The sequence below is a fragment of the Pseudomonas quebecensis genome, assembly GCF_026410085.1.
Taxonomy (GTDB): domain Bacteria; phylum Pseudomonadota; class Gammaproteobacteria; order Pseudomonadales; family Pseudomonadaceae; genus Aquipseudomonas; species Aquipseudomonas quebecensis.
On record NZ_CP112866.1, the window covers coordinates 2390446 to 2444963 of the forward strand.

Annotated in this window: 63 protein-coding genes and 2 pseudogenes (1 of these 65 running past the window's edge); 42 read left to right on the forward strand and 23 right to left on the reverse strand. The window is 57.7% G+C overall.

Annotated elements, in window-relative coordinates; translation table 11 throughout:
* A protein-coding gene (locus tag OSC50_RS11070; protein WP_266249575.1) for a UvrD-helicase domain-containing protein crosses the window boundary here: on the forward strand, window positions 1-1224 show its 3' portion. Its footprint begins 1008 nt before the window's first position; only the last 1224 of its 2232 coding nucleotides appear in the window; the start codon falls outside the window, past its left edge; its stop codon occupies window positions 1222-1224.
* A 186-nt stretch (window positions 1225-1410) separates the two neighbouring features.
* On the opposite strand, the gene OSC50_RS11075 is transcribed toward OSC50_RS11070, so the two are convergent.
* The 10 genes and pseudogenes from OSC50_RS11075 to OSC50_RS11120 all read right to left on the reverse strand — a co-directional run bounded on the left by OSC50_RS11075 (window position 1411) and on the right by OSC50_RS11120 (window position 5961).
* Window positions 1411-2475 carry a tyrosine-type recombinase/integrase gene (locus OSC50_RS11075; protein ID WP_266249573.1) on the reverse strand — a complete coding sequence of 355 codons (1065 nt, stop codon included), beginning with the start codon at window positions 2473-2475 and terminating at the stop codon, window positions 1411-1413.
* Between the two features lie 3 nt (window positions 2476-2478).
* Window positions 2479-2715: a DUF4224 domain-containing protein gene (locus OSC50_RS11080; protein ID WP_259285185.1), complete on the reverse strand. Its 237-nt coding sequence runs from the start codon at window positions 2713-2715 to the stop codon at window positions 2479-2481.
* Window positions 2715-3035 (reverse strand): hypothetical protein, encoded by a 321-nt coding sequence (locus OSC50_RS11085; RefSeq protein WP_259284330.1) that lies wholly within the window; start codon window positions 3033-3035, stop codon window positions 2715-2717. Before OSC50_RS11085 ends, OSC50_RS11080 begins: the two co-directional genes overlap by 1 nt.
* A complete protein-coding gene (locus OSC50_RS11090; RefSeq protein WP_266249572.1) occupies window positions 3032-3574 on the reverse strand; it encodes a phosphohydrolase in 543 nt (180 codons plus the stop codon). Before OSC50_RS11090 ends, OSC50_RS11085 begins: the two co-directional genes overlap by 4 nt.
* A complete protein-coding gene (locus OSC50_RS11095; protein ID WP_259284328.1) occupies window positions 3571-3792 on the reverse strand; it encodes a hypothetical protein in 222 nt (73 codons plus the stop codon). Before OSC50_RS11095 ends, OSC50_RS11090 begins: the two co-directional genes overlap by 4 nt.
* Window positions 3793-3971: 179 nt before the next feature.
* A pseudogene (locus tag OSC50_RS11100) lies at window positions 3972-4370 on the reverse strand (hypothetical protein); the annotation flags it as partial.
* A 52-nt stretch (window positions 4371-4422) separates the two neighbouring features.
* The gene (locus OSC50_RS11105) at window positions 4423-4620 is read right to left on the reverse strand and encodes a hypothetical protein (RefSeq protein ID WP_157943510.1); all 198 of its coding nucleotides are present in this window, start codon (window positions 4618-4620) and stop codon (window positions 4423-4425) included.
* A 1-nt stretch (window position 4621) separates the two neighbouring features.
* Window positions 4622-4945 (reverse strand): pyocin activator PrtN family protein, encoded by a 324-nt coding sequence (locus OSC50_RS11110; protein ID WP_200657561.1) that lies wholly within the window; start codon window positions 4943-4945, stop codon window positions 4622-4624.
* A gap of 140 nt (window positions 4946-5085) precedes the next feature.
* Window positions 5086-5370, reverse strand: a complete 285-nt coding sequence (locus OSC50_RS11115; protein ID WP_259284327.1) for a phage antirepressor KilAC domain-containing protein — start codon at window positions 5368-5370, stop codon at window positions 5086-5088.
* Window positions 5371-5379: 9 nt separating this feature from the next.
* Window positions 5380-5961, reverse strand: a complete 582-nt coding sequence (locus OSC50_RS11120) for a hypothetical protein (RefSeq protein WP_266249566.1) — start codon at window positions 5959-5961, stop codon at window positions 5380-5382.
* 351 nt (window positions 5962-6312) lie between these two features.
* On the opposite strand from OSC50_RS11120, the gene OSC50_RS11125 reads away from it, so the two are divergent.
* Entirely contained in the window at window positions 6313-6675 is a 363-nt protein-coding gene (locus OSC50_RS11125; RefSeq protein WP_259284324.1) for a hypothetical protein, read from the forward strand.
* Between the two features lie 9 nt (window positions 6676-6684).
* On the opposite strand, the gene OSC50_RS11130 is transcribed toward OSC50_RS11125, so the two are convergent.
* Window positions 6685-7350: an XRE family transcriptional regulator gene (locus OSC50_RS11130; RefSeq protein WP_266249564.1), complete on the reverse strand. Its 666-nt coding sequence runs from the start codon at window positions 7348-7350 to the stop codon at window positions 6685-6687.
* A 105-nt stretch (window positions 7351-7455) separates the two neighbouring features.
* On the opposite strand from OSC50_RS11130, the gene OSC50_RS11135 reads away from it, so the two are divergent.
* The 34 genes and pseudogenes from OSC50_RS11135 (at window position 7456) to OSC50_RS11300 (ending at window position 35572) form a co-directional block, all read left to right on the forward strand.
* Window positions 7456-7680: a helix-turn-helix transcriptional regulator gene (locus OSC50_RS11135; protein ID WP_259285184.1), complete on the forward strand. Its 225-nt coding sequence runs from the start codon at window positions 7456-7458 to the stop codon at window positions 7678-7680.
* A gap of 324 nt (window positions 7681-8004) precedes the next feature.
* Window positions 8005-8523, forward strand: coding sequence for a phage regulatory CII family protein (locus OSC50_RS11140; protein WP_032889628.1), 519 nt, complete (start codon window positions 8005-8007; stop codon window positions 8521-8523).
* Entirely contained in the window at window positions 8516-8743 is a 228-nt protein-coding gene (locus tag OSC50_RS11145; RefSeq protein WP_259284321.1) for a TraR/DksA C4-type zinc finger protein, read from the forward strand. Before OSC50_RS11140 ends, OSC50_RS11145 begins: the two co-directional genes overlap by 8 nt.
* A complete protein-coding gene (locus OSC50_RS11150) occupies window positions 8733-10955 on the forward strand; it encodes a VapE domain-containing protein (RefSeq protein ID WP_259284320.1) in 2223 nt (740 codons plus the stop codon). The genes OSC50_RS11145 and OSC50_RS11150 overlap by 11 nt, the downstream gene beginning before the upstream one ends.
* A complete protein-coding gene (locus OSC50_RS11155; protein WP_200623388.1) occupies window positions 10948-11313 on the forward strand; it encodes a PA0613 family protein in 366 nt (121 codons plus the stop codon). Before OSC50_RS11150 ends, OSC50_RS11155 begins: the two co-directional genes overlap by 8 nt.
* Window positions 11314-11831: 518 nt before the next feature.
* Window positions 11832-12176, forward strand: a complete 345-nt coding sequence (locus OSC50_RS11160) for a phage holin family protein (protein ID WP_259284319.1) — start codon at window positions 11832-11834, stop codon at window positions 12174-12176.
* 206 nt (window positions 12177-12382) lie between these two features.
* Window positions 12383-12988 carry a terminase small subunit gene (locus OSC50_RS11165; RefSeq protein ID WP_266249553.1) on the forward strand — a complete coding sequence of 202 codons (606 nt, stop codon included), beginning with the start codon at window positions 12383-12385 and terminating at the stop codon, window positions 12986-12988.
* A 3-nt stretch (window positions 12989-12991) separates the two neighbouring features.
* Window positions 12992-14992, forward strand: a complete 2001-nt coding sequence (locus tag OSC50_RS11170; RefSeq protein WP_266249551.1) for a phage terminase large subunit family protein — start codon at window positions 12992-12994, stop codon at window positions 14990-14992.
* A gap of 1 nt (window position 14993) precedes the next feature.
* Complete coding sequence (locus OSC50_RS11175) at window positions 14994-15200, forward strand: phage head-tail joining protein (protein ID WP_056783432.1); 207 nt, start codon at window positions 14994-14996, stop codon at window positions 15198-15200.
* Window positions 15200-16681 (forward strand): phage portal protein, encoded by a 1482-nt coding sequence (locus OSC50_RS11180; protein WP_266249545.1) that lies wholly within the window; start codon window positions 15200-15202, stop codon window positions 16679-16681. Before OSC50_RS11175 ends, OSC50_RS11180 begins: the two co-directional genes overlap by 1 nt.
* The gene (locus OSC50_RS11185) at window positions 16678-17817 is read left to right on the forward strand and encodes a head maturation protease, ClpP-related (protein ID WP_266249543.1); all 1140 of its coding nucleotides are present in this window, start codon (window positions 16678-16680) and stop codon (window positions 17815-17817) included. Before OSC50_RS11180 ends, OSC50_RS11185 begins: the two co-directional genes overlap by 4 nt.
* Entirely contained in the window at window positions 17814-18152 is a 339-nt protein-coding gene (locus OSC50_RS11190) for a head decoration protein (protein WP_181078129.1), read from the forward strand. Before OSC50_RS11185 ends, OSC50_RS11190 begins: the two co-directional genes overlap by 4 nt.
* A gap of 61 nt (window positions 18153-18213) precedes the next feature.
* On the forward strand, window positions 18214-19209 hold the full coding sequence (locus OSC50_RS11195) for a major capsid protein (protein WP_266249540.1): 996 nt from the start codon (window positions 18214-18216) through the stop codon (window positions 19207-19209).
* 2 nt (window positions 19210-19211) lie between these two features.
* Window positions 19212-19532, forward strand: a complete 321-nt coding sequence (locus OSC50_RS11200; RefSeq protein ID WP_046071190.1) for a head-tail joining protein — start codon at window positions 19212-19214, stop codon at window positions 19530-19532.
* Window positions 19529-20188, forward strand: a complete 660-nt coding sequence (locus OSC50_RS11205; protein WP_266249537.1) for a hypothetical protein — start codon at window positions 19529-19531, stop codon at window positions 20186-20188. Before OSC50_RS11200 ends, OSC50_RS11205 begins: the two co-directional genes overlap by 4 nt.
* Window positions 20188-20703, forward strand: a complete 516-nt coding sequence (locus tag OSC50_RS11210) for a hypothetical protein (protein ID WP_266249536.1) — start codon at window positions 20188-20190, stop codon at window positions 20701-20703. The genes OSC50_RS11205 and OSC50_RS11210 overlap by 1 nt, the downstream gene beginning before the upstream one ends.
* A 29-nt stretch (window positions 20704-20732) precedes the next feature.
* On the forward strand, window positions 20733-21266 hold the full coding sequence (locus OSC50_RS11215) for a phage baseplate assembly protein V (protein WP_056783628.1): 534 nt from the start codon (window positions 20733-20735) through the stop codon (window positions 21264-21266).
* Between the two features lie 57 nt (window positions 21267-21323).
* Window positions 21324-21593 (forward strand): hypothetical protein, encoded by a 270-nt coding sequence (locus tag OSC50_RS11220; RefSeq protein ID WP_266249534.1) that lies wholly within the window; start codon window positions 21324-21326, stop codon window positions 21591-21593.
* 5 nt (window positions 21594-21598) lie between these two features.
* Window positions 21599-21925, forward strand: a complete 327-nt coding sequence (locus tag OSC50_RS11225) for a GPW/gp25 family protein (RefSeq protein ID WP_059397066.1) — start codon at window positions 21599-21601, stop codon at window positions 21923-21925.
* Window positions 21922-22803, forward strand: coding sequence for a baseplate assembly protein (locus OSC50_RS11230; RefSeq protein ID WP_266249531.1), 882 nt, complete (start codon window positions 21922-21924; stop codon window positions 22801-22803). The genes OSC50_RS11225 and OSC50_RS11230 overlap by 4 nt, the downstream gene beginning before the upstream one ends.
* Before the next feature lies 1 nt (window position 22804).
* Window positions 22805-23494: a phage tail protein I gene (locus OSC50_RS11235; protein WP_266249529.1), complete on the forward strand. Its 690-nt coding sequence runs from the start codon at window positions 22805-22807 to the stop codon at window positions 23492-23494.
* Complete coding sequence (locus OSC50_RS11240; protein WP_266249527.1) at window positions 23491-25377, forward strand: phage tail protein; 1887 nt, start codon at window positions 23491-23493, stop codon at window positions 25375-25377. Before OSC50_RS11235 ends, OSC50_RS11240 begins: the two co-directional genes overlap by 4 nt.
* A 10-nt stretch (window positions 25378-25387) precedes the next feature.
* On the forward strand, window positions 25388-25777 hold the full coding sequence (locus OSC50_RS11245; RefSeq protein ID WP_266249525.1) for a phage tail assembly chaperone: 390 nt from the start codon (window positions 25388-25390) through the stop codon (window positions 25775-25777).
* 101 nt (window positions 25778-25878) lie between these two features.
* On the forward strand, window positions 25879-27045 hold the full coding sequence (locus OSC50_RS11250) for a phage tail sheath subtilisin-like domain-containing protein (protein WP_266249523.1): 1167 nt from the start codon (window positions 25879-25881) through the stop codon (window positions 27043-27045).
* Between the two features lie 12 nt (window positions 27046-27057).
* Window positions 27058-27561, forward strand: a complete 504-nt coding sequence (locus OSC50_RS11255; RefSeq protein WP_266249521.1) for a phage major tail tube protein — start codon at window positions 27058-27060, stop codon at window positions 27559-27561.
* 14 nt (window positions 27562-27575) lie between these two features.
* A pseudogene (locus OSC50_RS11260) lies at window positions 27576-27878 on the forward strand (phage tail assembly protein); the annotation flags it as partial.
* 12 nt (window positions 27879-27890) lie between these two features.
* Window positions 27891-28175, forward strand: a complete 285-nt coding sequence (locus OSC50_RS11265; protein ID WP_258197656.1) for a phage tail assembly protein — start codon at window positions 27891-27893, stop codon at window positions 28173-28175.
* 150 nt (window positions 28176-28325) lie between these two features.
* A complete protein-coding gene (locus OSC50_RS11270) occupies window positions 28326-31313 on the forward strand; it encodes a phage tail tape measure protein (protein WP_266249519.1) in 2988 nt (995 codons plus the stop codon).
* Window positions 31314-31325: 12 nt separating this feature from the next.
* Complete coding sequence (locus OSC50_RS11275) at window positions 31326-32171, forward strand: phage tail protein (RefSeq protein ID WP_266249517.1); 846 nt, start codon at window positions 31326-31328, stop codon at window positions 32169-32171.
* Window positions 32146-32352 carry a tail protein X gene (locus OSC50_RS11280; RefSeq protein ID WP_266249515.1) on the forward strand — a complete coding sequence of 69 codons (207 nt, stop codon included), beginning with the start codon at window positions 32146-32148 and terminating at the stop codon, window positions 32350-32352. Before OSC50_RS11275 ends, OSC50_RS11280 begins: the two co-directional genes overlap by 26 nt.
* 94 nt (window positions 32353-32446) lie before the next feature.
* Entirely contained in the window at window positions 32447-33493 is a 1047-nt protein-coding gene (locus OSC50_RS11285) for a phage late control D family protein (protein ID WP_266249512.1), read from the forward strand.
* A gap of 48 nt (window positions 33494-33541) precedes the next feature.
* Entirely contained in the window at window positions 33542-34105 is a 564-nt protein-coding gene (locus tag OSC50_RS11290; RefSeq protein ID WP_262020343.1) for a glycoside hydrolase family 19 protein, read from the forward strand.
* Window positions 34087-34629 carry a lysis system spanin subunit gene (locus OSC50_RS11295; protein ID WP_266249508.1) on the forward strand — a complete coding sequence of 181 codons (543 nt, stop codon included), beginning with the start codon at window positions 34087-34089 and terminating at the stop codon, window positions 34627-34629. The genes OSC50_RS11290 and OSC50_RS11295 overlap by 19 nt, the downstream gene beginning before the upstream one ends.
* 148 nt (window positions 34630-34777) lie before the next feature.
* Window positions 34778-35572, forward strand: a complete 795-nt coding sequence (locus OSC50_RS11300; protein WP_266249506.1) for a DNA adenine methylase — start codon at window positions 34778-34780, stop codon at window positions 35570-35572.
* 75 nt (window positions 35573-35647) lie between these two features.
* On the opposite strand, the gene OSC50_RS11305 is transcribed toward OSC50_RS11300, so the two are convergent.
* Both OSC50_RS11305 and OSC50_RS11310 read right to left on the reverse strand, forming a co-directional pair.
* A complete protein-coding gene (locus OSC50_RS11305) occupies window positions 35648-37042 on the reverse strand; it encodes an AlbA family DNA-binding domain-containing protein (RefSeq protein WP_266249504.1) in 1395 nt (464 codons plus the stop codon).
* Window positions 37043-37238: 196 nt separating this feature from the next.
* Window positions 37239-37919 (reverse strand): SOS response-associated peptidase family protein, encoded by a 681-nt coding sequence (locus tag OSC50_RS11310; protein WP_266249503.1) that lies wholly within the window; start codon window positions 37917-37919, stop codon window positions 37239-37241.
* 82 nt (window positions 37920-38001) lie between these two features.
* Here OSC50_RS11310 and OSC50_RS11315 point away from each other — a divergent pair, with 82 nt between their 5' ends.
* A complete protein-coding gene (locus OSC50_RS11315) occupies window positions 38002-38211 on the forward strand; it encodes a hypothetical protein (RefSeq protein WP_253511327.1) in 210 nt (69 codons plus the stop codon).
* Here the strand turns inward: OSC50_RS11315 and OSC50_RS11320 are convergent.
* From OSC50_RS11320 to OSC50_RS11330, 3 genes are all read right to left on the reverse strand, one after another.
* Window positions 38190-38915, reverse strand: coding sequence for a hypothetical protein (locus OSC50_RS11320; protein ID WP_266249501.1), 726 nt, complete (start codon window positions 38913-38915; stop codon window positions 38190-38192). The genes OSC50_RS11315 and OSC50_RS11320 overlap by 22 nt on opposite strands.
* 311 nt (window positions 38916-39226) lie before the next feature.
* Complete coding sequence (locus OSC50_RS11325; RefSeq protein ID WP_266249500.1) at window positions 39227-39442, reverse strand: hypothetical protein; 216 nt, start codon at window positions 39440-39442, stop codon at window positions 39227-39229.
* Between the two features lie 141 nt (window positions 39443-39583).
* Window positions 39584-41011, reverse strand: a complete 1428-nt coding sequence (locus tag OSC50_RS11330) for an ApeA N-terminal domain 1-containing protein (RefSeq protein ID WP_266249498.1) — start codon at window positions 41009-41011, stop codon at window positions 39584-39586.
* Between the two features lie 653 nt (window positions 41012-41664).
* On the opposite strand from OSC50_RS11330, the gene OSC50_RS11335 reads away from it, so the two are divergent.
* Both OSC50_RS11335 and OSC50_RS11340 read left to right on the forward strand, forming a co-directional pair.
* The gene (locus OSC50_RS11335; protein ID WP_266249497.1) at window positions 41665-43080 is read left to right on the forward strand and encodes a hypothetical protein; all 1416 of its coding nucleotides are present in this window, start codon (window positions 41665-41667) and stop codon (window positions 43078-43080) included.
* A 640-nt stretch (window positions 43081-43720) separates the two neighbouring features.
* The gene (locus OSC50_RS11340) at window positions 43721-43987 is read left to right on the forward strand and encodes a hypothetical protein (RefSeq protein ID WP_313598459.1); all 267 of its coding nucleotides are present in this window, start codon (window positions 43721-43723) and stop codon (window positions 43985-43987) included.
* An 86-nt stretch (window positions 43988-44073) separates the two neighbouring features.
* Here the strand turns inward: OSC50_RS11340 and OSC50_RS11345 are convergent, their stop codons facing one another.
* Together OSC50_RS11345 and OSC50_RS11350 are read right to left on the reverse strand one after the other, a co-directional pair.
* Window positions 44074-44454 (reverse strand): DUF1090 family protein, encoded by a 381-nt coding sequence (locus OSC50_RS11345; protein WP_253507858.1) that lies wholly within the window; start codon window positions 44452-44454, stop codon window positions 44074-44076.
* A gap of 157 nt (window positions 44455-44611) precedes the next feature.
* Window positions 44612-44872, reverse strand: a complete 261-nt coding sequence (locus tag OSC50_RS11350; protein WP_253507856.1) for a hypothetical protein — start codon at window positions 44870-44872, stop codon at window positions 44612-44614.
* Between the two features lie 258 nt (window positions 44873-45130).
* Here OSC50_RS11350 and OSC50_RS11355 point away from each other — a divergent pair, with 258 nt between their 5' ends.
* The 3 genes from OSC50_RS11355 to OSC50_RS11365 all read left to right on the forward strand — a co-directional run bounded on the left by OSC50_RS11355 (window position 45131) and on the right by OSC50_RS11365 (window position 48019).
* Window positions 45131-45739 carry a LysE family translocator gene (locus tag OSC50_RS11355; RefSeq protein ID WP_181077781.1) on the forward strand — a complete coding sequence of 203 codons (609 nt, stop codon included), beginning with the start codon at window positions 45131-45133 and terminating at the stop codon, window positions 45737-45739.
* Between the two features lie 345 nt (window positions 45740-46084).
* A complete protein-coding gene (locus tag OSC50_RS11360) occupies window positions 46085-47068 on the forward strand; it encodes a GlxA family transcriptional regulator (protein ID WP_266249735.1) in 984 nt (327 codons plus the stop codon).
* 36 nt (window positions 47069-47104) lie between these two features.
* Window positions 47105-48019, forward strand: a complete 915-nt coding sequence (locus tag OSC50_RS11365) for an ADP-ribosylglycohydrolase family protein (RefSeq protein WP_266249494.1) — start codon at window positions 47105-47107, stop codon at window positions 48017-48019.
* 9 nt (window positions 48020-48028) lie between these two features.
* On the opposite strand, the gene OSC50_RS11370 is transcribed toward OSC50_RS11365, so the two are convergent.
* The 5 genes from OSC50_RS11370 to OSC50_RS11390 are packed head-to-tail and all read right to left on the reverse strand — an operon-like array spanning window position 48029 to window position 54455.
* Window positions 48029-49279, reverse strand: coding sequence for an NAD(P)/FAD-dependent oxidoreductase (locus tag OSC50_RS11370; RefSeq protein ID WP_266249492.1), 1251 nt, complete (start codon window positions 49277-49279; stop codon window positions 48029-48031).
* A 3-nt stretch (window positions 49280-49282) separates the two neighbouring features.
* Entirely contained in the window at window positions 49283-50854 is a 1572-nt protein-coding gene (locus OSC50_RS11375; RefSeq protein ID WP_266249491.1) for an aldehyde dehydrogenase (NADP(+)), read from the reverse strand.
* Window positions 50855-50912: 58 nt separating this feature from the next.
* Window positions 50913-51860, reverse strand: coding sequence for a dihydrodipicolinate synthase family protein (locus OSC50_RS11380; protein ID WP_181077774.1), 948 nt, complete (start codon window positions 51858-51860; stop codon window positions 50913-50915).
* Window positions 51861-51890: 30 nt separating this feature from the next.
* The gene (locus OSC50_RS11385; protein ID WP_253507849.1) at window positions 51891-52817 is read right to left on the reverse strand and encodes a 4-hydroxyproline epimerase; all 927 of its coding nucleotides are present in this window, start codon (window positions 52815-52817) and stop codon (window positions 51891-51893) included.
* A gap of 12 nt (window positions 52818-52829) precedes the next feature.
* A complete protein-coding gene (locus tag OSC50_RS11390) occupies window positions 52830-54455 on the reverse strand; it encodes an APC family permease (RefSeq protein WP_266249489.1) in 1626 nt (541 codons plus the stop codon).
* Window positions 54456-54518: the final 63 nt, after the last annotated feature.

Below are 54518 nucleotides of genomic sequence, written 5' to 3' on the forward strand. Positions count from 1 at the left end.
TACCAGTTGATGCTTGTTGAAGAGTGTTTGATAGAGTTTTTGGATGAGGATTTTGGGACGTTTAATAAGTTTATCTCAAAGGATCTAGCGGCGTTCTTTGAAGGCGATGATCGCTCTCCTGTGTTGGCGTCCTTAATGCACGAAATAGCCGAAATAATAAAGGGTCGAGCTAGTCAGAATATCGATGCATATAAGAAGCTCGATTACTCTATCCATGCGTTGCCTGTGCATAATGATCAGGATGCAGAGTGCATTTTTTCAATTTACAGACGCTATCAAGACAAGCTTGAAAGCGTGGGTAATTTTGACAGCGATGACGTAGTAATTAGTGCATTAAATCAGCTTGACTCTCCAATATGGCGCAGGCGGAAAAATAAAGAAGGCTATGATTTTGTGTTTATCGATGAGACTCATTTATTTAATCTGAATGAGCTGTCAGTTATTCATCATATTCTTAAGGATTCCGCCTTAACTAATGTCACATATTCTATTGATAGAAGCCAATCGCTAGCAAATTCCTCGCTTTCTAATGAGCAGCTGGATTCGTTTTTTCAAGCTGGTAATAATAGCGAGCTTAAGACTGTGTTTCGTTCATCGCCGGATATTATACGGCTAGCTTTTACCGTGCTTTCTGCGGGATCTGGTTTTTTTACTACTCTAGAAAATCCGCTCGATAACTCTGAAAGTTCATTTACGCAAGTCGATGAGGCAAGATGTTCTTTTCCAATATGGGTTTCTTATGTTGATGATGCTAGTGTCCTTGCGATGGCGTTTAAAGAAGTTGACGCATTGGCGGAGAGAATTAAAAGTACAAAATCAAAAATTTGCATAATACCATGCAACGAGATTCTGTTATCTGAGTTGCGCAGGCTTGTTGTTGAAAGCAATAAACCATGTGAATTCATCCTTAAGCGAGGGGATAGTGCCTCTCAGAAAAGGGGTGAAAGAGGTGGCAAGTACTTAATAGCAGGAATTGATTATGTGGGTGGGCTTGAATTCGATGGCGTGGTGATTATCGGTTGCGATCGCGGTAATTTTCCAATTTCTGACGAGCGTACTGCTAATGCCAGGCACTTTATTAAGCATGCATCATACAATCGGTTGTATGTAGCTATAACTAGGGCAAAATTTGGTGTCACAATTGTGGGAAGTTCAAGCCGTGGGGCTAGCGAGCTCCTAATCCCAGCATTTGGCAATGGATCCCTTGAGGGTACAGCTCGATAGGCCAAATTACACGCGTATTACTAATTAGAAAGCATGAGTTGCGCGCTACTTAACGTGGTTTGATTCGTAAGTTGCAGCAACTTCATGCTTCTTGTGGTGAGAGAGCTAATTTGAAAATTTTAATTGAATATTGCCATCCAGTATGTGGTGCGTAATTTCCTGTGAGTTATTCTCGATGGACAGCAATTATCTCGTAGGCTTAACGACTTCACCAACTCTACGATATACCCTCTTGGTAATTTCCTCGGTTGAATGCCCCAACAATCGACTTGCGTGTGTAAGCTCGATCTCGCTGGCTGCTTTTGGCCGAATATCCTTGAACTGAAACTGACGAATGCTCGTTGCCAGCGCGGGATCACCATCAGCTGAGGCTTTGATTGCTGCCTTCTCTCGTGCGTCGTCCCACCGATTACGCAGCATCTGCTGGCTCATCCGAAGTCCGGACGCGTTTGTTATCAAAGTTGACGTGCGGATTCCATTGACGGCTCTGCGTTCTTGCAGGTCGTCGATAAAGCTACTCAGGCCGGATTGGATTCCGGCATCCTCCAAACGAAGACGGAGACGTTTTTCGGTCTTGCCCTGGCCAATCAGCAAAAAGCCATTGTTCAAGTCGGTTGCTGCAATCTTGAGCACATCGGCGGGACGTTGGCCAGTCAGGTAGGCAAGGTCCATCGCATCCTTGAGCTCCTGTACCGCTTCCGCGTATACCGCGTTCCATACGGTTTCACCGGCATAATAGTCTCGTGGCTTTTCCTTGTTGCGGCGAACGCCAAAGCAAGGGTTTGCTTTGTCAGTCAGCCCCCATTCGCGTGCAATGGTAAATGCATGGGAGAGCAAGGCGATCTCACGGTTGGCCCTCACCTTGGCTGTCCTGGCGTCACGGTACTGCGCTACTACTTGAGGCGTGATCGACTCAATGGGGGCGCTCTCAAATGCTCTTCTGAGTTGCTTGAGTTCTTTGCGATTGTCCGACTGGGTGCGAATCGACTTGCTCGGGATGATTTCCTTTTCGTAGCGATCAAATACATAGCTCATCAGATGATTGGGCTTCGGTGGTGTCTTGCGTTCCAGTCTGGCCCACTCCACTTTGGCCTGGTCGAGGTCTGTACCAAGTGGGATTTCCTTTCGCTTCCCGTCGGCAGTCCTTCCGTCGTAGTAATACGATGTCCAAGTCTTTCCAGTCTTACCTTTGCGAATACGCCGTATCATACGTGGCGGCAGATCTCGATTGGCTGTACTTTTCTGGCGCATTAGTCAGCTCACACTTGCGAGGTCGAGCGACCAGGTTTCAGTCAAGACATTAGCAGCGGAAGGTTTGACACCTGACAGTTTCAGTCGGGCATAAACCCGACCTACTATCGGGCGGCGAGCGCCAGTCAGAACAAACTCCCAGTGGTTATCGGTCAACCATTGGATTTGCTTGGACGGGATCTGATAGCCGGTGATGCTTGCCAGTTCTTCGTCGGCCAGGGTTTCGCTTTGGAATTCCATCATGCGGCTCTCCCGATTAAGTCTGCCTGCCCATCATGTCGACCTGTTTTCCCCTCCAGGGGCAATTCGATAGTGTCAGAAGTCTGCGTGTACCCCACATAAGGCTGCGCGCGCGCGCGTTCTTGAGCGTTTAGCGTTGCAGCAGCGAGGGCTGCCCCGCGCAGCTTTTCGTGGGGTATAAGTGCTTCGGCGGTGGTATTGGGAGGAGCAATAATGCCTGCTGCTACGCAGCAGAAGCTGTTTGTTTCTAGCGTGTCGACGCTACCTGCAGTGCGAAGCAAAGCGGGCAGGGCACTGGCGTTGTCCTGGCGGTTCTTCATGCCGCTTTCCTCCGGTGTTCGATAGCGAGTTGGTCCATCAGCCGCTGGTGGTAGGTGAGTCGGGCTTCTGCGGCGGGCCATGGGCGGATGATTTCAACCATGGGTTCTATGCCGATCAAGCAATCCCAGATAGCCGGATCGCTCGGCATCAGGTCGCGTCGTTCGGTTGCCAGTGCAATCAGGTCGGCATGATGCACGCTGGCAGGGAGATCAAGGGCCAGGTCGAAGCGCTCACACACACGCATCCAGATCACGTCCTCGAAGCCTCGGTAGTCGGGCATCCACTGCTTGAGTGGCCGGGTGATGTCGCCCAGGTACGCCTCGGCTGCGTCGTGAAGCAAGGCCGCGAGCTTGTGTTCTTCCGGCACCAGCTCGGCGACGATGCAGCTGTGTTGGGCCACGCTGTAGAACTCGCGGGTGTGGCCGTTGAAGCGGCATAGGTGTGCGAGCGAGTGCGAGATGTCCCGTGGGTCGATCATGCCTGCGTCAGGCTCGTACAGGTCAAAGCGCTTGCCGGTATGGGTGAGGATGCAGTTCATGCGGCCTCCTTCACGAGATCGGCCAGCAGCAGGGTGTTTTCGGTTGCCTTGTGCAATTGGCGCAGAGCTTCGTAGCCGATCAGTGCTTTCAACTGGCGGTCGAACTCTTTGCTGTAGCGGGTCAGGGCGCGAAGATCCTTGGTGGCCTTTGCATGTTGCTGTTGCAGTGTGCCGGCGGCCTGGGGCGTTAGGCGCAGCATCGGAATGGCGCGGCTCATACGTCACCGCCGACTGCTTTTTGGTTTCGGGTATGAAGTTCCGCTTCGGTTCGAAAAAATAGCAGTGCTTTGCGGGCTTCTTCAGGGCACATTGCTTCGGTTGGCCCTCGCTCTATAACCCATCGGCCTTGGGGCTCAGTGATTGAGCTATTTGCTGGGGTCGGTTCCAGCTTTGGTGCTGCTGGATCTAGTAACGCCGCCATGGCGAGTGCTTGGTCGCGCAGAGCTAGCGAGTCACGTTCGAGCTTCTTGCCGGTGCGGAACGCGCTGAATGTCTCGGCTGCGATACGCAGCTTTTCGGCGATATCCAATAGAGTTTTGCGAGTTGGCTCCCCCAACTTCGATGCATCCAATGCCCGCGTGTAGTGGGCAAATAGTTGCTTGTGGTGAGTCTGGGCTTGCTCAAGCGATAACTCCAAGTCCCGGATGGCGCCCGAGCTATCTGATTGCTGAATAGCCTTGCCTTCATCGATGCCTTCGATGCGACCATCAATCAAGCCCCCTCGATAGCCGACCCAATAAAGGATCGCGGCTGCGAAAATGATGCTGATCAATGCGCAGATTTGAATTGCAGTCATGTGGTGTGCTCCTGGTGGTGTTTTGGCTGGTGGTGGCAGCCGATTGATTGGGTTATTCGTCGTCTGGATCTGGTGGATCTGCCAGGCCACACATCAGTTTGGCCTGATAGGGCATGTAACCCTCCTCTCGGAGGGCGTCGTAGCGCTGATAGTCGGCGGCAAAGTAGCTGCACTCATCACACAGTCGGCTGGCCTGTTCTTCGGCAGACAACGGTGTATCGCAGTGTCGGCATTGATCTAGCAGTGACATGTCACGCCTCGTCTTCGACGGCTTCTGGTCGCGGCATATCTTCATCCGCCTTGTAGGCGCGAATGTCGATTAGCGAGGCCACATGCTTGATATGAGCGTACTTCGGCGCCTTGCGGCTGTTGACCAGCGTTGTCACGGGCAGTTGAATTCGGCCTGTGGTAATTGCGTCGGCAAAAGATCCTTCGTTGAGGTTCCGGAAGTACCGTTCGCGCAACTTTTCCACCGGGATCAGAACGTCACCAAAGGTCCGGTACAGCAGTTCGACTGTCACCGGATCGGGTGCGGGCAGCAGTCTTAGTGGCTGTTGGTCAGCGTGTGCAGTCATTGGGTTTCTTCCGTTGAGGATGATTCCAGGCATTCAGGCAATGGCGTTTAGTCAGCTCCCGCAGATGCTCCGGCACTTCGAGGAGCGCGGCGTTGCGCTCAGCGCGTGTGCGCATGGCGACGATCTGGCGGGCGTACTCCCTAGGCCACGTCACGGTTGTCTGCCGGGATGGCTGGCAGTTCGAGCCCTAGTTGCTCGGCCAGCCAGGGAATGCCGGCTTGCCTGACCTTGGTCGACTGGCTGTATTGCATGCCTGCGGTCTCGTGGTACCAGTTGCCGTTCTTGATCCGCAGGTATTCCCGGTCACGTACAGGGAACGCCGGTAGGTTGCGGTCAGTGAGCAAGCCCTTGTCACGCATCAGCGAGATCAGTTTGGGGCGGGTGAGGCCGAAGTACTTGGCGGCTTTATCCAGGCTACGTTCCATCTCTGCCTCCTAGGCTGCATGCGCGGCGGGAGTCGCCACGGCTGCCAGGTGAGTTATGGATTCGGCCACCATGGAATAGATCTCCACGTCACTGCCGTACACCGTGAAGCACTTGGTGCGTGGCTTCCTGACGCCGATGCTCATGATGGTGGTGATACCTGCGCGGGTTTTGTTGCGGTGGATTGCCAGGTTGATCGGTTGCTCAAAGCCCATATCGAGGCTGATGGCTCCACCGGTTTGCACCAGGTCGAACACCCGCTGCTTGTGTTCAATCTCAAACACACCGTAGCGGCGGTTTGCGTGCGGCAGAGACGATGGGTCGGCAGAGGTGGCTGGCCCGTTGACGATCTCTTCAATGAAGTCCGCAAGCTTGAGGTGCATCTTCTTGCTGTTGGTCAGGGTCAGCGTGTGGCGTTCGCTGTCCAGCTCAACAGTGAAGTGCGTGTCGACTTTGCGGCGTTCGACTTTCAGGCGGAAGGCCAGGGCTTCACGCTGGGTCTCGGCGCGTAGGAGGTGGTTGAAGGTTTCGGTCAAGTTGACCTGGGCCTTAAGCAGGGTCAGGGTGCGGTTGTCGAGTTTGTACTTGCTCATGCCGCTTGCCCTCCGCCGTTTGGGTCGAAGGGGGCGGGTGCGGTGCGCTGTTTCAGCTTGGGTCTGGAAGCGATGAAGGCGCAGCCGCTGTCTTGCGCCAGGCGGCGGATTTCGAAGATGCGGGAGGGGTTAGCAGCGGCCGGGTGGACGTGCAATGTGGCTGTGGTGTGCATGGTGTTGCCTCGCTCTGTGGTGGAAGAGTTAGGCGAATATCACATATTGTTTTTCTTGGATCAACACGAATTGTTATTTTTGTTTGGGTTTTTGGAGGTTCCGTTTTGAGTTGCGCAAAAAGATACTAGCTGTATCTTTTGTTTCTACTTGAATTCGTTGAGTTTTTTAGGAGGGAAAATGTTTGAGCTTGACCCGGACGAAGCAATTGCCGAGCGATATTTCAGATTCGCGAATGATGTGCCTGGACTGTTCGCGGTAGGGCTTTCCGCAACCTCGCTCCAATTTTCGCACCCACAGCCGTTTGCGTGGTTTTTTCTATTTGTAGTGGTGTTGTGTGTGTTCGGAGGAGGTAAGCAATACCGAAATATTGCTGCCAAATACCTTAAGCGCTATCCCGGAGTGATCGGAGGGATGGTCCTGGTGTGGAGAGCCAAGATTTGCATCATTGGCATGTTGCTGCTTGCAGCAATAGCTCTGGGAGATCTCACTGAGGCAGGGATTTATGCGTTCTTCAATCTCAACTCGGTAGCACCTAGCTGAGGGCTTGGGTCAAAGTGCCCCGCCGTGCCATACGATGCGACCGACGATTTTCAGATGGCCGATTTCATTATCGCTAGCAGCTTCATCTGGGTACTGACGCTTGTCTTCGTTATCGCTACGTATGATCCAGCCGCCAGTCATGCTCTGCGCTAGGCGCTTGATGATCAGCTCTCCATCAGGTTTGAGCATGGCGTAAATGCGTCGGTCTCTCGGCTCTTTTTGTGCTTCATCCAGCAGGACAACATCGCCGTCACAGATGGTGGGTTCCATGCTCTGGCCTTTAGCGTAAATCACATGCAGGCTTCTTTCCCTCAAGGCCATACGGGCGAGCCAGTCTCGCCTGAAAACCAGCCCGCCTTTGATTTCTACGTGGTCGTTGAGATGCCCGTTGCCGGCTGAGCCGTGCGCTGTATATTGCGGAATCAGAGCGTAGTCATCAATTTTTGGCGCTGTGCTTCTCGTTTGATCGTCGTCGCCTTCGACAAGGTCCATCAGAGGTTTTTTCAAGGCAAGCGAAAGCATGCGCAGATCCGCAAGGCTTGGTTCGCGCTTATCTTTTTCATAGTTTGCGATACGCCCTTGGCCGTTTTGCCAATTACAGGCTGCGGCCAAGCCTTTCTGCGTGAGATTCGCTTCGTTTCTATAGCGCGCCAGGCGCTGACCTAAAGTTTCCATATGTGGAAAATATCACGATTTGTGTAAGTGATTTACGACTTAACGTGTTGTAAAAATAACAAACCGTTGTTAGTCTCCGTTCGGAATCACGAAGAGAACCTTCTAATGAATAGGATATCTGCCCTCAGAAACCGTAGTGGAATCAAGCAGACGGCACTTGCTGGGGCTCTGGGTTGGTCTCAGAGCCGGCTGAGTAATTACGAGTCGGGTACCCGAATTCCTGGCTTGTACGAGTGCCGTGCCATTACGGTAGCGCTCAATAAATTGGGGACTACATGCACTCTTGATGATGTTTTTCCTCCTGAGCATGATGTTCCAGAAGCTGCATAGAAAAAAGGCGACCCAAGGGCCGCCCAGTTCCTCCCGGCACACACCACCACAGTGCTGTCGGGTCGCGATGAAGGTAGGAGGGCACACCACATGCAAACCACCTCCCTTTATCGCGCTGCCAAGACACGGATGTCTTGGGTTGCTGCCTTTTCCACCACAGATTAGGCAGCTGGTGCGCCAGAGGTGAGCAACGGATTGTTCGCCTCAGCACGGTGCCGGTTTCGATCCCTAGATCTAGCCGGCGTTTGGGCCCTTTCAAGCCACGCGGCAAATGTAACACCACTGCATGTCGCGGGGCACTGGCAACTTAGTAGGATTAATGCCATGAGCCGAGTAGCTTTAAGCTGTGTTGATCGAGCGCAAAGGGAAGTCCTGACGCTCGAATTAGCCCTGTACCACGCCGCACGGGACTATCCCGGCGGTGCCGCTGCAATCGCCGCCACCACCGGCCGCAATGCCACCACGTTGCAGCACAAGTTGTCTCCTACCCATCCCTCTCACACCGTCAATATCCAGGAGTTCGGCGAAATCCTCGAGCTGACCAAGGACCGTCGCATTCTCGATGCTGTGCACGGTCTTGTCGGTGACACGATCTGGCAGGAGCTGGCCGAGGCGTATACCAACGACATGCCTGAAACCCTCACCACGGGGATCGCGCAGTTCTTCCGGCAGGTTGCGGATTTGTCCGAAACCTGGGCCAAGCACATTGGCGACGGCAAGGTCGATGACGGCGAGCTGGCCGAAATTCGCCAGTTGGTATTTCGAGGTATCCAAGGGTTGTTGGGCATGTACAACCGCGCCCGTTACGTCAACCAGACGACTCGCGGGGTGGAACGTGGCTGATATCGCTGACTTTGCAAATGACCTGGTGCAGGAACGGATCGATCAAGCTGTGGCTGCACGCCTGGCGCTGATGTCCAGCACGGCACTGCACTCTCTGATGTTCTGTGATGAGTGCGACGAACCTATTCCTGAGGCGCGCCGTTTGGCACAGCCCGGTTGCACCCTCTGCATTGGGTGTAAAACCTCTGATGATCTGAGGGCTTCCCGTTATGCTCGATGACGTGCTCAATCAGTTCGCAGACTACGGTCTCGAACCCGCTCAACCCCTCGTATTCGGAAAGCTCACCCGCTGCAAAACCACCCAGGATAAGGGCAAGGAAAAGAACGGCTGGTACGTCATCCACGAACACCGCACCGAAAAGAACGAGACGCTGATCTTCGGCAGCTTCGGTGACTGGCGCTCCGGCGAAACCCAGAAGATCAAGGTCAAGGCCGGTCGTATGAGCCCTGAAGAGCGCGAAGTCATGCGCGCTCGACAGGAGGATGCCAAGCGCAAGGCTGCCGAGATCGCTGCCAACGCGTCACGTCGAGCGGCCAACCGTGCTGCCGGACTGTTCAAGCGCATGCCGGAAAAGGGTAAGAGCGCCTACCTGGATCGAAAGCAGATCGTAGGCTTTAAGGTTCGCTATGCGCCACGTACAGGCGCATTTTTAGTGCCCATGTGCAACGTGCGCGACCAGATCGTCGGCCTGCAGGTGATCTTCCCCGCGAAGCAAGAGCACACCGGGCGCGACAAAGCGTATTGGCCCTACGGTATGTCGAAGGAAGGCGCTTTCCACTTGATCGGCCCGCACCCTGAGCCCGGCGAACCGGTGCTGGTGTGTGAGGGCTACGCCACGGGCGCCAGCCTGCACATGGCGACGTCGCTTACTGTTGCCATCGCTTTCGACGCGGGCAACCTGCTGTCGGTCTCCAAGGCCATGCGCGAACGTTTCCCCGGTTGCCCGTTGATCATCTGCCGCGACGATGACTGGAAAACCAAGCGCCCAAACGGTGATCCATGGAACCCAGGTGAGGAGAAGGCCGCCAACGCCGCGCTGATCGTCGGTGGTCAGGTAGTCGCCCCTGTGTTCTCCGTCGAGCGCGAGATCAAGTGGACGGACTTCAACGACCTGCATGTTGCCGAGGGATTGGAGGCAGTCCGCCGCCAGGTGTTGGCGGTGGTCAAGCCTCCTGCCGCTGGTGGTTGGAAAGACCAATTGGCCCGAACTGAAAACGGCTCCCTGATAGCGCACATGCAGAACGTCGAATTAATCCTCGGCAACGATGAGCGCTGGGCCGGCGTGATCGGCTTCAGTGCTTTCAGCTCCAAAATCGTCAAGTTACGGGCGGCGCCATACGGAGGCGGTGTCGGGGACTGGGCAGATATCGACGACATGCTTGTAATGAAGTGGCTCGCACAACAGTACAACCTTCGGGTCAAGGCCAGCAGCGTGATCGAAGCGGTTAGTGTGGTTGCCCATGATCATGCCTTCCATCCTGTACGCAATTACCTCCATGGTCTGGAATGGGACCGTGTTCCACGGTTGGCTACATGGTTGACTGACATCATGGGCGTTGAAGCAACTGACTACAGTTCGAAGGTTGGTAAGCGCTGGATGGTGTCAGCGGTCGGGCGCGTGATGCAGCCCGGTTGTAAGGCTGATTCGGTGATGATCCTCGAAGGGGCACAGGGCGCCGGTAAATCAACAGCAATGTCTGTGCTTGGCGGTGCCTGGTTTATGGATACACCTTTCGCTCTGGGTGATAAGGATGGCTTCCAGGCGATCCGGGGTAAGTGGATCATTGAGCTGGGAGAGCTGGACAGTTTCAACAAAGCTGAGTCGACCAAGGCGAAGCAGTTCTTCTCTGCGTCGACTGACACCTATCGCGAGAGCTATGGCCGAAGAACGATGGACGTGCCACGCCAGTGTGTTTTTGTGGGTACGACGAACCAAGACGAATATCTCAAAGACGCCACGGGTAACCGGCGTTACTGGCCTGTCGCGTGTACCAAAGTCGATTTGGAACAGTTGCGCGAAGTCCGCGACCAGCTCTGGGCCGAAGCGATGTTCTGTTATCAGTCCGGTGACATTTGGTGGGTCAACCGTGATGAGGCTCCACTATTCGCCGAGGCGCAGGAGTCGCGCTTTGTCGTGGATGAGTGGGAAGGTCCGGTCGTCAAGTGGTTGGAAGAATCTCAGATCGGCGCAACAGCAAGCGGCGAGGATATTTTGGCTGGTGCGTTGAAGCTCGATTATGGCCACTGGGGCAAGCCTGAGCAGATGCGTGTCGGGGCGATCATGCATCGACTCGGATGGCGAAAGGTGCGACTGCCGCCGTTGCCCAAAAGTGGTATTCGGCCATATGCCTACAAGAAGCCAGATCATTGGGGCAATACATCAGCGCTGCAGGTTGATAGCGCACGGGATGAGGAGCCTTGCTTTGATTAAACGAATCGATGAAATGCTCAAGCTCTGGGCGCAGGATCTGCATTCGCCAGTGCCCGAAGGCTCTAGTGGGCCAAGTGGCGGCAACATGATTGCCATGCTGATGGAGTGCAAAGGGGAGTTGATACGCGGCACGCGTGGCAGTCGGGTACTGTTAGATGAATCGGCCGACATCGAGCTCATCGTCAACAAGCACTTGCCGCCGCAGCTGTCGGTCGTCGTGCGTGAACACTACTGCAACCACGAAAGCTTCCTGTCGCAGAAGTACACCCACTGTGGGTGTAGTCGCGATACCTACTATCAGCGCCTGCATGAAGCGCACCTGCACATTGCCGGCATGCTGATGGGGAAGGCTGCGTGACCTTTCGCACACTTGCGCCTACAACTGTCCTACTGTCCGGCCTTGCCCTACCTCAAGTTTGCAAGGTAGGACTGCTGGAGGCCGCGCATTCCGTGGCCTGTCCTACCTCCCTACCTAATATCGCACGACGCACACATGAGCGTAGCGCGTCGCATCACGCGCCGCTGGCGCGCATGCGTTTTTTTAGTTTTCTCTCTTTACACGAGAAAAAGTTAAAAGAGGTAGGGCAGTAGGGCAAGGCCCCGAATTCAGCGGGCTCCAGCTGTCCTACCTCCCTTCTGAATAGTGGGGCAGGTAGGACAGCGCCGGAGGCGCTGGAAGCCGAAATAAAGATATTCACCGACATTGCCTAGGCGTAGACCAGACATTCACCGGGTGGCATTAAAACAGGGTTGCTGCCACCGGAATCCACCTGTAAAAAGTAGTCATCTTCGATAGGTGCGACCGCAAGCAGCGGGACACACCACCACACTGAACCCGGCCATTGCGCCGGGTTTTTGCGTTTATGGGGTAGGGCGATGACGAACGAGCAGCAAGCGCTTATTGAGATGCCGGTCTGGATGGTGATCCTACTGTCCCTGGTCGGCGGGATTTCCGGCGAGGCATGGCGGGCCGATAAGGCGGGGGTAAGCGGCTGGTCCCTGGTCCGCCGCTTGCTGCTTCGGTCCGGGGCCTGCGTGGTCTGCGGGCTTTCCACCATGATGTTGCTGCACGCGTCAGGCATGTCGGTCCTGGCAGCGGGAAGTATCGGATGCCTCACCGCGATGGCCGGCGCCGATGTCGCCATCGGCCTGTACGAACGCTGGGCCGCCAAGCGTTTGGGCGTGTGCGATGTGCCGCCCTCGGACGGTGGTCAGGCGTGATGCGCTGGAGGCCACGTAATACGTGGCTTGTAGCGATATGCACCAAGATGAAGCGCCGAAAAGCCGCCGGGGACCCTGGGGGCATCCGAGGGACACGGGGCATGAAACCCGCGGGAAAGCGTTAGCGGCAAGGCTGCCAGCTTACTGAAATTCAATCCATTGAAATTGAAAGGTTTCCATTGAAAAGCCGTTGAAAAGGAGGGCTTATGACGGATTCACTGTTCCTGTCTAAAAGCGCTTTCGCGGTTCGCATCGGCAGGACGCCGAGCTACATCACCTGGCTGAAAGACAACAACCGCCTGGTGCTGTCGCCGGATGGCAAGAAGGTCGACGTGCTGGCAACAGAAGCGCTGATCCTCGAAACCGCCGACCCCAGCAAGGCCGCTGTCGCAGCTCGACACCAACAAGACCGGCTCCAGCGTGACGTTTACAGCCAACTGTCCCCCATGGTCGAGCCGACTAACACGGCTGCGCCGCCGCAGCCTGCTGGCGCGAAGAGCGGGCAACCCGACTTCCAGAAGGCGCGCGCACACCGCGAATACTACCTGGCCCAGCTGGCCGAAGCCGAGTTTCACAAGGTGCAGGGCTCGCTGGTGGAGATGAAAGCGGTCACCACCGGGGCTTACAACGCCGGACGCATGCTGCGCGATCAGTTGCTCAGCATGCCCCCGCAACTGGCCCCTGAACTGGCGGCGATGTCCGACCCTTGGGAAATTGAGCAGCACCTGACCAAGGCGCTGCGGCTGTCCCTCGAAGAGGCCGAGCGCATGTCTTCGGCTGACCTTGAACGCGATCTAATCACTACGAGTTAACCCATGCAGACGGAAAAACCTGACGGCGCTGAGGTGTACCGTGAGGCGTATTTCCGTGGGCTGCGTCCAGACCCCAGCCTCTGGGTGGACGAGTGGGCCGACGAGTACATGCGCATCCCGCGTGATACAGGCGCCGCCGAGCCAGGGAAATATCGCACCGTGCGAACGCCCTACGCACGCGAGCCAATGCGTTGCCTGTCACCGGCTCACCCGTGCAAGCGTGTGGTCACCATGGTTGCCTCGCAGCTGATGAAAACCCAGATCGCCTTGAACTGGATCGGCGCGTTGATCCACATGGTGCCGTCGAACATCCTCACGCTGCTGCCAAGCCTGGGTCTGGCAAAGCGCGTGTCGTCGCGGATCGGCAAGACTATCAAGGCCACCCCGGTGCTGCGCGAACGTGTGGCGGCGAGCCGTTCGCGGGACTCGCGCAACACCATGGACACCAAGGAGTTCGAAGGCGGCTCGCTGTACGTCACCACCGCCGGCTCTGCGGCCAACTTGGCCGAGCTGTCGGCGCGCTATGTGTACGGCGATGAGATCGACCGCTGGGAAGTCGACGTAGGCGAAGAGGGCGACCCCATCGAGCTGGCAGAAACGCGGGGCAGTACCTTTGGCCGTAATGCCAAGTTCTACTTCTCCAGTTCGCCGACCATCAAGGGCGCCTCGCGCATAGACGATCTGTTCGAGGGCAGCGACCAGCGTTACTACTACGTGCCGTGTCCGACCTGCGGGCACATGCAAACCCTGGAGTGGGAGCGGCTGCATTACTCCCAGGACTTCAGCGTTGTGCATTACGAGTGCGCCGGGCCTGAGTGCGACGTGCTGATCGAAGAGCACCACAAGGGCGACATGCTTGCCCGTGGTGAGTGGCGCGCCCATGCCAAGGGCGATGGCGAGACGGTCGGCTTCCACCTCAACGCGCTGTACTCACCGTTGGGTTGGACGGGCTGGAAGTCGTTGGCGAAGCAATTCGAGAAGGCGAAAAAGGCCCAGGCCAAAGGCGACCTTGAACCCATGCAGGTGTTCTACAACACCCGTCTGGCTAAGGTGTGGGACAGCGCGCAAGAGCAGACCAAGGCATCGGTACTGATCGAGCGGGCGCGCCGGGAAGGGTTCTCCCTCGGTGCGATGCCCGCCGCCGTGATGATGATCACGGGCGCTGTCGACGTGCAGGCTGATCGCTTGGAGTTCATGGCGATGGGCTGGGGCGTCGGCATGGAGCGCTGGGTCATCGACCACCGTGTGATCGCGGGTGACCCTTCGGACGAACGCACTTGGGCGGTGTTGGATGAACTGCTGAAAGAGCGCTACCGGCATCCGTGCGGTGTCGGCCTGGGCATTCTTGCGGTTGCCGTCGACTCGGGTGGTCACCACACCGACGAGGTTTACCAGTTCTGCCGCGTGCGGCGCTGGCGCAACATCTTCGCCATCAAGGGCGCGAGCAAGCCCGGTAAGCCGGTGATCGCTCAGCGGCCGTCCATGGTGGATGTGACCTGGAAGGGCCAGACCGAACGCGGCGGTGCCGAGCTGTGGTTTGTCGGTACCGACACCGCAAAGGACTGGATCTACAACCGCTACCCGTTCGAGTCCGGCCCAGGTGCGCTGCACTTTGCCAACGACCTGCCGGACGAGTTCTTCGCCCAGTGCGTGGCCGAGCGCAAGGTCGCCAAGTACGTGCGGGGTCACAAGCGCATCGAGTGGATCAAGGGCAAGGCCGAGCGCAACGAAGCCCTCGACCTGATGGTGTATTGCCTGGCGATGGCGCATTACCTCGGCATCAACCGGTATCAGGAACACGACTGGGACCGGGTACGGAACTCGCTGGCCCAGGCCGGTTTGTTTGATGAAAAGGTGGTCGCCGCCGAACGTATCACGGTCGCCGAGCAGGCTCCCGCGACACCGCAAGTGGCGCCGCAACCGGTTGCCCCGGTCGCCCAACCGCGACCCGCTGCACCCCCACAACGCCGCAGCTCCACCAGCGGTTACCTGAAGAGACGCTGATATGTCGTTTACCCCGAAGCACCTCGAAGCCATCGAGCGCGCCATTGCACGCGGTGAAAAGACCGTGCGCTACAGCGACCGCACGGTGGAATACCGTTCCATCGACGAACTGCTCAAGGCCCGCGACGAGATCCGCACGTCGTTGACCAACGCCGCCGGGCCCCGCTCACGCGTGGTTCGGCTCATGCATGGAGGCAAGGGACTCTAATGGCACGACACTATCCGACGCTGACCCGTAATGGATTCTTGCTGCCGTCGAACATCAAGGCCAGTTACGAAGGCGCGGGTGAGGGTCGGCGCTCGGCCAGTTGGGAAGCCACCGACAACGGCATCAACAGCATCAACACCCCGGCTCTGCGTAACCTGCGGGCGCGTTCACGGGCGGCGGTTCGCAATGACCCGTACGCCTTCAATGTCATCGACAAGCGCGTCAGCAACCTTATCGGCACCGGCATCACGCCCAGGCCGACCACGGATGATGCGGAACTGCGCAAACTCCAGCAGCAGTTGTGGGAGGACTGGGTTGACGAAGCGGACGCTGATGAGCTGACCGACTTCTACGGCATGCAGGCCCTGGTGGCGCGCACGGTTGAAACGGCCGGCGAATGCTTTGTGCGGTTGCGGCCGCACAGCCTGAGTGAGGGGTTAGCGGTGCCGCTACAACTGCAGGCGCTGGCACCCGAGTTTGTCCCCCATGACAAGTTCGAGACGACCAAAAACGGCAACGTTATCCGCGCCGGGATCGAGTTCAATCCGGCCGGAAAGCGTGTGGCGTACTGGATGTACTTGTCGCACCCGCGTGATTCATCGTCGCTTAACGTCGGTTACAACCAGCTGGTGCGCGTGCCGGCGACGCAGGTGCTGCATATCTTCGAACCGATGGAGCCAGGGCAACTGCGCGGTGTACCACGCTTGGCCCCGGTGTTGAAACGCTTGCGAAGTCTCGATAACTACGACGACGCGGTGCTGTTTCGCCAGGAGGTAGCGAACCTGTTTGCCGGCTTCATCAAGCGTCCTGCACCTGAGGCCGGGCCGCAAGCGCGGAACCCGATGACCGGGGAGCTGCTGGTCACCGACCGCGACGGGTTCACGCCAATGGTCGCCCTGGAACCCGGCACCATGCAGGAGCTGGGGCCAGGTGAAGAGGTGGAGTTCTCCAAACCACCGGACGCCGGCAACAACTACCCGGACTTCATGCGGCAGCAGCTGATGGCTGCGGCGGCGGGCTCGGGCACGCCTTACGAGATCCTCACCGGCGACATGCGCGAGGTCAACGACCGGGCGCTGCGGGTGGTGCTCAACGAGTTTCGGCGGCGCCTGGAGCAACTGCAATTCGGCGTTTATGTGCATCAGCTGTGTCGTCCGGTGCGCGCTGCCTGGATGGACATGGCGGTGCTATCCGGTGCCCTGGTGCTGGAGGACTACGCCCAACGTCGGCGCGAATACCTGCGCACACGCTGGGTGCCACAAGGCTGGGCCTACATTCAGCCGGTGCAGGACGTCCAGGCGCGGCGGATGGAAGTGCAGGCGGGCTTTGCCTCGCGTAGCGAGATGGTGCTGCGTACGGGCTACGACGCGGAAACGGTCGACACGGAAAACGCCGCTGACCTCGCCAGGGCCACGGACCTCGGACTCAACTACTCGACTCTTGAAGCCATCGAGGTGATCGATGACAAGGAACAACCATGAGCAAAAAAACGAAACCTCGCGTTTATGACAAGGCCGGCAAGCAGGTCAAGGTCGCCGATAAGAGTTGGTACACCTTCCAGGCCAGCGGAGAAGCTGAACAACGCAACATCGAGATCTTCGTATACGGCGAGATCGGCGCCTGGGGCGTTACCGCTAATCAGTTCGTGCAGGATCTGCGCGCCATTGATGACGGCGTATCGCCCGTGACCGTTGCGTTCAACAGCATCGGTGGCGACTTGTTCGACGGCCTGGCGATTCACAACGCGCTGTCGCGCTTGGGCGAGCGCTGCACCGGACGCGTTGATGCACTGGCGGCCAGCGCGGCTAGTGTTGCCGTGTGTGGCGCTCACCGGGTGGTAATCGCGGCCAACGCCATGCTGATGATCCACAACCCCTACACCTTTACCGGCGGTGATGCCGAGGACTTCCGGCGTGTTGCTGATGTATTGGATCAGACCCTGGAAGCGATCATTGCGGCCTACAAGTCCAAAGCGCCGGACATTGATGAGGTCGAGCTGCGGCGCATGGTGAACGCCGAGACCTGGCTGACCGCCAATGAGGCGGTGGCGCTGGGCCTTGCGGATGAAGTGGGCGACGGCCTCAAGGTTAAAGCCTGTCTCGGCCAGGGCAGTGTGTTGCAGCGCTTCCAGCATGCCCCGGCTGAATTGCTCGCTCAGCTTGACGATGAACCGGATGTCGAGCCGACAGAGCCGAATATTCCGTCGGGTCCAGCTCCTGTGTTGGACGCCGCCGGACTGGCGCTGATGGTCACCAAGGGTTGTGCAGCGGCAGGCATCAGCAATTTGGTAGAGCCGTTGCTTGCCACCACCAAACTGGAAAGCGAAGCGGTAGTCACAGCGGCGCTGACCAGGGCAAAAGCGCTGCACGGTCTCTGTGTTGCGGCACGATTGCCAGAACTGACTGGCGAGTTCATCACTGCCGGCCTAGATGAGAGCGCTGTCAGGGCGCGCCTGTTCGACAAGCTGGTGAGCAGCGGCGGTGGCTTTGAAATCAACAACAGTCTGCCTCTGGACGACGACCCTGAACTCAAGGTCAAGGCAAAGCAGGTTGACACCCATGCAATCTGGTCCAGCCGTCAGGCGGTTCAGAACGGAACGAAAGGAGTAAGAGCATGAAAATTGAATCGATGCACGCGGGCGAGTTCCTGCTGTCCGAAGGCGCCGGAAACATTTCCCGCGAAGCGATCAACGTAGCGGCCGGCCCAGCTCTGGAACCGGGCCAGATCCTCGGCCTGGTCACTGCCACCGGTGAGTTCGCGCCGTATCACGCGACGGCCGAGGACGGCACCGAAAACGCCGTGGCGATCCTCTACGGGCCGCTGAGTGAGTCCGACGTGGTGCGGCGCGGCCGCGCCATCGTGCGGCTGGCTGAGGTCAGCGAAGCGCATTTGACCGGCCTTGACCCTGCCGCCGAAAAAGCCCTGAACATCCAGCACGTGATCGTGCGCTAAGACGCTTATCCCATTTATCCATCCCGCCGAGTGCGGGATTTTTCGTTTCTGGAGAGTACCCATGGCTGATATCGCCATTTTTGAAGACGATGCGTTCAGTGTTTCCTCGTTGACTGCCGCTATCAATGAACAACAATACCTGCCAGGCCGCATCAGCAGCCTTGGCCTGTTCCGGGAAGAGGGCATCAGCACGCTGACCGTACAGATCGAGAAAGACGGCGACACCCTGGCCCTGGTGCCATCGGGTGAGCGCGGTACCTCGGGCCTGGTGGTTGGCGCGACCAAGCGTATGTTGATTCCGTTCAACACCGTGCACCTGCCGGAACGCTTCACGATCAAGGCAGACGAGATCCAGGGTATCCGCGCCTTCGGCTCTCTGACTGAGTTGCAGGCCGTGCAGGACGTAGTCAACAAGCGTCTGGGTAAGGCACGCCGCCAGTTGGATGCCACCCACGAATTTCAACGCATGGGTGCATTGAACGGGACGGTGCTGGACGCGGACGGCAAGACGGTACTGTTGGATATCTATGACCGTTTCGGTGTCGAGCGACAGAAGCTTCCCATGGAACTGGGTAACCCTGCTACTGAGGTCCGTGTGAAGTGTGGCGAAGCCTTGGATATGCAGGAGGAAGCACTGGGCAGCGTCACTACTACTGGCTCTCGCGCCTTCTGCGGCAAAAACTTCTGGAACAAGCTGCTTGTCCACAAGTCGGTCAAAGAAACCTACCTCAACACCATGCAGGCGGCTGCTCTGCGCGGTGATGCCCGCGAGAGCTTCGAGTTCGGCGGGATCGTCTGGGAGCGCTATCGCGGCAAGGTTGCCGGTGTTTCGTTCGTCCACGACGACAAGGCGCTGCTGGTTCCTGAGGGCGTCCCCGATCTTTACATCTCGTCTTTCGCACCGGCCGACTACATGGAAACGGTCAACACCCAGGGCATCCCGTACTACAGCAAGATCGAGCCGCTGCCTTTCAACAAGGGTGTCGCCGGGGAAGCCCAGTCCAACCCGCTGCACCTGTGCACGCGGCCTCGCGCGCAGATCCTGCTGGAGATGTGATCGTGGCCTTTCGCGATCTGATCGACGACATCGACGAAGTGGTCTTCGAAACACTGGGCGATAGTGCACGGATCGAGGGCCGCGAAGAGCCGGTGCTTGGTATGTTTGCCGCGCCCTGGTTGCAGCCGAAGCTCGGCAAGCTCAATACCGGCTTGCGTGAGCCTCGGTTTGAGATCCGCGTCAGTGATTCGGAAGGCTTGAAACGCGGGCTTTTGGTCAGCATCGACTTACCCGCCCTGGACGGCGGCGGCGATTACGACTTGCTGCAGCTGGAGCCGAGCGGCGACGGTCTGGTCGCCTTGATCCTGAGGTTGCGCCCATGAGCATCGGTAGCTACGTCAAACCCTCGGCCGGCGGCGGGATGATCTCTATCCAATCGTCAGCCGCGGATCTGCAGGCGTTTCAGGACTTTGCCAAGTTGGTGCCCAAGGCAGCTGCTACGGCGCACCGACGCGCGATCAACAAGACGTTGGGCTGGTTGCGTACGCACATTGCCCGTGCCGTCAGCAGACAGGAGCGCATCGCTGTCGCGGCGGTGCGTCAACGGTTGCGCAGCTACCCGGTGTCCGGCGGGGCATCGAGCGGCAAGCTGTGGTTTGGTTTGAATGCCATCGAGTCCAGCCGGATCGGCCGGGCGAGGCAAACCGGCAGCGGTGTGTCGGTTGCGGGAAGGCGTTACCAAGGCGCATTTCTCAAGAAGGTCTACGGCAACAAACCAGACATTTGGATTCGCACTGCGAGCAAGCACTTCAATGCTGATGATTATCCAGACAGCACGGTGTCACCTGGTCGCGGTGCAAGTTCTGGATGGGTCGCGGAGCATGGCAATCGTTTCCCGTTAGCCAAGGCCAAAGTGTCTCTGGAGCAGGCCCGTCCGCAGTTTGAGACCTGGGTGCAAAAGGCGGATGAACGCTTGCTGGAGATCCTGAAGCAAGAACTCAACTTCGAACTACAGAAATACTTGAAGAGGATCGGGTAATGGCTGACGAACCTTTTAGCCTGGACCAGCTTTACCGGGCGGTCGAGCAACACCTGGTGAGCCATCTGCCAGGGGTTCAGACGGTAAGTGCCTGGCCGGACATTCAGGATCGCATCGCTTTACCGGCGGTATTTCTGGAGCTGGCCGAGATCGAGCCCGGTACCGATATCGGCACGGGTGAAACCACATTGGTGTGTAAGTTCGAGGCACGTATCGTCGTTGACCCGATCTATCCTCTGCATCAGCAACAAGCGGTGCAGCTGGCTACCCAACTTGCGGTCCTACTCCGAGCTCAGACCTGGGGGCTGGAAGTCGAGCCGGCTGAGTTCGTTCAGGCACTACAGGACTGGACCCAGCCAGTGTTGGATGGTTACACCGTTTGGCTGGTGGAATGGACGCAGCAGGTGTATCTCGGCCCTGAAGAGTGGCCTTGGCCCGATCAACCGCCCGGCATGCTGTTGTTTGGCTTTAACAACGACGTCAAAGAGGACTTTGTTCCAGCGGAGGACTTGTGACCGGCTATGTTGCTGCCCAGCACGACCGCATGCTTGCGGGGGTGGTCAAGGATTGCTTTGTGGTGGCGGTCGATCTGGCTGCCTCCCCGCCGATGTGTCGGGTTTCGGACGGCGAATGGACTAGCGCCTGGGTGCGTTGGCACAGCATCGCCGCCGGCAAGGCCAGGCATTGGAGGGCTCCGTCTCTGGGCGAGCAGGGGACATTGGTCAGTGCCAGCGGTGACGTGTCACAGGGTACGTTCATTCCGGGATTGTATGGCAACGCGGGTCCGCCACCGGATAACCGGGATCATGTGGAAGTGTGGCGGTTTGATGATGGAGGCTCGCTGATTTACGACTGGCAGGCCAAGAGCTACAGCATCACCCTGCCGAGCGGTACGGTGACCATCAAAGTCGCCAGTACAGAGGTGGTCGTGACGGACAGCGCCGTGAACGTGACCACCGGCAACATCAATCTGAAAGCGGCGGTGATGATCGACGGGGCGTTACACGTCACGAAAGGCATTACCAGTGCAGGTGCGATCATCGACGCCGGTGGCAACAGCAATCACCACACGCATTAATTTCAACCCACAAACAGCCCGCCCAGCGCGGGCTTTTTCATATCTGGAGTTTGCCTTATGAGTAAGTCTAGAACTGATGGCGATTCTGCCGAGGCCATTGTGGTTCCGGGGTTGAAGCCGGCACCGCTGGGTTTTCCCGTTGCTGCTGACGCGGTTGAGTCCATCGGAGCAGCGCGTGTTTTTCGCGACAAGGTTTTCACCTCGCGGACATTGATCCTACCCGGTGGTGGGACGCTTCCTGTTGTTGCTGGTCGAGTAACCGCATGTGGTGATGATCAATTTGCGTTCTTGAAAGCGCATCCAGATCTGGAGCAATTGAAGGAGTAATCACAATGATCGGAATGGATCGCCACACCGGCCAACCCATTTCCGGCATCGCACACTTGCGGCAATCGGTTCCAGACATATTGGGCACGCCGTTGGGCAGCCGGCGGCATCGGATGGATTACGGTAGCAAGCTCCGGCGATTTGTTGATTTGCCCGTCACCGATGGCTGGAAAAGCGCTGTGCAGGCGGAAGTCGCCCGCGCACTGGGTCGCTGGGAGCCGCGTTTGAAGCTGGATCAAGTGCGCGTCATTTCCGTTATCGGCGGGCAAATTAATCTGAAGATCGTCGGGCAGTACCTGGGCGACAGCGTCACGCTGGAGGTGGTCGTATGAGTATCGTGGACCTGTCGTCTTTGCCGGCGCCGACCGTGTTGGAGCCGCTAGACTTCGAAGAGGTTTTTCAGGAGGGACTTGGGGTCTTTCGCGGATACATGGGCGGCAACTGGACTGCTGCGCTGGAGAGCGATCCGGTGCTTAAGGTGCTGGAGGTCGGCGCTTACATTAAGGTCGGCAACCGCGCCCGAGTCAATGACGCCGGCAAAGCGGTATTGCTGGCGCACGCCATACGCGGTGACCTCGATCACCTGGGGGCCAACGTCAACCTCAAACGTCTGGTCATTCAAGCAGAGGATCTGCTGGCCTTTCCGCCGGTTCCTGAAGTCAAAGAAGACGACGATGCGTTCCGGGAGCGCATCCAGTTGGCCTATGAGGGACCGACCACGGCCGGCCCGCGTAACAGCTACATCCTGCATGCGCGTAACGCCTCGGGGCTGGTGGCGGATGCCACGGCCGAAAGCCCGGCGCCTTGTTACGTGACGGTAACGGTGCTGGGATTGGACGGGGAGGGGGAGGCTTCACCGGAGCTGCTCGCCACGGTGGCAACCGCGCTGAATGACGACGATGTGCGGCCGGTGGGGGACAGGGTGACGGTTCAGAGCGCCCAGGTGATCCGCTACCAAATCAAGGCGATCCTGCACATGACCAGCGCGGGCCCAGAAGCTGATGCCAGTTTAGCCGAGGCGAAAAATCGATTGGCGGCTTGGATCAATCCGCGCAAACGGCTCGGCGTTGAGGTGGCACGTTCCGGCGTGGACGCTCAGTTACACGTTGCCGGCGTATCTAGGGTTGAGCTGGTCGGCTGGCAGGACTTGGCCCCGACCAAAGCTCAGGCGGCGTACTGTACGGGCTACACCGTGACGCTGGCGGCTTGACATGAAAAGCCTATTGCCGATCAACAGTACGCAGCTTGAACGGGCCATGGAGGCTACGTTTTTCGAGAAAACGATTGTCCCGCTTCGCGACCTCTACAACGCTGATACCTGCCCGGTGCATTTGCTGCCGCATCTGGCATGGGCATGGTCGGTGGATCGCTGGGATTACCGATGGACCGAGGCGACCAAACGCGCCGCCATCAAGGCTTCTTATTACATACATGCCCACAAGGGCACCATCGGCGCGTTACGCCGTGTGGTAGAGCCTCTGGGCTACCTGATCGAGATTATCGAGTGGTTCAACATGAGGCCCGAAGGGACCCCAGGCACCTTTGCGTTAAAGGTCGGGGTGTTGGACACCGGTATCACTGAGGAAATGTATCAGGAGCTGGAGCGGCTGATTGATGACGCCAAACCCGTCAGCCGTCACCTGACTGGTCTTGCGATTAGCCTGGAATCCACCGGTGTTATAAACATTTTCGCAGGCATATCTGACGGAGAAGTAATTGATGTTTATCCGCCGGTACTTAGTGATATCGAGGTGACAGGTTTTATCGGAGCCGGGATTCGAGAGTGTTCCGTAGATGAAATAGAGGTTTATCCTCCTGCGCCTGAACCTATCTCGGTTGACTGCAATGTCGGGGTGCCTGGTCGCGAACATTCCATAGACCATTTGGACGTATACACATGATTGATGCTAATTCGAAGTTTTTCGCATTACTGACGGCGGTTGGCGAGGCAAAGCAAGTTAAGTCAGATGCAGGGCTGCTAACTTGGAAGCTGACCCATATGGCTGTAGGGGACGCAAACGGTACTGACCCTATCCCTGATCGCTCACAGAAAACACTGATTAATGAGCGCCGCCGGGCTCCATTGAATAGCCTGGAGCCTCATCCGACTAACCCTGGGATCCTAGTAGCCGAGCAGATTATTCCGGCGGATGAAGGTGGGTTCTGGATTCGCGAATTGGGGCTTTTCGATTCTGACGGAGATTTGGTTGCCGTAGCTAATTGCGCGCCAAGTTACAAGTCGCTGCTAGCCCAAGGGTCTGGTAAAACACAAGTTATACGGATGAACTTTGTTGTTTCAAGTTCTACTAACGTTGTGTTGTTGATAGACCCGGCCGTTGTAAACGCCACTCGAAAGTATGTTGACGACTCGGTAGCGAATGCAGTCAACCGGCTTGATTTTAAAAATTCGGCATTAGTCGCAACCACGGGCCCTGTGGTCCTGGCGGGCGTTCAAGCTATCGACGGATTCGCGGTGCCAGCGGGTTCGCGGGTGCTGGTTAAAGATCAAGTTCAGGCGAAAGACAACGGGCTGTACCTGGTCAGCGCTGATTCGTGGGTGCGCACGGTTGATGCCGATACCAGCGATAAAGTAACGCCTGGTTTGCTTGTCACGGTCGAGCGGGGTACAGCCAACGCTGACACTGTCTGGCAACTGATCACCGATGGTCCGATAGTTCTTGGGACTACACCTCTGGCCTTTCAATGGTCTGCGGGGCAAAACGTCCCAACGCCGCCCGTTGATGACAGGTCTAAACGTAGCGCCAATACCGAGTCGGTACGAGCTCAGATCGAAAGCCCCAAGCAGGCATTTCCTGTGCACGTCTTCCGCAAGAACCGGCTGATCAATGGCGCGTTCCAGATTTGGCAGCGAGGCAAGTCAGGCGTCGTCGGAAAAGCCAACGGTGACCCCGAAAGCACGTTCGGCCCGGACCGCTGGATGATTTACAGCCCAAAGAACGCCACCTGCAATTGGAGCCAGCTGCCGCTCGAGCAGGACGCCAATATCAACGAAGCAAAGTTTGCCCTGAGACTCTCGCGGCAAGGTGAAGGCAATGGCTGGAATCTCAGTCAGCGCATCGAGAACGTCGAAACACTGGCCGGCGGGAAGGTCACCGTCTCGTTTTATATGAAAACCAGCGTTCCACATACGTGTGCGGTGATTCTTCGCCAGAACTTCGGGGTAAACTCAACCGAGCCTAACGTCGATGTCGGCACATCGGTGGAGTTGACGACGGTATACAAAAAATACGTCGTTACCCTCGACCTTGGGGGCGTTGTGAACAAGAACAGGGGCGTCGCGAACGACTTCCTGGAAGTTATCTTGGCCAGCGGGGGAGCCGGTGCCTACTACACGGACGTTACCAACGTCCAGATCGAGTCCGGCAGCGTGGCGACGCCATACGATTACAGGACGCACCAGGAGGAATACCGTGCATGCTTGCGCTACTTCGAAAAGTCTTTCCTCCAGGATCACCCGTTGAAATCCAACAACGGTCCGGGGACCTGTATTGCCACCTTCACGCAATCCGCAGCAGCACAGGCCTCGCAGTCAGCCCTGCGTATGGACTTCCGGGAAGTAAAGCGCGTTGTTCCTACGCTGAAGCTGTTTTCACCTGGTGAAAGCTCGTCGGAGATCTGGGCACAGTCGGCCGTAAAACCCTGCACTCTGACGAATATCCAAAGCTTGTGGTCGACAGGCTTTTCGCTTTCATGCCTTCCGCCGGTTGGATCAATTCCTGGCTACACCCTGCAAATTGAGTGGACCGCCGAAGCGGAACTTTGAGGTGATGACTATGGATACAACTGAGTACAGATTCACCCCAGCCGGCGTCCGGCGGATGAGTGACCGCGTGTTCATCCCAGAAGATATGGGCAATAAAGACTGGGTAACTTACTTGGAGTGGGTCGCCGATGGCGGCCAAACCTTGCCAGAGAAGACCGTTGAAGAAACGGCGAATGAAGAGCGGCGCTGGCGAGACCTGGAACTTCAAGGTGTCGCATGGCTGCGTGAGCGTCACCGTGATGAGGTTGAGTTAGGCAGTGCGACTTCATTGACCTCGGATGAGTATGGTGAGCTGCTGGCGTATATGCAGCTGCTGCGCGACTGGCCTCAATCAACAAAATTTCCAGTTCAGAAATACCGACCCAAGAAACCTAGCTGGATCGCGCTACAAACCCAATAACGCCCCGCACTGTCGGGGCGTTTTGTAATCCGCGACACGTAACAAAAACACCCACCCGGCCTCGCTTATGCGGGGCTTTTTGTTTCTGGAGCATTCGCTTTATGAGTTTCTTTCACGGCGTTACTACGACTGATATAAAGACAGGCGCGCGCACTATTTCCTTGCCGTCGTCTTCCATCGTCGGGCTTTGCGACACCTTCACCCCAGGCGTCCTCGGCGGCGGTACTGCCAAGGCCGGCGAGCTCAAATTGATCACCACCGAGCGCGAGGCTATCGCCGCCTTCGGTGCCGACTCGGCGATCACCAAGGCCTGTAAAGCGATCTACACGAAGGCCAAGGCGGTGATTGTTGCCATCGGCGTGCCGAAGCTGGAGGACGCGGCGCTGCAAACCTCGGCGATCATTGGCGGCGTTCTGGCCTCGGGTCAGCGTACCGGCCTACAAGCCTTGCTCGATGGCAAAAGCCTGTACAACGCGCAGCCGCGGCTGTTGATTGCGCCAGGTCACACGGCCACTCAGGCGGTCGCTACCGCGCTTGATAGCCTGGCGCAGAAGCTGCGGGCAATCGGCATTCTTGATGGCCCTGGCACCACGGATGAGGCGGCGATGCTTTATGCCGATAACTTTGGCAGTCGCAACCTGTTCATGGTCGATCCGGGTGTTCAGTACTGGGACACCGAATCCAGTAAGACAGTTGATGCGCCGGCCTCGGCCTGGGCGGCGGGCTTGTTCGCCTGGACCGATGCTGAATACGGCTTCTGGGCTTCGCCGTCTAACAAAGAGTTCACCGGCATCACTGGTACGACCCGAGCTGTCGAGTATCTGGACGGCGACGAGACGTGCCGGGCCAACCTGCTGAACAACGCCAATATCGCGACGATTATTCGCGACGACGGCTATCGCTTGTGGGGCAACCGTACGCTGTCGAGCGATCCGAAGTGGGCATTCGTCACGCGCGTTCGCACGCTTTTCATCCTTATGGATGCCGTGCAGGCCGGCCACAAATGGGCTGTGGACCGCTCAATCACCAAGACGTACGTCAAGGACGTCACTGATGGCCTTGATGCTTTCATGCGCGATCTCAAGGCCCAGGGCGCGATTATCAATTTCGAGGTGTTCCCGGACACCGAGCTGAACACTGCCAGCCAGATCGCCCAGGGCAAAGTTTATTGGCGCATTCGCTTCACCGACGTGCCGCCGGCAGAAAACCCGAATTTCCTTTTCGAAGTCACCGATCAGTGGATGACCGAAGTTCTTGAAGCAGCCTAAGGGGCCTAGTCAATGATTCCTCAAACCTTGTTTAACACGAACCTGTTTGTCGACGGTGTGAACTTCGCTGGCGACGTGCCGAGCCTTACGCTGCCCAAGCTGACCACCAAGACCGATGAGTACCGCGCTGGCGGGATGGCCGGAGCCATCGAGATGGCCCAGGGCTTGGAAAAAATGGAAGCCTCCTTTGTCACTAAGGGCGTGCGTCGAGAGTCGTTGAAGTACTTCGGCCTGGCAGATGGCACGGCCTTCAACGCGACGTTCCGAGGGGCTTTCAGGGGGCAAAAAGGGGCAGTGACGGCTGCGGTCGCCACTCTGCGTGGGTTGCTTAAAGAGGTCGACCTCGGGGACTGGAAAGCCGGCGACCCGGCGGAGATCAAACATGCCGTGGCGCCTTCCTACTACAAGCTCGAAATTGACGGCCGGGTCATCTACGAGATCGACATGGTCGCCGGTGTTCAGGTAATTGACGGTAAAGATCAACTCGCTGATGTTCGCGCGGCACTCGGCCTCTAAGGGAATAGATCCAAATGAATAAAGCAACTTTTAAAGAAGTACCGGCCTGGCTGTCGCTGACTGCGCTCGCTGCCGTCGTGACGCTCACGCGGCCGAGCAATGCCAACGGCGTACAGGTCGAGACCTTGACCCTGCGTGCCCCGATGGTTCGTGAAGTGCGAGCTGCCGACCGCGCCTCTAATGGCGACGATGAACAGCGCGAGTTGATGTTGTTCGCGGGATTGGCAGAGGTAGGCGTTAAGGATCTTGAAGGCCTCAAGCTGGCGGACTATCGCCGTGTTCAAGCCGCTTACTCGCACCTGGTCCCCGAAACCGACTATTCGGATTCGATGCCGCCGTGGCTGTCGGTTAATACTGATCGGGCCCTGGTCACTCTTTCCTGTCCGAGCGTCATCAACGGGGTGTCGGTTGATACATTGTCTCTGCGCTCCCCGACTGTTGGCGATGTGCGCACGGCTAATCGTGACGCGGGCGGAAATGACGAACAGCGAGAGCTGATTTTGTTTGCCGCGCTTGCCGGGGCGCCTGTCGCTGATCTGGAGGGCCTGATGTTGGTGGATTTTAACCGCCTGCAGGCCGGCTATTTTCGAATGGACCAAGACGACGGGGTTTAACCCTCACGTCATAAAAATGGCCGCGAAACGTCTGGCGGCGGAAACGGGATTTTCCGCTGCTGAGATTCTGTCAATGCCGTTTGCGGAAATGGTGTGGTGGCTCACGGACTGAGCCGCCTTCGATAAGGCTATGCAAAAGAGGGCCGTGACATGGCGAACAAGATCGCCCTCGGGCTGGTGATCGGCGGCGCCGTCAGTTCGACTGTCGGTGCTGCGTTTAAAGATGTAACGGGGCGCATCAAGCGTCTTGAGGCGGAAGGCAATAAAGCGCGTGTTCTGCAGCGCACTATCGGCGACACCATTCGATTGCGTGATGAATGGAAGAAAGCCCATGACAGCGGCTCTGAGGGAGCATCCAAGCTGCTGGGGCGATTGAACTCCAATCTCGACAGTTTGAAAAAGCAGGGCATCGAGGTCGGCCGGCTGGAAAAGGCCTATCGTTCAATGGGACAGACCGCCAACAAAGCCGAGCTTAAGGCCCGCGGACATCAGCAACTGGATGCTGGTAAGAACGGCATGAAAAGCACTGTCGGCGCCGCTGTCGTCGGTGTTGGCATGCTAGCTGTTCCGACCAAGGTCAGCGCGGATTTTGGGGCCATTGTTCGTGACATCGCGATCAAGGCCGGTATTGCCAACAAACCGCAAGAACAGGAGATGTCGCGCAAGATCATCGATACCTCGCGCGACACCGGCATGGCGCGCAACGACGTGGCCGACGTGGTCAACCAGTTGGTCGGCGCGGGTATGGATTTGAGCAAGGCCCTAGAGTACGCGCCGGTCGCGGCCAAGTTTGTCGTAGGTCAAGGCTCGAACGGTGTCGATACCGCGAAGATGATCAACGCCCTGGGGCAGAACGCCAAGATTACCGATCCAAAGCAGATGCAGCAGGCTCTGGAGGCTATTGCCTTCCAAGGGCAGGCGGGGAGCTTTGAAGCGGCAGACATGGCCAAGTGGTTCCCCGAACTGTTGGCGAATATGGGCAGCCTCGGCATCACCGGCATGGATGCGGTGACGCAGCTGGGGGCCATGCTGCAAGTGCAGATGAAGTCTGCAGGCGGCGCCGATGAGGCGGCGAACAACCTCAAGAACTGGATGAGCAAAATCGGTTCTGGCGATACCGTCAAGGCGTATGCAAAGGCCGGTATCGACTACAAGGGGTCAATGCAGACCGGTTTGCAAAACGGGATGTCCACGCTTGAAACCAGCATGTCGCTGGCACAGAAGTACATCCAGGCCACTGATCCGAAGCGCGCGGCGGCAATGGCCGAGGCGACGGCGAAGATCAGCAAGGAATCGGACCCGGAGAAAGCCAAGGCCATGATGGCCTCGCTGGAAGAGTCACTGCGCACCGGTGACCTGTTCGCTGATATGCAGGTAAAGGCTGCACTTTCTGCCTATATGCAGAACAAGGCGCTGTACAGCCAGCTCAAAAACGATTCGCGTGAAGCAACGGGCATCCTCGACAAAAACCTCAGCGAGCGACGGGAGGCGTCGTCGCAGAAGTGGGCCGAAATGGCTCAGTCGATGGATGACGCAATGCGCAGCGTTGGGGACGCCCTGCGTCCGGTCACGGACACCGTGGCTGAAGCGCTGACCAAAGTCACGAGGGGTATCACCTCGTTGTCTGACAGCGCGCCCGGCGTTGTCACTGGCATCACGGCGGTCGGTGGCGGGCTTATCGCGCTCAAGGGCCTGCTCAGCTCGTTCAAAATCGCTAAAGGTCTACTCAACGTCGCGCGTGGCTCGTTGGGTGGTAAGTCCGGCGAAGTGCAAAAAGTCTTTGTGACCAACTCCAAGGATGGCGCTGCCGGCGTTGGAAAGGGCAGCGATCCCAAAGGCAAGGCCGGCAAAGCCCTGTCGTTAGTTGAGACTGGTCTCAAGGCTGTAGCTGCACTCAAGGGTGAGTCAGCTGATGGTGATGGAAAGGAAGAGAAGAAGTCCGGCAAGTTAGACATTGTCTCGACTGGCCTTAAAGTGGTTTCGCTCGCAAAAGAAGCTGTATCTGGCGATGACGGCGCGACGGGTGACAGTACGGCGGCGAGTGGCGACGGCATTCAAAAGGTTTTTGTCGTTAATTTGGGTGCAATGGGAGGGCCCGCTGGAACGACAGGCGAAACCCGCCGGCGTGGTCGGGGTTCAAGACGTGGTTCTTCGCGTCGTCGGCCGGTGCCGCTTCGGGCGGGTAGCTCGCTACGTGCCCGTGTGCCGGTCCCGCGTCCGCCAGTTCCACGGCCTGCAGTCCCGGTCCCGCGTCCGGCTGTGCCACGGCCTGAAATACCGGCCCCGCGTTCGCCAATGCCACGACCTGCACTGCCGGCCCCGAGTCCGTCGTTGCCAAGGCTGCCGGTGCCGGTCCCAAGCCCGCCTATTCCACCAGTTCCGGTTCCCAGCGGAGCGATGGCGAAACTGGGCGGGGTTGTGCAAGCGGTCGGTAAGATCGGCAAAGCCGCCAAGATGATTCCTGGTGGCTCGCTGATGGAGGCCGGCGCGATGGCCTTCGACACCTATGAGAATGCCAAGACCAAGGACGAAAAGGCGGAGGGCTATGGCGCTGCAGCTGGCAATCTCGCCGGCACCATGGCCGGTGCTGCTGCAGGGGCGGCTATTGGCTCGGTGGTGCCTATCATTGGCACCGCTATTGGCGGACTGGTAGGCGCTTACTTAGGCAGCATGGGTGGTTCAGCGCTGGGTGGGGCTGCGGGTAAGTCGTGGTTTGGAGGCGAGGATGAAAAGCCCGCGCCCCCGATAACGCCCTTGCTGATGGCACCTCGACCGGGTCCAGCCATTCCAAGCTTGGCCGCAATGGGCAAGTCATTCAACAGCCCAAACGGTTCGGGTGCGCTGCTGATGGCGCCTGCACCGCAAGCGCCGGTCTTGGGTGATGTAGCCCGCTCTCTGGCCGTATCAGCACCGACCAAACCGGCGGCTGTCGCGATCCAACCCAAAGAGCCGGAAAGGGCTGTCCCGGCCAGAGTGGATCAGCAATTTCAGTACTCACTGAGCATGCCGGTGACGGTGCAAGGGGATGTGAAAGACCCGCAACGCTTAGCGCAGGACCTCATGCCGCACATGCGGCTAATGATGGCTGATGCGGCGAAACAAAACGCCGCGAAGCTGTACGACGAACCGCACCTGTAAAGAGGAGGGCCTATGGCTTATATGGAGCAGATGCAGTCGGGCCTCAAGTACCTGGTTGAAGCCGGGGAGGCTGGTAGACGTAGTGCTGACGGCATGCTTGGACCTGTCAACGGCGCAATAACGGAGCTGACTGGAGCTGCGTCCGAGCTGGAAAACATTCCGTTCGTGGGGCCAACTGTCGGTGCCAAGCTACAGCGGGTGATGCGCGGCGTGGATGCCGCGCAGGCCAAAGCCGGCCAGGTGCTGGCTGTGTACGGTCGCGCGACACGGGGCGCTTCCGAAGTGCAGGAGCGAATGGGTGCGCTGAAGGAGCAGGCGGGAAAGGCTGCGACGGCGATCAACAAGATCGCCGGAAAGGTCAGTCCGTCATTGGCAAACATCGTGCCCACCAGCGCGTTTGCCGTAGATGCCACACCAGCGCCAGAAGCGGTGAAGCCATTCCCGCACTTGCTGATCATCCAGCCCAAGGATCCTAAGATTCAGCCGTACTACTTCAACCTGGATACTGCGGCCTTCGACGAATTGAGTCGTTCGACCGAATTTCGTTGGGCTTCACAGGAGCGGCTATCGCGGCGCCCGGCGCAGCAGGCCGTGGGCATGGGCGAAGAAAAGCTCACACTCAAAGGTACGATTTACCCAGGCTTCAAGGGGGGACTCAAGCAGCTTGACACGTTGCGCACCATCGGTGGGCGCCTGCAGCCGCTGACCCTGACCACGGGGTATGGCGAGGTGATCGGCACCTGGTGCCTGAAGTCCATCAACGAGGAGCAAGGCGCGCTGTTGCATGGCGGTATTCCGCGTAAACAAGTATTCACTCTGGAGTTCACGCGCTATGGCGACGACATGCAGAACGTCTGACGGTGACATGCTCGATGTCATTTGCAATAACGTTTATGGGCACTTGAACGGCAGTGTCGAGGCGGTTCTGGATGCCAATCAGGGCTTGGCAGACGAGCCACAGCCCTACCGCAATGGCGTGGTGATCGTGCTGCCGGATCTGCCAACCCCTACCGAGGAAGGGATCAGTTTGTGGGATTGACTCTTAACGATACCGCCTGCATCCCGTTGCGTTAAGCGTAACGAAACGTCGTGTTTTGACCCGCCTAGTGCGGGTTTTTTTTGGGGCAGAATCCATGACTCCCACTTTTCGTATCGTCGCCGATGGCGCCGATATCACATCCAAGATCAACGACCGACTGTTGTTGCTGCGGACCTCCGACAAGCCGGGTATGGAGTCCGACGAGTTTGAATTACGTATTGATGACCGCGACGGCCAGGTGCAGTTGCCTCGGCGGGGTAGTTCGATCGAGATCTACCTGGGGTATGCCGAAACGTCCTTGATGCGGCTGGGGCGTTACGCGGTGGACACGGTCGAGGTTTCTGGACCGCCGGACACAATCGTGATCAAGGGGAAGGCCAGCGACATGCGCGGTAGTGGTAAGACCATCCGTAACGGAAGCTGGGAGGACGCGCCGCTGTCGAAGATCGTGGCCGACATCGCCGCTCGCAATGGATGGCAGGCAGGTTGCCCCGTGGCAACGAAGGTCGCCCGTGTAGATCAACTCAATGAGTCCGATTTTAATTTTGTCACGCGTCTGGCTAAGCAATACGACTGTACGGCTAAGGTCGCGGACGGCAAGTTATTGGTGATGCCGCGTCAAGGTGGCCAGACCTCCACCGGTAAGGCGTTCGGCGCGATCACCCTGATGAGAAGCGATCTCAGTCGTTGGCAGTTCAGCCTCGGGGATCGCAACTCGCACAAGGCCGTGGCGACCAAGCATCAGAACAAAAAGGACGGCAAATTGGCGGTGGTCACCATCGACAACGACGACGCCCCTGAAGGCTTGCCGGCCGTTCATACCGACCGACATATCTACCCGAACAAGACTGCCGCAGAGTCGGCCGCCAAGGCCCGTTTGGCCGCGTTCAATCGCTCGACCGCCGACGTGCGTTTCGAGATGCCTGGCCGGACTGACATTTTTGCCGAGCGCCTGATCAACGCCCAGGGCTTCAAGGTCGGGCTGGATGGCGAATACCTGGCGGATTCGGTGGAGCAGGTGTTTACCCAATCTGGCTGGTCGACCACGGTCGAGTGCAATGCCGGCAAGCAAGGCAAATCCAAGGGTAAGAAAAAGAAGGAAACGAAGCCGCTCAAGGTCGTGAGCGTCGAGAAGCTGTAATGCAATCCACCGCCGCCTGAGTGCGGTATTTTTTTGTCCGGAGTTTTTATGACCATCACTGAACAACAGCTACAACGCATCATGCCAAACGCCCGCCGCCAAGCGGGCGTTTTTGTATCTGCCCTGAACGCGGCAATGGCGCATCGGCAGATCAATACACCGAAACGCCAAGCTGCTTTCCTCGCGCAGCTTGGTCACGAGTCCGGACAACTGCAGTACGTCCGCGAACTGGGCGGCGATCAGTACCTGAGCAAATACGATACCGGCACTCTGGCTGCCAAGCTTGGAAACACCCCAGCCGCGGATGGTGATGGTCAACGCTATCGTGGCCGAGGGCTGATCCAGGTAACCGGGCACGATAACTACCTGCGCTGCAGTCTGGCACTGTTCGGCGATGAGCGATTGTTGCGCACCCCCGAGCTGCTCGAGCAACCGCAATGGGCGGCAGAGTCGGCGGCGTGGTTCTGGTCTGTAAACGGGCTGAATGCGCTCGCGGATCAGGACCAGTTCAACACCATCACTCGCCGGATCAACGGCGGCCTTAATGGCCTGGAGGATCGGCTGCAGTTGTGGGCCAGGGCGAGGGCGGTGTTATGCGTCTCTTCGATCTGATCCCTGCGCAGTTCCGTATCGCCGCTATCGGCTTGCTGTTAGTTGCGGTGGTCGCGGGATCTGCAGCATTGGCCTGGACTGCTCAGCATTGGCGTTATGGCCGCGTGCTAGAGCGGCAAGCCCGGCTGCAGGCGGACACCCTCAATGAAATATCCCAAGCGTCTGCTGCTCTGCAGCGTACCGAGCAGGACAAACGCCTTGCTCTGGAGCTCCGCCTGCAGAACAAAGACGAAACCCACTACAAGGAATTGACCGATGAGCAAACCAAGCAGGCTCGCCTGCGTGATCGCCTGGCTACTGCTGATCTGCGGCTGTCAGTCGTACTCGCCGCCACCGAACCCATCGGCAGCTGTGCAATGCCAACCACCACCGCCACCGGCCGCGTGGTTCATGGCACCGCAAGAGCCCAACTTGACCCAGCGCATGCTCAACGAATTATCGGCATCACCGATGCCGGCGACCAAGGATTGATCGCCTTGCGGGCCTGTCAGGCTTACGCAAAAGAAGTTTCTACACCGAAATAAAAGGAGCGGCCGGGCAGGATGCGTCAACATCCAACCCGGCCACCTTCCCCGCAGATCGTCCCTGCAAGTCCAGCCAAGGCTCCTGCTTCGTGCACAAAGCGGAGCGAGCCTAGCACTGTTTATCCATACAGCAAAGGTCTTGCTTTTTATGTCTACACCCATCATCCCTTGGATGGGCGGCAAACGCCGCCTGGCCGACCGCCTCATTCCACTGTTTCCGCCGCACGAATGCTACGTTGAAGTCTTCGCCGGCGGCGCCGCGCTCTACTTCACGCGGCCCCAGGCCGCGCCGGTTGAAGTCCTGAATGACATCAATGGCGACCTGGTGACGCTGTACCGTGTCGTGCAGAACCACCTGGAAGAGTTCGTGCGCCAATTCAAATGGGCGCTCAGTTCCCGCCAGGTGTTCGAGTGGCAGAAGATGACCCGTCCGGAAACCCTCACCGACATCCAGCGCGCCGCCCGATTCTTTTACCTGCAGCACCATGCCTTCGCCGGCAAAGTGACGGGGCAGACGTTCGGCACTGCAACTACCGGCCCGGCCATCAACCTGCTGCGGATCGAGGAGAACCTGTCCGCCGCATGGCAGCGTCTTTGCGGCACGTATGTCGAAAACCTTGGATGGCTGGAATGCGCCGAACGCTACGATCGGCCGCATACCTTCCATTACATGGACCCGCCTTACTGGCAGACGGCTGGTTATGGTGTGGACTTTCCCTTTGAGAATTACGAGCGCATGGCCGAGTTCATGCGCCGCTGCAAAGGCAAGGTGATGGTGAGTATTAACGACCATCTTGATATCCGACGTGTGTTTGAGGGATTCCACTTTGAGACGGTGGATATCCGGTACAGCACTACCAATCAGCGGCAGGGTAAAGCCGAGGTGAGTGGAGAGCTGGTGATTATGAACTGGGAACCGGCGGCACTGGGAGGGCTGTTTTAGATTTCATATGTCTCAGCTAACCGTCTTAATGGCGGCTAGTTGAGATGTTTTTTGAGTTCGCAGGGCGGTTGACAATTATCTATAACTTTGCCGAATAGCTTGAACTTCCATCGCTCGCTTACTAGCCTCGCTTAGGGCTAAGGAAAGAAAACCATCTTCTTCGGTGTGTTTAGCTAATATCATATTCAAAATCGGAATTCCATAAGCGTCTGCTATCGGCGCGAATGAAAATAATGTTTGAATTATGATTTCTGAGTTGTTGCTTTCTCCATTTGAATGATCTTCGACGTGGGCGAACGTCTCGGGGTGGTATCCAGGAGGTGCCGTCACATTACTTGTAAGGCACATTGGGATACCATTTTTATCAATATTTTTAATGAAGTGAGGAACATCCAGGAACGGTATTGTTCTCCATACATTCAAAAGTTTTATTTTTAGGTGAAAATCTAAAGGCCATCCAGCTTTTTTTTGTAGAGCTCTTTGAGCTTCCACGATACCAAATAGCACATGGTGCAGATGGTTTAGGTCTACAACAGAAGTGGTTTCTATTTTTGTTGATTCTAGTTTTTCGACGAAAGGAGCGGTTTGTTTATATCCATGCAAGAAAGCACGGATGTCGTGAATGTTTCCGTTACACCAGTTCAAGGGGATTGTGATGTCGCTAGTTAGGTCGCTTTGCAAATCCCAAGTGATGCTCAAATTTGTCGGGTTGTTATCTTTACACTGCCTGGCGATGATTCCGCCTGCTCTTGGATAGATGGTATCGAAAGGTAGGCAAATAGCCCTGCCTGTCACAGCGCCGAGTATCTCCTTTACACTGTCCAGATTAAAAGTGAAGTCTGATCGAGGTAATTCCCAGAGATTTGGCTTTATCATTATCCTTAAAAAAGGGGAGTTGGATTCCCCTTTAGAGAATTCAGGGTCATTATCATGCCATTTTTTATAGTGACCTATTGTGGTCTTTGATCTGTCAAATAGTTTTTCTACCATGTACCTATCAGTTTCTGGTACGGGTTCTGATCCATCTGCAACTCGGCGGTAAATGTATCCTCCGCTGTGTACGTGTGGTGCCTCGATACTTTGCGGTACGACTAGGCAAACTATGGCGCGGTCAGGCTTTAAGCCAATAGCTTCGCAAGGGCCATATAAAGTTTTTGTTTCGAAATGGCAGGCAGGACTCATATTGGCGACTGCTTGTCTTATTTTCTGCAGTGCTGCATCTAATTCTGAATTTTCGATTCCGATAAATTCCCCTGCTACGGAATTTTCTTTGGAATGCTCTTTTATTCCGTAAAAAATCCAGCCGCCATAGCTGTTCGCAAACGCGGAAATTGATTTTGCAATGGCCGTGGATTTAGATATTGCTTGTTTGTATTCGACGTACCAACCTTCATTTACATCTCTCAGTGCTAATAGATCTTCGGTTTTAATGTCGTTAAAACTTTTTGTAAATGGTGAGTAGTGTTTCATACAGGTAATCCTTTTCATCTTTGAGATGACGGGAACTGCTTCCGACGGGGAGTCTGAAGCATGATAAGAACTCTTTCAGGGCAGAGTTTATCGAATGATGTTGACTTCTCTACGCTGGGGCAGGCATCTAGGCTGTGACCTACAAAGTATAGTTGGTGATCATGAACTGGGAGCGAAACGCCTTCTATGGCCTGTTTTATCCCACCGGCTGTATCAAGCCCGCGCCTGTGCTCTTCACGTTGCCCACAGCGACGGCGACCTTGAACCATTCAAATGCCTCGGCCGGCTCGCCTTGATGCAGCACTATCTGCTCGGCACGTTCTTTGGGCGTTGCCGGGTCCAGCCATTCACGGGCCAGGTCCGGGGTCAACACCACGGGCCTTCGGTCGTGAATATCCACCATGCCGCCGGCGCTGTTGGCGGTAATGATTACAAAGCCATCATGCTCCCCAGGTCCTTCATCGGAGTCAGGCAACTGGCCGATGGATGCACATAGCACCGGTGCGCCGTCTTGTCTACGGATCAGGTAGGGCTGTTTTTTCGGCCCGCCTTCGTCCACCCATTCAAACCAGTTATCTATAGGCGCGATGGCGCGGTGCGGCCAGATCGCCCGGTAAAAAGGTCCGTGCGCGACCTTTTCGACTCTGGCATTGATTGGCGCGGCTCGGTCCTTTGCCCAATGTGGTCGCCACCCCCAGCGCACCGGATCGGCGCGAAGAAGGTCGCCCTGCAGGTGCAACAGAGCAACCTGGGTGGTTGGAGCAACGTTGTAACGATCAAGCGGCAGCTCACCCACGGAATTAGCCAGGGCATTAGGCATGCTCAATGCCGCAACGAAGTCATGAATGCCGCTGTATTGCGAGAGTCTTCCACACATGACGGTCTCCGCTCGTCGGCCCTGATGAACAGCCGCGCGCCGGCCATCTCTACCGAGTAGACACTAGCGCCGGAGATTTGTCATGACTACCGATATACAGCAGGTCAACGAGATGGAAGCGTGGCATGCACTGCTGAACGATTCGGAATTTGAAGCCGGCTCACCAGAATATCGTTATGAAACGCGCCTGGCCCTTGCTGACAATATGCTTGAGCGCAGGGTGATTGATTGCGCTGAATGGCGAGAGCTGGTCGAGGAGGCCGTTGCTGGTTATGCGGGCGACGTCGGCTGAGTGCCAGCTGTGTTGACGAAGCCGTTGCCTGCGCAGGTGCTGCAATTCTCACGTTGTCCGAAACGGTCCAGGCAGGCACCGCACTTGGTGAACTGGGCAGAGAGGAGTAGGGGGCGGGCCTTTCGATAGCTCTCAAAATCGCGGCTTTCCAAGGCGACCTGTGCGCAATCTACCAGCGCACGATAGGTATCGGCATCGCAGATGATTGGGTAGACCTTCCCATAGATAAACTGCGCGGTCTGTACCAAATCGTACAGCTCACCAGATGGCGCGGTAAGCACCAGCCCATTTATCGCCCAAGCCTGGTTGTCGCTCCGAAACACCAAACGCAAGGCAGTCTTATCGCGAAATACCTTTCCATCAAACCCATCAGCACCTGGACCGATGGATGAGTAATAGGTGTTGCTTCGGATGTACCCGACGCACTCCGATGTCGCTCGTCGAATGACGTCATAGTAGCCGCCATACGTGTACCCCGCAGGTGTGGTGACCAGCTCTTCAACCGCATGCCAATAAGCCGCGTCGGCCAGCTCATCCATCTCAAATTGCTCCATCTCATCAATGACCCCAGCCTCCAACATGTCACGAGTCTCCCACCGGCACATCATTCGATAAGCCTCGGGGTTATCCATCCGGGACGCGTTGTCGTCGAGGATTCTTCGCCATTTGGCGAGCCATTCCTTTTTGAGTTCTGGAGGAAGCATGTGAGTGACTGCTTATTTTTACTGTATGTGCATACAGTAATCGAGGATTGCCATCGATGCGATTTGAGGCGACGAGCTGTAGGGGGGGGCTGAAGGAGAGCCGGGGCATCGACATGCCACAAATGGGCTAGTGACGTGCTACAGGCCGTGGGTCCCTGGGCCTACACCTGCCTCCCCCACCTCGAACTGCGGGCTAAATAGGGCATTTTTTCTGCACTTCTGCGGCCCACTTGCGGTAGCATTCCGCGCAGAAGCGCATTGTTGGTATGGCTTACTGCAAATCAAAAAATGCTATTTTTAAAAATTACGAGCTAAATAAGGTCCTGTCCTTTAAGTCGCGCGAGGCCTTGTTTGATGTGCCCTGAGTTTTCGCCGATCGTGAAAAGCGCACCCCTTAAGTTCTCGACCGCAACTGAGGCACCTTGCTGTTCAGCCCAAAATGCGAGTTCCATTATTGCCGCTTCCAACGCCAGCTGGTTTTCGTAAAACCTTTCGATCAAATCTGCCAATGAGTATTCGCTTGCCATGGCAGCCTCCTTATTTGAAAACAATGCAGCATAGCTGCATTTTCAGATGGTGATCACCGAACTTAAAACTAATTGAAAAGATTGCGTTACTAATTTGCGACGTCGTATACCATCTTTGTTTTCTTTCCTGCGCTGTTTTCATTATTTTTTTATTTCCATAATGAGGCCGGCTCGTGTGTAAATTTGTGAGTATTTGTATGAATGGCGACCATTAAAAATGAAGGCTTTGATTATATCGATTTCAACTCCTATTTCCTTGAGGACGACAGCGTGATATAAAAATTCCAATGCGCCTGATTTTTCATTCAAAGCTTGAATCATATCCTCGTATATAGGAAATGTTCTTTGCCCGCCAAAGTGTGACAGATCATTGCGCAGATCTGCACAAGTTTTACAAAAGGCTTCAAGGGATTTTGTTTCGAAGTTTATTTCAAGAGAGTTTATTGTTTCTTTGAGTCTCTGTTGTAATGAAGGTTCGTGCGCATTTTGAAGTCTTTCCTTTAACCATTTGCGATCTTTGGTTTTTATAATATTGGATATGATTCTATCGATCTTTTCTTTGAACTCGACAGACTGTAAAGCATCCGGGTTTTTTAAACGATGAAGTACTTCCAAACCCCAAATAAAATTTGCGAATTTATGCTCAAGATGCAATGAGCTACTTTTAAGGGTTCCTGTAAAAAGCTGGAGTCCGGAGCCTAGCCTGCTTTGCGCGTCGTCCCAAGACTGTAATAAAGAACCAAAGGTTTCTGATACCTGCGGGAAGTCAACCCAACATTCATGAAGTTTGGGAGGAGGGGATGAATTTCTAGTTGAGCCAAAGAAATATTGATATCTACTTCGGGATTTGCCTCGTCCAATATGTATCCATGGCCATTCGAGAGACCTGCTGCTGCCCGAGAGTAAGGTTAGCAAGTCGGATATTAACGAAACCTTGTCTTGTAAGTCATCAATACTGATATCTTTATTAAATAAATAGTCTAGTTCGGCATGTTCTTCTATGGTAAGAGTTCGCAGGCGTTTTGCGCTGAATGTGTCGCCCTGTAAGAAAAAATTAATCTTTACCTTTGCATTTTTTAAGTCATAAGAATGCGCCTTTATTAGATTGGCTTTCGCAGTGATGCCAACCTTGGTTCGTGTCGAGCTTATATTGCCAAGTCTTAGCCAGTCTTCAAAGCCTTTTAAATTAACAGAAAAACCGCTGGCGGAAAGATTTTGTTTGTATTCGATTCGATTTCTTCCTACCAGCGCTCTCCAAGCTCTGAAATTTTGATGCGAAATGCCGCTGGCGGAAGAACGTCCACCATCATGTTCAATATCTAATAACAGTACACTGTTATTGCTTGCCTTTAAGATTCCCTGTATGGCTTTTCCATTCGGCGGGGAGGGCGCAAGCAGGGTGGCGAGCTGGTGATCGTCTTCATCTAAAAAACCAAGAAGTTCAAGAGTCACTATTCCGTTATCGGAAATTTCTAAATAGCCCGGTACAGCTTTCTCCGGCGCAAAATGTTCATCTGGAACCTTCTCCGTACTCCACCAAAAATAACCGTGCTCCTGAACAACAGCCATGGTCGCTCCTTTCTATGTCGTTTCATCTTGATGGAAATCAATCATAGTAGTTGAAATGCTTGGATTCGCCACAGCTAGCAAGATAGCCGTGGCGGCTTCGGGACGAAGTTAGGACTGGGCGATACGAGCCTGGTGTGGGGACCATTACCGCGCTCTAGCCCTCGTGCCATATGGCATTAGGATTTAAGCGTTCCTATCTATCATCGGACGAATCGTTTCTGAGAAGCATTGAGCGCCGAGCGTGGGGCAAAAATGGGGCAATCTGTATGCCCATCTATGCCATTCAATGCCAATTATGCGTTTATGCAACACGGTGCAATCTCGCGTTGCACCCAGCAAGTACGGGTCCATCGCCCAAATCCCCCCACATACTCCTACACAATCGGGGTGTGGCTAAAACAACCAGTTCTGAGCGAGCCTCGGCAGCGATCGGGGTTAATTGAGCTTGACAATACTTTTTAGATCTTTTAGCGTGTCAAACAGCCGGACTGGTCTCGTTCGGCGCTGCTGGCCTTGCGCGAATTCTTAGGATACGAGACCAACCTGCTTTAGTCGCGACAACCATTCTTTTGATACGAAACTTGACCCTAGTCAGGTGCACCACGGCCCGCCAGCTGCTGTATGAACTTTGTGCCCCTGTATGAGGTGTTTATATGGTTCGTATTCCCGTTACATTGGCCGATTTCGTTAATGGCCGCATCAAGAGCTCTGTTTCCAAGCTTCGTAAGCATCATCCCGATCAGCCTTTTAAACCGAAGCTGTCATTGGTGCAGCAAACCTTTGCTCAAATTTTGGGGTATGGTGGATTCGAAGATTTGCGGTCGCAGGCCGAACAAAATGGACCTATATATTCCGGCGAATCGCTGGCAATAGAGCAATTCATTGCGCCCATTTCACGGCGTATATCGCGTCACTGGAACGTGTCAGCCGAAAAAGCGGAGTGCGTTGCGGCCGACCTGGGCCTTATGCATCTTGACGCATTCCGCCCCTCAGCTCGCCCGGTTCAGCAACTGGCTTTGCGAGAAGATAGCGTGAGCCCGCCAGGGCACTCGCCAAACATTGGCGTAGCGACCAGGCCATTTTTTGATGCTGTACGCCAGGCTCCAGCGATGCCAGTGGCGCAGATGGCTGCGCTTCAGGAAGCAATGAAACCTACGGCGCATATGGCGCAGATAGGTGCGACTCTGCGAGCAATGAAACCTACGGCGCATATGGCGCAGATAGGTGCGACTCTGCGAGCAATGAAACCTACGGCGCATATGGCGCAGATAGGTGCGACCCTGGAAGCAATGAAACCTACAGCGCATATGGCGCAGATAGGTGCGACCCTGGAAGCAATGAAACCTACAGCGCATATGGCGCAGATAGGTGCGACCCTGGAAGCAATGAAACCTACAGCGCATATGGCGCAGATAGGTGCGACCCTGGAAGCAATGAAACCTACAGCGCATATGGCGCAGATAGGTGCGACCCTGGAAGCAATGAAACCTACAGCGCATATGGCGCAGATAGGTGCGACCCTGGAAGCAATGAAACCTACAGCGCATATGGCGCAGATAGGTGCGACTCTGGAAGCAATGAAAACTACGGCGCATATGGCGCAGATAGGTGCGACTCTGGAAGCAATGAAACCCACGGCGCAGATGGCGCAGATGGCTGCGACCCTGGAAGCAATGAAGCCTACGGCGCAGATGGCGCAGATGGCTGCGACCCTGGAAGCAATGAAGCCTACGGCGCAGATGGCGCAGATGGCTGCGACCCTGGAAGCAATGAAGCCTACGGCGCAGATGGCGCAGATGGCTGCGATCCTGGAAGCAATGAAACCCACGGCGCAGATGGCGCAGATGGCTGCGATCCTGGAAGCAATGAAACCCACGGCGCAGATGGCGCAGATGGCTGCGATCCTGGAAGCAATGAAACCCACGGCGCAGATGGCGCAGATGGCTGCGATCTTGGACGCAATGAAACCCACGGCGCAGATGGCGCAGATGGCTGCGACCCTGGAAGCAATGAAACCCACGGCGCAGATGCTGGCCATTCAGGATGCACTGAAGTCCAGAGCCCCTTAATTACTTTGCATAGGGGGAGAGTGGTCAAAATGATATAGACCATAGGAAGTCAAGGGATCAACCGGAAAGGCCAATGTTTGTTAGCCTTAAGCGGCCTGTGGCGACTACAGAAAAGGTTCGAATCCCTATCCCTCTATGCCGTTAATCGAATGGCTGCTTTTACCAACGAGCACTACGCAAATGGTAAAAAGCAGCCATTTCGCTTATGTCTATGAGGTGTGTCATACCCATATCAGCAAGGCGACAGATAAGACCGAAATGGAAAAAAATATGGGATATAAGAAGAGGTGAGGCTGCGGAGATGTAGGTGACGAAGCACGGAAAATCCATTCCGCAACCGAAATAAAGCCGCCCGATTCTAGAGGGCTCCAGCGGCGTGTATATCTTGGTGATGCGGAATAGATTTTTGTATAACTTATTGATAAATAAATGGAAATTTGTGGATTGCAAATCCGCCTACGCCGGTTCGATTCCGACCTCGGCCTCCACTCTCGAAAGCCCCGCAGCCATTAGGTTGCGGGGCTTTTTTTGTGCCTGCGGATTTTGTCCCGGCCGTTAATTGGGACAATCCTGGGACACTGAGATCATTCAACGGTGGTACTGTCCTCGCGGCGCACTGGAGCCTGGCGAAAACCAGCGCGTGCTCACCCTTATCGTCAGCCGTCGCGGGCGTAAACCCACCGAGTTACGCGTGCCATTCAGCGACATCTTTTCCATGCGGCCCTATGTGCTCGCTGCCTATGACCGAAATGGCTATTTCAGTGTTGTGTTTCAGGGACCGAAGGACTGGGTGTACGAATACCAGTTTGCCGAGGGGACGTCTTTGGAAGAAATGGAGTTTCATGCTGCCTGGTTGCGAGGAATGATCGGCGAGCGGAAGTACGAGCTGCTGAACCTGGACAAATGAACGGCGTTTCAGTGTTTGCAGAGCTCTGCGCAATTGAGCCGGTGTAACGAGAAAGCCTGCTCGGGAGCAGGCTTCTCTGTACTTATTTATTTAAACAACCCACCAATCGCGTTGATCGCGTCCGCCGCCTTGTTTACGTTCTGTTGGCGTTGCGAGCTGGTGTCCACTTGAGCTTGAGTGTTGTAAGTGGCGTTACTGCAGCTTTTATTGGTTTGCGTCAGCGCCGCCTGGAATGCGCTGGCGCGCAAGGTATCGCCCTTGGCGTTGGCGGCGTTGATGTTGGCTTGCAGGTCGCGGATTTGTTGCTGGCAGGAGGCAGCGTTGTTGGTGTTGGCGGTGTTGGTCGTGTTCGCGCCTCCCAGTGCCGTGGACAGCGCGCCGGTCAGGGCCGAGAGATCGGCGGCGTGGACGGGCAGGGTGAACAGGCTGAGCAGGGCGGCGGCGGGTGCAAGTGTGGACAGGCGCATGGCAAACCTCAATGTTTGATTGCCTGCGCGTCAGCAGTCCCGGGCAGGCGCATGGCAATGTCCCTATGGATGAGCGCCCGAGTGGAGCCAAATGGTATGGGCTCGCATTTTGACCATCAACGCGAAGTCCGCAGAACTGTGAACTAATTCACAGTTTTCATTCGGGCGGGCCATCAGTGTCGGAGCGTTTGATGCGCTGCTGTTTCACCTCTGCGGCGTAGCCATTGAGCTTGTCCTGCTGGGCCGCCAGCAAGTCACCTATCTTTTTCAGAATGAGTGCCTGTGTTGCGTCGCTCGCCGCCATGGCCTTGAGTTCCACCACCGACCAGCCGATCATCGCCGCTGCGTCTTCCAGGTCGTAGAACAGTTCCTGCTGGGCTGTTCGGGGGCCATTCAGGTCGTGTATCAATTCCTGCATGCGTGTCTCCGCCGTTGCGCGTCATGCCGTGGGTAAATGCCGGGCAAAGAAAAGCCCGCGATGGGGGGTGCGGGCTAAAAGGGGTGTTCACTAGGAGCTACTGGAGTCACCTTAAGCGTGCATCTGTGAAAGCTTTGTGAAACTGCATGGGAATGTGCGGGAAAAGTGTATGCCTCGATCCGCGCCTGGCTGTACGGGGTGTTCGTCGGGATAAATCACTACTGTCGTAAGCCTTCCACCCTGTTCGGATGCTTTGCGATGGTCATGTCTTCCAGTCTGCTGTCGGCCTTTGTACTGTTTGCCTTTGTCTCTTCGATCACCCCCGGCCCCAACAACACCATGTTGCTGGCCTCGGGGGTGAATTTCGGTTTTCGCCGCTCCATACCTCATGCGCTGGGCATCAGCATCGGTTTTATGCTGCTGGTGATTGCAGTCGGGTTGGGGTTGGGCGAGGTGTTCAAGGTGTTTCCCTGGGCGTATACGTTGCTGCGTTACGTGGGGGCCGCGTATTTGCTGTATCTGGCGTGGAAGATCGCCACGGCGGGCGGCATGACCGACAGCGCTGACGAGCGCGGCAAACCCATGACGTTTCTCGGCGCCGCCGCGTTCCAGTGGGTCAACCCCAAGGCCTGGATCATGGCGTTGGGCGCCATCACCACCTACACGCCCGCCGAAGGCTACGTGACCAATGTGCTGGTCATTGCCTTGGTGTTCGCGGTGGTCAACCTGCCCAGCGTGTGCGTCTGGTTGGGCTGCGGCACCGGGCTGCGCAACCTGTTGCGTGAGCCGCGTTGGGTGCGCCTGTTCAACGGGATAATGGCCGGCTTGCTGGTTTTGTCGCTGTACCCGATGTTCCTGGCCGGCTAGGTGTCAGACCGGTGAGATGGTCGCCAGCAGGCCGATGCCGATGGTCAATACCAGAAAACCGAACAGGAAGAGTGCCATCTTGGTCATAGGACCTCCGAAGGGAAGGGAAGTGGAAACGGTGGCTATTGTCCGCCTGGGTGGTTTTTCGATACAGACGCAGATAACAAAGAAAAAACCGTATCAGATATGGCTGCCACCCCATGGTGGAGGGCGTTGAGTGCCGCCGGAATTTTCCATATCAGTGCTTGAGACAGCCGGGGCATTTGCCCCTAAGATGGCGCCCACGGCATCAACACAATAAGAGTGGGCCAACCCTCGATGGAAAGACGTCAATTCAGCGGTGGCATGAAGGGCAAGAACCTGCGCTACCTCAACGAAACCTCCCAGCACCCGGCGTCGGTCACCCGCGTCGGGTTTCTGTTGCTCGAACATTTCTCCCTGCCCGCATTCACCCAGACTCTCGATACCCTGGTCACCGCCAACCTGCTGCGCCACGAGCTGTTCGCCTCACGCACGTTTGGCTGCGACGACGGCGAGGTCATCAGCGACCTCGGCCTGGTGATTCGACCGGACGCCCGCCTTGACGCCGCTGTGCTGCACGACCTCGACCTGCTGGTGATCTGCGGCGGCTTTCGTACCGAACTCAAGGCCAGTGACGACTTCATCCACCTGCTGCGCAGCGCCGCCGAGATGGGCGTGAGCCTGGCCGGGTTGTGGAACGGCTCTTGGTTTCTCGGCCGCGCCGGGCTGTTGCAGGGCTATCAGTGTGCCATTCACCCGGAGCACCGCCCGGCGCTGGCCGAGGTGTCCAAGGCCGCCAAGGTCACCAGCGAACCCTTTGTGATCGACCGCGACCGCCTCACCGCGTCGAGCCCCTCCGGTGCGTTCCATATGGCGTTGGACTGGATCAAGAGCCTGCACGGCAAGGCGCTGGTCGAAGGCATTGAAGACATCCTGGCGTTTGAAGAGTCGCGTTACCGGCGCATCAAACCGACTGAAAACATCAGCGTCAGCGCGCCGCTGCGCGAAGTGGTCAAGCTGATGGACGCCAACCTCGAAGAACCGCTGGAACTCGACCAGTTGGCAGTCTACGCCGGCCGCTCGCGACGTCAGCTCGAACGCCTGTTCAAGGAGCAATTGGGCACCACGCCGCAGCGCTACTACATGGAACTGCGCGTAACCGAAGCGCGGCGTTTGCTGCAGCACACCGAGCTGTCGCAAGTGGAAGTGCTGGTAGCGTGTGGGTTTGTCTCGCCGAGCCATTTCAGCAAGTGTTACAGCGCCTACTTCGGATACCGCCCCTCGAAAGAGAAACGCCTGATCAAGTAGCATGAGCATCGTCTGGAATTTTCCCGAGGAGTGCCGATGTCGTTAACCCTGAAGGACCGCTACCGTGGCAGCTTGCTGGGCCTGGCCTGCGGCGATGCTGTGGGGACCACCCTGGAGTTCAAGCGCCGGGGCAGTTTTGCGCCGATCACCGATATGGTCGGCGGCGGGCCGTTCAACCTCAAACCGGGGCAGTGGACGGACGATACCTCCATGGCCCTGTGCCTGGCCGAGAGCCTGCTGCACAAAGACGGGTTCGATGCCCGTGACCAGATGGCGCGCTACCTCAATTGGTGGCAGTGGGGCTACCTTAGTTCAACCGGAGACTGTTTCGATATCGGCATGACCGTACGCGAGGCGCTGACGCTGTTCCAGAACACCGGCAACCCTTTCGCCGGCTCAACCGACCCCTATTCGGCCGGCAACGGCTCGATGATGCGCCTGGCGCCTGTGGTGTTGTTTTATTACCCGGACCTGCAAAACGTGCGTACCTTCAGCGCCGACAGTTCCCGCACCACCCACGCCGCCCAGGAAGCGATTGACTGCTGTCTGGTGCTGGCGCAGGCCATCTGTAATGCCCTCGGCGGCGCGTCGAAAGCGAAGGTGCTGCAGTTGGCCGAGGTACCGTTGATGACGCCCAAGGTGAAGGCTATTGCGGCGGGAGAGTACCGTGACAAACCCGGCGCGGAGATTGTCGGCTCGGGCTATTCGGTGGCTTCCCTGGAAGCTGCCTTGTGGTGCTTTCATCACACCGACAGCTATGCCGATGCAGTGCTGGCGGCGGCCAACCTGGGCGATGATGCCGATACCACCGCCGCCATAGTCGGTCAATTGGCCGGCGCCTATTACGGACCCACGGCGATTCCGTCCGAATGGCTGGGAAGGTTATGGATGGCGGATGAAATCCAGGCGATGGCCGACGGATTGTTCAACGCCGCAGGTCACCCGGCCTGACACTCGCCGCTAAAAACGCTCCAGCCGATAAGGCGCCAGGGCCGGCAACCCCGCTGGCATCGGCGTGCCTGCCGCCAGCCCGGCCACCAGCTCCGCCGTCACCGCCGCCTGGGTCAAGCCCAGGTGCTGATGCCCGAACGCCAACAGTACCTTGCCGTCAGCCACCCGATCGATGATCGGCAGCGAGTCGGGCAGCGACGGCCGAAAGCCCATCCACGGGGTCGCACCCTTGACGTCCAATTCCTCACGGAACAGGCCGTGGCTCAACCGTTGCAACTGCCAGGCGCGCTGCATATTGGCGGGGCGTTCAAGCCCGGCGAACTCCACCGTACCGGCCAGCCGCAGGCCGCCGGCCATGGGGGTCATGATAAATTTACGCTCCAGGGAGGTCACGGCGAACGGCAGGCGCTGATGCTCATGGGGCAGCATCAGGTGGTAGCCGCGCTCGGTGTCCAACGGCACCTGTTTGCCGGTCAGCGCCGCCGTCAGGCTGGCCGAATGCGCACCGCAGGCAATCAGCGCCTGACGCGCCAGCAGCGGCGCCTGGTCGGTGAACAGGCAGACGCCTTCGGCATCGACTTGCCCGCTCACCACACGGCGCTGGAGAAACTGCACGCCCGCAGCCTCGGCGGCGCTGACCAGTTCGCCCACCACCTGGAACGGGTCGAGAAAATGCCCGGTGGCCGGGAAAAACAGTCCCCCTAGCAGGCGTTCGCTCAACTGCGGCGCCGCTTCGCGAATCGCCTCGGCAGGCCAGAATTCCACCGGCACGTTTTGTTGCTGCATCCGGTGCTGCAACGCTTGGACATCCGCCCGCGACTCAGCCCGTTCGAACACCAACAGTGAGCCGTCCTGGCGCATCAGCCGCGTCCGCTCCAGGCTGGTCAGCAAGCGCTGCCAGGCGCCCAGGCTATGCTCGTTGAGCGCACGAAGGCCGGCCACCGTGCGCTGGTAAGGCGCCGGGCGCAGGTTGAGCAACAGGCGCGTAAACCAGGGCAGGGCGCGGGGCAGGTAGCGCCAGTCCAGACGCAGCGGGCCCATGGGGTCCAGCAGCATGGCGGGCAAGCGCTTGAGAATCGAGCGGTCGGCAATCGGAAACACCTGCTCGGTCGCCAGGTGCCCGGCGTTGCCATAGGAGGCGCCCATGCCTGGCGCCTGCGGGTCGACGATTACTACCTGGCGGCCCTGACGCGCCAGTTGCAACGCGCAGGCCACGCCGATAATGCCGGCGCCGACCACCACGATATCCGTACGGTTCATCGGCTAGGCCTCTCTCTGCCCGTCGAGCAGCCGCCGCAGCAGCAGCGGGTTGTCATGCCGCAGTGCTGCAGGCAGCAAGGCGTCGGGGAAGTCCTGGTAGCACACCGGCCGCAGGAAGCGCTGGATCGCCGCCGTGCCCACTGAGGTGGTGCGCGAGTCCGACGTGGCCGGGAACGGCCCGCCATGCACCATGGCGTCGCACACTTCCACGCCGGTCGGCCAGCCGTTCACCAGCAGGCGACCGGCCCTGCGCTCCAGCAACGGCAACACTGAGCGGGCGTCAGCCAGGTCGGCTTCGTCCAGATGCAGCGTGGCTGTGAGCTGGCCTTCGAGGTGCTCGCTGACCTGACGCACTTGCGCGCTGTCAGTGCAGGCGATCACCAATGAAGTCGCACCGAACACTTCGGCCTGGAGTGCCGGGTTGGCCAGGAAGGCGTCGGCCTGGGTAACACACAAACGCGCCTGGCCCTGGTTGGGGCCCTGCGCGGCTTTGCCGGTGGCGGCGACCTCGGCATGGTCGGCCAATGCGCTCGCGCCTCGCTGGTAGGCCTGGAAGATTCCAGGGCTGAGCATCGTCTGCGCGGCGCAGTGCTGCAGTGAGTCGCTCGCCACCTGAACAAAGCGCTGCAATGCCGGCCCTTGAATGGCGACTACCAATCCGGGGTTGGTGCAGAACTGCCCGGCGCCCTGGGTCAGTGAGGCAACAAACCCCTGGGCCAGCGCGTCACCGCGCGCCGCCAGTGCCGCTGGAAACAGGTACACCGGGTTGATCGAACTCATTTCCGCATACACAGGAATCGGCTCCGGGCGTGCCTGGGCGGCACGACACAACGCCATACCGCCACTGCGCGAACCGGTAAAGCCCACGGCCTTGATGCGTGAGTCGCCGACCAGCGCAATGCCCAGGTCATAACCGCTGTCGTAGAGCAGCGAAAATACCCCCTCCGGCAGACTGCACGCCGCCACCGCCCTGGCAATGGCGCGGCCCACCAGCTCGCTGGTGCCGGGGTGTGCGTTGTGCGCCTTGACGATCACCGGGCAACCGGCGGCGAGCGCTGAGGCGGTATCGCCGCCGGCCACGGAAAAGGCCAGGGGGAAATTACTCGCGCCGAACACGGCCACCGGGCCCAGTGCGATGTGGCGCTGACGCAGGTCCGGGCGCGGCAAGGGCTCGCGTTCGGGCTGGGCGCTGTCGACCCGCACATCCAGCCACTCGCCGGCACGCACGGTGCGCGCGAAGGTACGCAACTGGGCGCAGGTGCGGCCGCGCTCACCTTGAAGACGCGGGCGTGGCAGGCCGGTTTCGGCAGCGGCGCGCTCGATCAACACGTCGCCCAAGGCTTCGATTTGCTCGGCGATGGCTTCAAGAAATGCCGCGCGAGCCATCAGCGACGTTTCTCGATAGGTATCGAACGCTGCCCACGCCAAGGCGCAGGCCTGCTCGACATGCGCAGCATCGCCGCCCGCGTAGGCTGGCTCCAGCGGCGTGTCGGTGGCGGGGTTGATGGCGCGGAATGCGGTGCCGCTGCCGCGCAGAGGATGCTGACCGATCAGCATCTGGCCCGTCAAAGTCATAGGATCGTCCTGGAAAATAGGAAGGGCCGCCGTGCCGATCACGGCGGCGCGTGCGCACTCAGGCGCGGTTCTGCTCGGCCGACCAGTTGGCGTACCACTGGCGGAACAGTGCGAACTGCTGCTCGGCGTAACGCCGCTGAGCCTCGCTGAGCACGTCGGTCTCATTGAAGTGCAGGTCGTAGCCCTTGTCGCCGTTGAGCACCATCAGGTGCTTGTAATACAGCACCAGGTCGCAGCCCTCATCAAACGACGACAACACCGCCAGGGCGCTTTCCAGTTCGCGGGCCAGGCGCCGGGCCTTGGCATCGCCCTTGGCCGCCTGTTTGCTCAGCGCCACCAGGTGCAGCACTTCTCGTGGCAGCGCGTTGCCGATGCCGGTGATGGCGCCGGTGGCGTTACAGTTGACGAAGCCGTGCACCACCTGGGTGTCCACGCCCACCATCAGGGTCACACGGTCGTCCTGGGAAGTGATGTGTTCGGCGGCATAGCGCAGGTCTGCGCCACCGCCGAATTCCTTGAAGCCGATCAGGTTCGGGTGTTCGCGGCGCAGTTCGAAGAACAGCTCGGCGCGGGTGGCGAAGCCGTAGTAAGGGCTGTTATAGATCACGGCCGGCAACTCGGGCGCAGCCTTGAGGATTGCCGAGAAGTGCGCCTTCTGTGCGGTGGCGGATGCGCCACGCGATAACACGCGGGGAATCACCATCAGGCCGTGGGCGCCGACGTGGGCGGCGTGGGCGGCGTGAGCCACCGCTTCGCGGCTATTGACCGCACCCGTACCGACAATGGTCGGCACTCCAGCCGCCACTAGCCGCGCCACGCCTTCCTGGCGCTGGGCTTCGGTGAGCAACGGCCAGTCGCCCATGGAGCCGCAGTACACCACTGCGCTCATGCCGGCTTCGATCAGTTCGCGGCCTTTAGCGACCAGTGCGTCGAAGTCAGGTTGGCGCTGGGCGGTGCACGGGGTCATCAGGGCAGGGATGCAGCCGGTAAAAATGTTGTCGCTCATGGTTGTACTCCTTCAAGTCAAATGGGGGGCTCAAATGCCCCAGGCGAAAGGGTCTTGCTCGTCGATCAGCAGCACGCTGTCGGCGGTCATATAGGCGCGACCGGTGATAAAGGGGATGACGCGCTCGCCCTCCCACTCGTACTGGCCATTGAATTGGCTGCCGGTGATGCTGGCCTGGGTCCACACCTGGCCGGGCCTGAGTGTTCCATCGGCGGCCAGGCAAGCGAGTTTGGCGCTGGTGCCGGTGCCGCAGGGCGAGCGGTCGTAGGCCTTGCCGGGGCACATCACGAAGTTGCGACTGTCGGCGTGGGCGTCGTCGGCGAACAGCTCGACATGGTCGATCAATGCGCCGTCGGCACCGTGGATACCCTGGTTTTCCAGGGCCTTGAGCATCGCCCAGGTGTACTCGGTGAGAGCGTCGACGTTATCCATCTCCAAGGCCTTGCCATGTTCGCTGACCAGGAAAAACCAATTGCCACCCCAGGCGATATCGCCCTTGACCACGCCGTGGCCCGGCACGTCCACCGGCACCTGTTGGCGAAAGCGATAAGCCGGCACATTGCGCAGGGTCACCGCGCCGTCTTCGTGCAATGTCGCCGCTACCGGGCCTACCGGCGTGTCGATGGTGTGCACCCCCGGTGCGATACGCCCCAGGTGGTGCAGCGAGTTGACCAGGCCGATGGTGCCGTGGCCGCACATGCCCAGGTAGCCGGCGTTGTTGAAGAAGATCACGCCGCAGGTGGCGCCTGGCGTAACCGGCTCGCAATACAGCGCGCCGACCAGTACATCGTTACCACGCGGCTCCAGCAGGCAGGCGCGGCGCCATTGGTCATGCTCGCTGCGTAAGCACTCCAGCTGCGCGGCGATACCGGCGCCGGTCAGCGACGGGAAGCCGCTGAGTACCAGGCGCGTAGGTTCGCCGCCGGTGTGGGAGTCGATCACATGCAATCGTTTCATCAGTCGCTCCAATCAGTGCGTGGCCGGGGCCATTTCGGGTCGGCCTTGGTGCTCGTCGATCGTTTCGCTTTCGTCGGCTTCTTGTTCCAGCCGCACCCGGTGCGCCGGCACGCCGGTGGCGGCGCCCCAGTAATAGATACCCAGCGCGCACGCCGCGACCACCAGCGTATCGAGCGGGTGACCGATGGCGCCGATGCCGCCGAAGGTGCCGAGTTTGGAGAGCAGGATCATCACCGCGTAGAAACCGATCAGCCACGCTGACGAACGCACTTGTTGCGCCAGATTGAGGTGCGCGGTCGGCACCCAGCGCGCGCAGAGCAGGTAGATCGCAAACATCAGGATTTGCAGGCCGAGCAGCCACGACACGGTGCTCCAGCCCGACCAGTACACGATCAGCGCGGCGATGATGAACGACACCGGGCCGAGCAAAGCCATGCCCTTGACCCGGAACGGCCGGGCCATTTGCGGTGCGTTGCGGCGCAGTGCGGCGACGGTCACCGGGGCCACGGCGTAGCTGAGGATCAGCGCGGCCGACACCACATTGATCAGCGCCTCCCAGGACGGAAACGGCAAGGTCCAGAACACCGACAGGCCAAAGGTCAGCCACAGCGCCGGGCGCGGGATGCCGGATTTTTCATCGATACGCGTGAAAATCCTGAAGAACGTGCCGGTCTGCGCCCAGCCATACACCACGCGCGGCGTGGCGTTCATGTAGATATTGCCGCAGCCGCTGGGGGAGATCACCGCATCGGCCACCACCAGGTACGCCAGCCAACCCACGCCCAAGGCCAGGGCAATGTCGCGATAGGGCAACGCCAGTTGCCGGCTGATCCCGGCCCAGCCATCGGCAAGCATCTCTGTGGGCACGCCGCCCAGGAATGCGGTTTGCAGCAGCACATAGATGGCGGTCGATAACAGCACCGAAAGGATCAAAGCGATCGGGATGGTGCGCTGCGGGTTTTTCACTTCACTGGCCACCGAGATGATCGGCGTGAGGCCCAGGTACGCAAAGATCACCCCGCCGGCCGACACCGCCATCTCGATGCCCGACAGGCCGAATGGCGCAAAACCATGCACCTGGAAATTCGCCGGTTTGAAGAAACTGAACAACACGCCGATCACCAGCAGCGGCACGATGAACTTGAATACGCTCACCAGGTTGTTGGCGATGGCGAAGGTTTTGACGCTGCGGTAGTTGAGCACGAAGAACAGACACAGCAGCGCGAACTGCACCAGCCAGCCCAGGGTGGTGGGGTTGCTGGAGCCGGCCTGGGTCAGTTCCGGAAACCACGCCGCCGCATATTGACGCGACGCGACCACTTCAATCGCGACCAGACTGGAAAATGCGATCAGCGTGATAAACCCCATCAGGTAGCCCAGCAGCGGGCCGTGGGAGTACACCGGGTAGCGCACCACGCCGCCGGCGCGGGGCAGGGCGGCGCCCAGTTCGCAGTAGACGATGCCCAGCAGCAATACGGCGAAACCGCCGATCAACCAGGAAATAATGCCCGCCGGGCCCGCGATCGCGGACACATGGCTGGCTGCGAACAGCCAGCCCGAACCGAAGATGGCCCCCAACCCGATAAAGGTAAGGTCCATCAGTGAGAGCTGTTTCTTGAACTTGCCTTGGCCTGACATAGCGGCGCCTTCTTGTGAGTTATTGGAGAGGCATGCAGGGCTCTACAGTGAACTCACCGGCGC

What these genes read in the sequence shown, in the direction of transcription:
- OSC50_RS11075 (WP_266249573.1), bottom strand. Translation starts at nt 2,475, where the DNA reads ATGCGCCAGAAAAGTACAGCCAATCGAGATCTGCCGCCACGTATGATA.
- OSC50_RS11080 (WP_259285185.1), bottom strand. Translation starts at nt 2,715, where the DNA reads ATGGAATTCCAAAGCGAAACCCTGGCCGACGAAGAACTGGCAAGCATC.
- OSC50_RS11085 (WP_259284330.1), bottom strand. Translation starts at nt 3,035, where the DNA reads ATGAAGAACCGCCAGGACAACGCCAGTGCCCTGCCCGCTTTGCTTCGC.
- OSC50_RS11090 (WP_266249572.1), bottom strand. Translation starts at nt 3,574, where the DNA reads ATGAACTGCATCCTCACCCATACCGGCAAGCGCTTTGACCTGTACGAG.
- OSC50_RS11095 (WP_259284328.1), bottom strand. Translation starts at nt 3,792, where the DNA reads ATGAGCCGCGCCATTCCGATGCTGCGCCTAACGCCCCAGGCCGCCGGC.
- OSC50_RS11105 (WP_157943510.1), bottom strand. Translation starts at nt 4,620, where the DNA reads ATGTCACTGCTAGATCAATGCCGACACTGCGATACACCGTTGTCTGCC.
- OSC50_RS11110 (WP_200657561.1), bottom strand. Translation starts at nt 4,945, where the DNA reads ATGACTGCACACGCTGACCAACAGCCACTAAGACTGCTGCCCGCACCC.
- OSC50_RS11115 (WP_259284327.1), bottom strand. Translation starts at nt 5,370, where the DNA reads ATGGAACGTAGCCTGGATAAAGCCGCCAAGTACTTCGGCCTCACCCGC.
- OSC50_RS11120 (WP_266249566.1), bottom strand. Translation starts at nt 5,961, where the DNA reads ATGAGCAAGTACAAACTCGACAACCGCACCCTGACCCTGCTTAAGGCC.
- OSC50_RS11125 (WP_259284324.1), top strand. Translation starts at nt 6,313, where the DNA reads ATGTTTGAGCTTGACCCGGACGAAGCAATTGCCGAGCGATATTTCAGA.
- OSC50_RS11130 (WP_266249564.1), bottom strand. Translation starts at nt 7,350, where the DNA reads ATGGAAACTTTAGGTCAGCGCCTGGCGCGCTATAGAAACGAAGCGAAT.
- OSC50_RS11135 (WP_259285184.1), top strand. Translation starts at nt 7,456, where the DNA reads ATGAATAGGATATCTGCCCTCAGAAACCGTAGTGGAATCAAGCAGACG.
- OSC50_RS11140 (WP_032889628.1), top strand. Translation starts at nt 8,005, where the DNA reads ATGAGCCGAGTAGCTTTAAGCTGTGTTGATCGAGCGCAAAGGGAAGTC.
- OSC50_RS11150 (WP_259284320.1), top strand. Translation starts at nt 8,733, where the DNA reads ATGCTCGATGACGTGCTCAATCAGTTCGCAGACTACGGTCTCGAACCC.
- OSC50_RS11160 (WP_259284319.1), top strand. Translation starts at nt 11,832, where the DNA reads ATGACGAACGAGCAGCAAGCGCTTATTGAGATGCCGGTCTGGATGGTG.
- OSC50_RS11165 (WP_266249553.1), top strand. Translation starts at nt 12,383, where the DNA reads ATGACGGATTCACTGTTCCTGTCTAAAAGCGCTTTCGCGGTTCGCATC.
- OSC50_RS11170 (WP_266249551.1), top strand. Translation starts at nt 12,992, where the DNA reads ATGCAGACGGAAAAACCTGACGGCGCTGAGGTGTACCGTGAGGCGTAT.
- OSC50_RS11175 (WP_056783432.1), top strand. Translation starts at nt 14,994, where the DNA reads ATGTCGTTTACCCCGAAGCACCTCGAAGCCATCGAGCGCGCCATTGCA.
- OSC50_RS11180 (WP_266249545.1), top strand. Translation starts at nt 15,200, where the DNA reads ATGGCACGACACTATCCGACGCTGACCCGTAATGGATTCTTGCTGCCG.
- OSC50_RS11185 (WP_266249543.1), top strand. Translation starts at nt 16,678, where the DNA reads ATGAGCAAAAAAACGAAACCTCGCGTTTATGACAAGGCCGGCAAGCAG.
- OSC50_RS11190 (WP_181078129.1), top strand. Translation starts at nt 17,814, where the DNA reads ATGAAAATTGAATCGATGCACGCGGGCGAGTTCCTGCTGTCCGAAGGC.
- OSC50_RS11195 (WP_266249540.1), top strand. Translation starts at nt 18,214, where the DNA reads ATGGCTGATATCGCCATTTTTGAAGACGATGCGTTCAGTGTTTCCTCG.
- OSC50_RS11205 (WP_266249537.1), top strand. Translation starts at nt 19,529, where the DNA reads ATGAGCATCGGTAGCTACGTCAAACCCTCGGCCGGCGGCGGGATGATC.
- OSC50_RS11210 (WP_266249536.1), top strand. Translation starts at nt 20,188, where the DNA reads ATGGCTGACGAACCTTTTAGCCTGGACCAGCTTTACCGGGCGGTCGAG.
- OSC50_RS11215 (WP_056783628.1), top strand. Translation starts at nt 20,733, where the DNA reads ATGCTTGCGGGGGTGGTCAAGGATTGCTTTGTGGTGGCGGTCGATCTG.
- OSC50_RS11220 (WP_266249534.1), top strand. Translation starts at nt 21,324, where the DNA reads ATGAGTAAGTCTAGAACTGATGGCGATTCTGCCGAGGCCATTGTGGTT.
- OSC50_RS11225 (WP_059397066.1), top strand. Translation starts at nt 21,599, where the DNA reads ATGATCGGAATGGATCGCCACACCGGCCAACCCATTTCCGGCATCGCA.
- OSC50_RS11230 (WP_266249531.1), top strand. Translation starts at nt 21,922, where the DNA reads ATGAGTATCGTGGACCTGTCGTCTTTGCCGGCGCCGACCGTGTTGGAG.
- OSC50_RS11235 (WP_266249529.1), top strand. Translation starts at nt 22,805, where the DNA reads ATGAAAAGCCTATTGCCGATCAACAGTACGCAGCTTGAACGGGCCATG.
- OSC50_RS11240 (WP_266249527.1), top strand. Translation starts at nt 23,491, where the DNA reads ATGATTGATGCTAATTCGAAGTTTTTCGCATTACTGACGGCGGTTGGC.
- OSC50_RS11245 (WP_266249525.1), top strand. Translation starts at nt 25,388, where the DNA reads ATGGATACAACTGAGTACAGATTCACCCCAGCCGGCGTCCGGCGGATG.
- OSC50_RS11250 (WP_266249523.1), top strand. Translation starts at nt 25,879, where the DNA reads ATGAGTTTCTTTCACGGCGTTACTACGACTGATATAAAGACAGGCGCG.
- OSC50_RS11255 (WP_266249521.1), top strand. Translation starts at nt 27,058, where the DNA reads ATGATTCCTCAAACCTTGTTTAACACGAACCTGTTTGTCGACGGTGTG.
- OSC50_RS11265 (WP_258197656.1), top strand. Translation starts at nt 27,891, where the DNA reads ATGCCGCCGTGGCTGTCGGTTAATACTGATCGGGCCCTGGTCACTCTT.
- OSC50_RS11270 (WP_266249519.1), top strand. Translation starts at nt 28,326, where the DNA reads ATGGCGAACAAGATCGCCCTCGGGCTGGTGATCGGCGGCGCCGTCAGT.
- OSC50_RS11275 (WP_266249517.1), top strand. Translation starts at nt 31,326, where the DNA reads ATGGCTTATATGGAGCAGATGCAGTCGGGCCTCAAGTACCTGGTTGAA.
- OSC50_RS11280 (WP_266249515.1), top strand. Translation starts at nt 32,146, where the DNA reads ATGGCGACGACATGCAGAACGTCTGACGGTGACATGCTCGATGTCATT.
- OSC50_RS11285 (WP_266249512.1), top strand. Translation starts at nt 32,447, where the DNA reads ATGACTCCCACTTTTCGTATCGTCGCCGATGGCGCCGATATCACATCC.
- OSC50_RS11290 (WP_262020343.1), top strand. Translation starts at nt 33,542, where the DNA reads ATGACCATCACTGAACAACAGCTACAACGCATCATGCCAAACGCCCGC.
- OSC50_RS11295 (WP_266249508.1), top strand. Translation starts at nt 34,087, where the DNA reads ATGCGTCTCTTCGATCTGATCCCTGCGCAGTTCCGTATCGCCGCTATC.
- OSC50_RS11300 (WP_266249506.1), top strand. Translation starts at nt 34,778, where the DNA reads ATGTCTACACCCATCATCCCTTGGATGGGCGGCAAACGCCGCCTGGCC.
- OSC50_RS11305 (WP_266249504.1), bottom strand. Translation starts at nt 37,042, where the DNA reads ATGAAACACTACTCACCATTTACAAAAAGTTTTAACGACATTAAAACC.
- OSC50_RS11310 (WP_266249503.1), bottom strand. Translation starts at nt 37,919, where the DNA reads ATGTGTGGAAGACTCTCGCAATACAGCGGCATTCATGACTTCGTTGCG.
- OSC50_RS11315 (WP_253511327.1), top strand. Translation starts at nt 38,002, where the DNA reads ATGACTACCGATATACAGCAGGTCAACGAGATGGAAGCGTGGCATGCA.
- OSC50_RS11320 (WP_266249501.1), bottom strand. Translation starts at nt 38,915, where the DNA reads ATGCTTCCTCCAGAACTCAAAAAGGAATGGCTCGCCAAATGGCGAAGA.
- OSC50_RS11325 (WP_266249500.1), bottom strand. Translation starts at nt 39,442, where the DNA reads ATGGCAAGCGAATACTCATTGGCAGATTTGATCGAAAGGTTTTACGAA.
- OSC50_RS11330 (WP_266249498.1), bottom strand. Translation starts at nt 41,011, where the DNA reads ATGGCTGTTGTTCAGGAGCACGGTTATTTTTGGTGGAGTACGGAGAAG.
- OSC50_RS11335 (WP_266249497.1), top strand. Translation starts at nt 41,665, where the DNA reads ATGGTTCGTATTCCCGTTACATTGGCCGATTTCGTTAATGGCCGCATC.
- OSC50_RS11345 (WP_253507858.1), bottom strand. Translation starts at nt 44,454, where the DNA reads ATGCGCCTGTCCACACTTGCACCCGCCGCCGCCCTGCTCAGCCTGTTC.
- OSC50_RS11350 (WP_253507856.1), bottom strand. Translation starts at nt 44,872, where the DNA reads ATGCAGGAATTGATACACGACCTGAATGGCCCCCGAACAGCCCAGCAG.
- OSC50_RS11355 (WP_181077781.1), top strand. Translation starts at nt 45,131, where the DNA reads ATGGTCATGTCTTCCAGTCTGCTGTCGGCCTTTGTACTGTTTGCCTTT.
- OSC50_RS11360 (WP_266249735.1), top strand. Translation starts at nt 46,085, where the DNA reads ATGAAGGGCAAGAACCTGCGCTACCTCAACGAAACCTCCCAGCACCCG.
- OSC50_RS11365 (WP_266249494.1), top strand. Translation starts at nt 47,105, where the DNA reads ATGTCGTTAACCCTGAAGGACCGCTACCGTGGCAGCTTGCTGGGCCTG.
- OSC50_RS11370 (WP_266249492.1), bottom strand. Translation starts at nt 49,279, where the DNA reads ATGAACCGTACGGATATCGTGGTGGTCGGCGCCGGCATTATCGGCGTG.
- OSC50_RS11375 (WP_266249491.1), bottom strand. Translation starts at nt 50,854, where the DNA reads ATGACTTTGACGGGCCAGATGCTGATCGGTCAGCATCCTCTGCGCGGC.
- OSC50_RS11380 (WP_181077774.1), bottom strand. Translation starts at nt 51,860, where the DNA reads ATGAGCGACAACATTTTTACCGGCTGCATCCCTGCCCTGATGACCCCG.
- OSC50_RS11385 (WP_253507849.1), bottom strand. Translation starts at nt 52,817, where the DNA reads ATGAAACGATTGCATGTGATCGACTCCCACACCGGCGGCGAACCTACG.
- OSC50_RS11390 (WP_266249489.1), bottom strand. Translation starts at nt 54,455, where the DNA reads ATGTCAGGCCAAGGCAAGTTCAAGAAACAGCTCTCACTGATGGACCTT.